The following is a 40,635-nucleotide window of genomic DNA, read 5'->3' as shown; positions in this document are numbered from 1 at the left end:
ACTAATTTAGCCTTTTTAGAGTTAGTGTAACTATCTATGTAAAGTTTTGTATCAGTATTCAACATTTCTGCATCCGAAACTTGTGACTGATAAAAAAATCTTGAAAATAATTGGACTTCTTATATAATTTACATAATTAAATATTGATTTGGCAATCTTTTATAAGATTAACCTTAAATACAAAAAAATCAAACAGAGCGTATAGTAATTCTCGGAAAAGTGAAAACAACTACAGGGTAAATCCGCAAAGTTTATTGCAAACTGCTGTCAGATAAGGAAGTTGAGAAATAAGGAGCAGGTCGGGGTATTTAAACATTGTAATTCATACAACAGTTTGTGATAGACTTCTGGCTGTTGATGAATCCAATACAAAGCCTAAGCGAGGGCAGTAGCAGTAGTTTCGTGACCAGCATTGAGTAAAGTTAAGAGGTTATCTCTTAATTCGGCATCGCTCATGCTCTCGCCATTTTCATCTTTTGCTTTTATTAGCAAGCTTAGAATATCGAAATGACTCGATTGCACTTGTTGGCGGTGTAAACGCGAAAATTATTAGCAGGTTTGCGTTATGGTGTTTTCACTTCTATTGTTGAGTTTGAACCTCTACCTTTGCATCCGATTCATCTCCACTTTGAGAAACTTTTTCTGGGCCGCACTGTACAGGAGTTACTGCTGTACCTTGAGTGAGTCCATGTTTCGTTGTGGTGTCGTAGGCGTTGTTATCAGTATTTGCTTGGGCGTAAGTATCGTTAAAAATCTTGTCAGATACTGAGGTTGTTTTGCCAAGAAGCTTTTTGTGTAAATCTTTAAAAGCCTTCTCGTCAATACTAATGTGCCCATTCTCGTGTGTATCAAGAGCGCTATAAAACCTTGCCCATTCTTTTTTAACGGGTTCGCATTGTTGGTCGAGTTCCGTCCAGACGGGCATTGCCTTAGTTTCTGTTACTAAAATATCTGCTTCGTAGACAATTTCATCGGATTGATCTTCTGCTTGGTAAGTTTTGACATCTTTTGTGGGGGCACAAGTAACACTGCCCGCTTCGCCTTTTCCTTGTGATGTTAAGTTTGTAATTGCTTCGGTAATATTTTTTCCCGAAGCAGTAATTGTGGTATTCTTTTTGTCAATTTTAGTTGTCCCTTTTTTGGGCGGCATACCACTAGATGTCTGTTCAACAGGGGCTGGTGCTGTAGATGCATCGCTTTGTTTCTGCACTTTTCCTGTCTGCTGTACTACATGGGTTAACTCATGGGCTGTCAACTCGTTATTACCAGGTGATTTCTCGGCGCTAAAGTAAACATCACTACCATGAGTAAAGGCCTGCGCTCTCAATGACTTATTCATCTGCGTAGCATTGGAGTCAGTGTGTACTCGCACATTGTCGAATTTACTACCAAAGCGTGGTTCCATAAAGTCTCGCACTTCGGGAGATAACGGGCTTCCTCCACCCTTACTATTATTTAACTGACTTTCAATATTGTCTTGGGTCTGAACGCTGTTATCACTAACGCGTTGTAGCGACAACTCGGTTTGTCCTTCTTGTTTTTCTTGCTCACAATCTGCACATTCTCGTTGTACTATATGTGAATCTATTCCACCGATATTTATATTTGACTTAGGTCTAGGTAGAAGCATAATCTGGTCAGCTGACTGGGGGGCTGACTGCTCATACTGGTCTTTTGGCTGGCTACCTATAAGTTGCGGCTGTGGACGACGCAAAGATATCCGACTAATGTCGTGAACAAGAGGCCTTTCTTTGATAGCTTCTGGTTCTAATGATTGCTCATTAGCAGACGAGGCTTCTTGAAGGTCGCCTGCTACTTCCATGACTGTATCGAGTGGAGTATTATTATTTGTTGGTAAACCAAAACCGCGTGTTGGATTGGCCAATGTGGGAATATTGGATGAGACAAGCGATGGATTCGTAAAATTTGATGTCCCGATGTGGGGTCGCTTCCATGTGGGTAAAGGCAAAGCGGCTTGTCTTTTAATGTCGCTCATCTCTCAATTCCTACATTTTCTAGATTAATTAGTAACCTCTTATCTATTGCATTCCAGTATCTTCTATACAAAAATATAACTATTTTATTGACATACTTATATATAGACTTTAGTCTAGTTTTGTCATCATTAAGCTAGCAAATACTCAATAATTGACATCTAGTGAAATTAATTATGCCTTCTTCAGAACACATAATTAATTTCACCGATAGATGTCTAATAAATAGCTAACGAACCGTTCCCCGCAGAGCTTCAGTATCAATTGGTTTGATGAGATAAAGTAACAGCAGATTCCAAACAATTGCTGCAATCAAAGGTAGTTTGCGAATTAGCTTCACCAATTTTGGATTATAACTACCTTCAATCTCTGCAATTTTCAAGTTGTAACCTGCACAGCGTTGCAGACGTGGGAAAAACTTAGGATGTTCGGTATTCAACATCACCGGAAAAGCCCGTCCTGCGGTTTCATTGGTGTTGCGGACAACTTGAATATCAAATTCTGTGGCATCAAGTCCCAGTGATTTGTAGAACCCGGAACGTTCATGAACTGTCAGGGTGTGAGTAGCAAATACTGATAGCAAGAAAAAGCGACTCCACAGCCTAGATTTCCAGGTGTTCCAGAGTTGCGGTTGAGAACGCAATAATGCTTTAAATATATCCCCGTGGCGGTTTTCGTCCTGACACCAACTCTCAAAGTAGCGGAATATGGGATAAAACTGGTTTTCTGGGTGCTTTTCTAAATGCCTGAAAATAATAATGTAACGCCAGTAGCCGATTTTTTCTGAGAGGTAAACGGTATAAAGTACCCATTCAATCGGGAAAAAGGTATAAGTGCGGGTTTTAGTAACAGTGCCTAAATCAAGGGAGAGTTTAAAATCGGCCATTGCTTTGTTGAGAAATCCAGCATGGCGGGCTTCATCACGCGCCATCATTTGAAATATTTCCGCTAGCACTGGACTGCGATTTTTTAGCTTGCGGGATAATTCCTTGAATAGCAAGAAGCCGGAAAACTCAGAAATGCAAGAGCGTTCCAAATACTCTATAAACGCCTGCCTTGCTTCACCGGTAATGTGTTCCCAAGACTGCTCAAACGCTTCATCGCGAACAAAATGGTGGCGGTTGTAGTCTGTCCGCATTTCTGTTAACATTGCCTGCAACTCAGTTTCCTGGGCAGACAAATCCAGCTTGGCTGCGGTTTCAAAATCTGTAGTATAAAACCGCGGGGTGAGTACAGTTTCTTTGCTGGGGGTTTTAACTTCTAGCTTAGGTAGGGTGTTAACCATGAGTAATGAGGCAATCGATTCAATAGTTCTATAACTATAAAGTTATGATAAATATGATTATTTAGCTAGACCTCTTCACAATCCTTTAGTAAAGTCGGAATTTCTGAATTTTTCTTCAACGGGTCGCACACCCAGAATTCCCCAATTTCAGCCAAGCTTGAAGGTGAGTAATGGGCGCTCTGGGAGTGGTTACTGGGTACTGGGGAAGAAATTTTTTTAAGGATTGGTTGGGGTCTGAATCCCGATTCAAATTTTCCCAATCCCCAGTCCCTAACTCAATCATAATTCTTTCCTTCTGCCCCCTGCCTCCTGCCTTCTGCCTCCTTCACCGCAGTAATTCCTCAACTTGATGTTGGCTCCACAAAGTTCTGTATAAACCCTGTTGTTGTAAAAGTTCTAAGTGATTGCCGGTCTGAACAATTTTTCCCTTTTCCATTACAAAAATTCGGTCAGCCGCCGCCGCCGCTGATAATTGGTGCGTAATAAAAATTACTGTCTTACGTTCAGTACCACTGGAGAGATTTTTGAGGATTTGCGTGGCTGTTTGATTATCTACACTAGAGAGAGCGTCATCCAAAATTAACACTGGAGCATTGACTAACATTGCTCGAGCCAAAGCAGTACGTTGCCGTTGACCGCCAGAAAGATTAATACCGCGTTCGCCAACAATAGTTTCATATTGCTGGGGAAAATTGTGAATTTCTGATTCAATTTGGGCAAGTTTAGCGACAGATTCTACCTGGTGTTGTTCGCTAACTGGATCGCCGTAGCGAATATTATTTTTGATTGTAGTGCTAAATAGAAAGCTATCTTGAGGAACGTAGGCGATCGCACCTCGTAAATCTGTCAAAGCGATCTTAGTAATATCTAGCCCATCTAAAAACAATTGTCCTGATTCAATATCCAACAAGCGCGGTAAAGCATTGGCCAAAGTAGATTTCCCCGAACCAATTGCCCCAACAATCGCTACAGTTTCTCCAGGAGCAATGGTAAAGTTAACATTTGCTAAAGCTGGAGTAGTGGAACCCGGGTAACTGTAGGTAAGATTTTTAGCTGTCACTTCGCCTTTGAGTTCAGCCATTGGCAGATGTATGGCATCAGCTGCATCTTTAATTTTTGGTGTGACAGAAAGAATAGATTCAAGCCTATCGATACTAACTTCACCGCGTTGGTAGGCAGTAATTGTGAATCCTAAAAGAGCAGTGGGAAAAACCAGGCGCTCTACATAAATTAACAATGCTAAAAAATCGCCAACCTGAAGTGTCCCAGCAGACATTCGTGCCGACCCTAGCCAGATGATTACCAGTGAACTGATATTAGCTAGCCCACCAATTAGCGGAAACAGTGTATTGCGGATTTTTGCCAATTCTAGGTTAGCAGTCAATAGCTGCTGATTTTTCTTGGCAAAAGCTCGACGCTCGTTTGCTTCTTGAGCATAGATTTTAATTAAGGCAATGCCACTAATATCTTCCTGGATGAGTTCGCTGATGTCAGAGAGTTGCTCTTGGACTTTTGCTTGTTGTTTGCGTAAGCGATCGCTAAACAGACTCACCAACAAGAGCATAAAAGGGTACACTGCTAGGGCGGCTAGGGTGAGATCCACACTAATCGCTAGCATTACTGGCAGTGTCAGGGCGTAAGCAAACACCGTATTTGCCAAACTCAAGACCGCAAAACCTAATAACCGCTTGATATTGTCCACATCACTAGTAGCCCGACTAATCAAATCGCCAGCAGTATTACTGGCAAAATAAGCAGGCTCCAGCTTGAGTAAGTGTTCAAAAATCCGTTGTTTCAGGTCAAATTCCACCTGCCGTCCCACCCCAAATAGCCAAATGCGTGATGCCATCCGCATTAGCCACATCGCCGAACTGAGCAAGACAATGACTACTACGTAATGTAGTATTTGGTTCCAGATGAAGGTTGTTGAGAGTTTGTCAACACCAGCACGAATCAACCAAGGGATATAAACACCCAGTGCATTGACAGACAACAAAGCGAGAATGCCCAAGGAGGCTTCCCGCCAATGGGGTCGTAGATAAGCACTGAGTTTAGCGATTCGTCGAGATTTTGCCATTAAAGCAATTGTGCAACTTTATCATCTAGATTAACTGCTAGTCCAAGAAGGCAGCTATGCAGAGGAAATATCGCTGGTTATAAATTCAGCTTTTGTTACCTCTTTTAACTGGATAGTCATTGCCGTTCGGTACTAGTAGTTCACCACAGAAACTTTAATGAAGAAACAAGTTCGTAGTCAGGACTTTAGCCCTGGGATTGATCGCTCAAGCGCTCACTACGAACTAAGTATTGTTCTCTTGCCTGATTAACGCTGAACACGCATGAACCTGTAAACTTCAAGGAGATAACTTTCCCAAGTTCTTGTTGTAAATTGCAAAGTTTGTGAATCCGGTACAAAGTCTTCAAGTCGTAAACCGCGTGTGCGAATATCTTGAGGATTTCCTTGTAACAGGTACGGAGGCACTCTCAAATTATAAGAAAGAATGCGATCGCCCGTTACATCTGAAATGTTCGCTGTGGTGGGTTGCCCTAATGCCACCAGTGTCCCGGATGTTGGTGTAGCACTAGCGACAGATGTTTCACCCGTCATTGCTAGAGGTGCTCTATAAAGGAAATAGGCGACTGCTGGTGTACTTGCTAACAGCAAAATCGTCAGTGCCCAACCGATCAAGTATCCTCCTGGTTTCTCTATTCCACCTCCTTTGATTTTCTGAGCGGCAAGAATCATCAGTAAAACAGAGGCTCCTAGAGGCTTGAGTGGAAAAGATAGCATCCTCCACAACGACGCCACAGCAGGTTCATTGGGGTTAAGAAATGATAGGGCTACGATTACCAAGATAACGACTAAGATTAATCGCCCGACAAAAGTTCCAGAAGGATAAAATCGCTGGAACAGAGAATATACGATAGTGCCAATCAGCAGCCACAGCAGTACCCGGCTTAACAATAGAAACATAGACTAACTCTCAAATTTGCTGGTGCAGTGAGCCAGTGTGGTGGTGTTCGCGTAGCGTCTCCGTTAGGAGAGGCAGTCCGTTTCGATCGGGGTTGCCCCCAGAAAAGACTGCTATGCATGGTTTCCCTGCATAAAACAACTGGCGAATTCTTACTGATAGCGACGTTATAAGCGTCACCCGTAAGGCTCAACCTAGAGGTTTCGGGAAATGGATTTATTTTATTGTCAAATTGTAATCGTACTGTTTGACTTAAAATTTCTCAAACCTCACACCCAAAGACTACCGTCGTAGTGATTTTAGTGCAATTTTTTGACACTGCGTCTATTATTTATAATTTTCCAGAAGAGTAATATAGTACCGGTAAACTAAATTAATTAAGTAATCGACTCAAAAGGAAAAACTATGTCGCCTGGAAAGCCTACTATTCTCGTAACGGGAGGAGCTGGATATATTGGTTCCCATACAGTGCTTGCTTTGAAGAAAGCGGGTTATAACGTTGTCATACTTGATAATCTGGTCTATGGACATCGCGATCTAGTAGAAAAGGTTTTACAGGTAGAACTGATAATTGGGGACACAGGCGATCGCGCTTTGCTCGATCATGTATTTAAAACCCACGATATTTCTGCGGTGATGCATTTTTCTGCTTATGCCTACGTAGGAGAATCGGTGACTGATCCGGCCAAATATTACCGCAACAACGTCCTTGGTACTTTGACCCTGTTAGAAGCGATGCTGACAGCATCTGTAAAGAAATTTGTCTTTTCTTCTACCTGTGCCACCTACGGGGTACCGCAATTCGTGCCCATTCCAGAAACCCATCCCCAAAATCCGATTAATCCCTATGGCGCTACAAAGCTGATGGTAGAAAGGATTCTCTCTGATTTTGATGTCGCTTACGGTTTGCAATCAGTGCGTTTTCGCTATTTCAATGCTGCTGGTGCTAATCCCGATGGCTTACTGGGCGAGGATCACAACCCAGAAACCCATTTAATTCCTTTGGTGCTAATGACAGCTTTAGGCAAACGAAAATCCATCTCAATTTTCGGCACAGATTACCCCACGCCCGATGGTACGTGTATTCGAGATTATATTCACGTTAATGACTTAGCAGATGCCCATATTTTGGGATTGGAATATTTATTAAAAGGTGGCGATAGCGAAGTTTTTAATTTGAGCAATGCCAGCGGCTTCTCTGTTAGAGAAGTCATTGCGGCAGTCGAACAAGTCACAGGGATTTCGATACCAGTAGAAGAACACGATCGCCGTCCTGGCGATCCCCCAATTCTCATTGGCACCAGCGACAAAGCCAGAACAGTCTTAGGCTGGCAGCCTCAGTATCCATCTATCCAAGATATTGTCGCTCACGCGTGGCAGTGGCATCAGAAGCGACATAAATAAGGGTATGGGCATAGGGCATGGGGCATGGGGCATAGGGCATTGGGCATTGGGCATTAGTTATTCCACTGTTGCTTTCCCTGCTCCCCCTGCTCCCCTGCTCCCCTGCTCCCCTGCCCCTCTGCTTCCTCCCTACTCCCCACCCCTCCTCATACTTTGCATGACGACAACTAAGATGCCGATAAATCCGAGAATTGGCAGTGCGATCGCCCAAGTTGGTAATTGTTGAGATTGACCCTCTACTAAATCACCATTGACATCTCGCAGGTTTCGTGTACTTTGTGTAGACCCGCCTCCTGCCACAGTCACTTCAAACTTGAATTCAAAGGGTTTGAATCTTGCCCCAGAGACAGGTTTTCCATTTAGTTGCAACTGATAAAGCCCTGGTTTGGGAAAGACAACTTCTGCACCTGGAATGCCTTTATAACGTTCGGCTGCCACAGGTTGTAACTGTGGTTCTAACAGTGGTGGCTCTCCGGTTGCATAAGGTTCGGCATAAACAGCCAACTGACAATTACACTGTGACAGGGGAATCACCTTTCCACCTCTGCGGGTAAGTGCAAACCAGGCTTGGCTTGGTTCTCCAGCACGGGGATTATCATTTGGTTCAATGTGGAGAGTGCCGCCAACATCTGAGGCTACTTCCACCTTATGAGCAAAAGCAGGGTAAAGATTAGTTATTGAGATAACTAAGCAACTCAGGAATAATAAATACTTTATTGTTCCTTGATTTTTCCAGAAAATACCTTTTTGAGGGTAACGCCTCTGTTTTTGACTCGTTAAAATGGAGCCAGAAAATAAGGATGATTTACCGCGATTTGGTTGGGGGAACATAAAACTTTTCTACGGCTAACTTTGACCAGAAAAAGCGCGATCGCACTAGCAAGACACTGAGAGTAACAATTACCATCAGTACTGCCGCTAATTTATTTCCCCAAGTTGATTGCAAGGAACCCAGGTAATGGGAACCAATCAACACAGTATGAATGGCACTCAAGAGCAAGGCTGGCACACCCAATAGATGAATCTGTCGCCAACGCTTGCCCAAAGATTTTTGCAACGATTCCCAACTTGTAAAAGCGGCGGGGGACATTAATACCAATGCTACAGCACCCGCAGCCATCCCCCACTGAAATTCTGGTGGCAAAAACGAAAAGGCGGCAAAATTCCATTGCAATGAGTGTTCTATCATGTGGAAGGTGTGAACCACAGAAAGCACAAAAGATCCCACACCCAAGCCGCGACGATAACGCAGTGGTGAAGCCCACAACCCACTAATCGGGCGCGCAATTAACGCCAAAATTAAGCAGATTAAGGCGGCGTGTCCGGTGTAATCTACCATTGTGTCGCCAGTCCGCAGCAAGGTGATGACGCCAATGGTGAGTGTTACCCAACCACCTAATCGAAACAACTGACTGCGCCTGTCTTTACTTACCAATGATGTGGAAACCCCTACACCTAACATCGTGGGCAAGGTTCCCAAGCCAAAAGCCAGCATAGTAGCTGTACTCATCCATAAATTGCCAGTTTCAGCGGCTTTAATTTGGGCAGCATACAGGAAACCACAGGGCATTAAACCCCAAGTCATCCCTAAAAGCATTGGCGTCCACCATTTGGTTTTTAAGGAAAGTTTAACCATTCCTCTGCTGAGGCGATCGTGTAAACTACCTTGCAATAGGGGATGTAACACGGGAATACGCGGTAGTAAATCGGGTTTTACTTGTCCTAAGCCAAACCAAATCAACATCACACCAGTCAGAATTGCCATCCAGCGCCGGAAGTCGCTGCCAACACCCGCTAGCTGTCCACCTTGCAGTAATACCGAACCTAGCGCCCCAATGCCAGCACCGACTAGAGCATAGCTCAACATCCGCCCCAGGTTTAGCAGGACATGAAATTTTAATTGCTGTTGCCAAGTATCGGGCTTTTCTAAGGTTGATATCCGTCCCAAGGAGACTGTTTGTGGAATTTTCGGCTGATGAGACAGAGAAAATGCCACTGTTAGCGGGCCACACATCCCAAAGCAGTGTCCAAAACTCCCCAGGAACCCCAGGATTGCAATCAGCAACAAATCTACCATAAAAAAAGTTCCGAGTTCTGAGTTATGAGTCCTGAGTGTCCGAATAAAGATTTTGAAGAAGTAATAAGAAATTTTTTCTTTTCTTCTTTACTCAGTACTCAACACTCCTCTAGTGCGGAACTGTAAGTGAAGTTGCGATCGCTGTCAAAAGACAAAGCGTCAAACTTGATATTTTCTCTATTGAAGAAGAATTCAGAAGCGTCTCCGGCTCCGCTCCTGACTCCTAAATTCTGTTCGATAAATTAATTTTACTTATAATAGACCATAAAAAAATAATACGAAATAATCTTTTTGGAAATGTTTTATGTTTTTATTTCCTAATAATTACTACTAGCGATCGCTACATTGATAATGTTGTACCGAAAGCCAATAAACAAGTTGCAAAAATTTATCCAAAAACAAAGTTATCTACATATAGGGGTTTTTCTGGCAACTCTCTTGAGCATTATATTGTTCAGTTGGGTAGCACTTTCGCAGCAACCAGTTACCCTCAATTTGTTAATGACTGCCCCTGATGCCGAACCTTGGAGGCAGGGTTTAATTAGAGACTTCGAGGCTGAGAACCCAGGTATTCGCATTAACTTGGTTGAAGGGCCGAATGCCACAAATTTGCTCGAAGACCTATATACCTCATCTTTTATCTTGGGTGAATCCCCTTATGACCTGATCAATATGGATGTGATCTGGACATCCAAGTTTGCTGCTGCGGGATGGTTGCTACCTTTAGGCGATCGCATTTCTAAACAGGAGTTGGCAGAATTTTCACCCCAGGATGTAGAAGGGGGACGTTATCAAAACCAGCTGTACCGCATTCCAGTGCGTTCCGACGTGGGAATGCTCTACTACCGGGAAGATTTAATCAAACAAGCGGGATTGCAACCGCCAGAAACCTTTGATGATTTGCTCCAAATTTCCCAAGTCTTGCAGAAGAAAAATCAGGTGAAGTGGGGCTATGTTTGGCAGGGTCGCCAATATGAAGGACTTGTGGCGATGTTTGCAGAAATCCTTGATGGCTTTGGTGGCTTCTGGGTTAAACCCGACACCCTCGAAGTTGGACTAGATCGACCAGAAACATTACGAGCCATTGAGTTTCTGCGTAGTACGGTTAAAGAAGGCGTTTCTCCTCCTGGAGTCACAACCTATCAAGAAGAAGACACCCGCCGTTTGTTTCAAAGTGGTCAAGTAGCGTTTTTACGCAGTTGGCCTTATGCGTGGCCTTTAGCCCAGGCAGAAAATTCGCCAATCCGGGGCAAAATTGCAATTAAACCGATGGTTCATGCTCCTGGGAAGACGGGAGCGGCTTGTCTAGGGGGCTGGGGTTTAGGGATTGCGAAATCTTCTCAACATCCTGAAGAAGCTTGGAAAGCAATTAAGTATTTTACCAGTCGGGAAGCACAGCGCCGATTCATTTTCAGTGCCGGCTATGTGCCCAGTCGTCGGGAACTGTTTACAGACCCAGGTATTGTTGCGAAATACCCCCACTATCCACAGTTATTGCAGGTCGTAGACAATGCAGTTTTACGTCCGCCGATCGCGCAATATGCTCAGACATCAGATATTTTACAGCGTTATCTCAGCGCCGCCTTATCCGGTCGAATGAATTCGGAACGAGCAATGCAAGCTGCTGCTGCCGAAACGCGGCGACTGTTGGGGGCAGGGAGCAGGGGAAAGTAAGTCAAAAGCTAAAAGTAAAAAGTAAAAAGAAAAGAATTAAGACTTCATCAGTTCTATGCTTGCCCTTTAACTTTTGACTTCTTAGCCAATTTCATCTGTAATGCCAATTGCTAATTAAGATCAACAGTAGAAACACTCATTTATCCGGGAGTAACAAACGTGGCAATTATTCAAGGCACCCCTGGAAACGACTATTTAACTGCGACTCAAGGAAACAATCAAATAAATAGCTATGAAGGCAATGACACTCTAATAGGTGGGTCGGATAACGACTACTTAGTTGGAGGAGGAGGTAATGACATTCTCACTGGTGGTACTGGTAGAGATACCTTTGTCCTGAATTACTCAGGTAGCGGTATTGATACAATTACAGACTTCTCAGTTTATGACGATCGTCTTGAAATTACTACCCCTCCTATTGATCCTATTGGCAGCGTCAATTACGCCAACGGTTATAAAGGCGATGACACTCTAATAGCTAGATCAGGTAAAGACTACTTAGTTCGAGGAGGTGGTAAGGCCATTCTCACTGGTGGCCATGAATCTTCTCTAACAATAGTTGGTTGGGGTATCAGATTACCTGATTATTTCAGCTATAACGGAACAAATGGTGCTCTATCTTATCATAGTCAGCAGTTAGCTTGGCTGCCTCTTAACCTTGACTTTGCTAACGTTTTAGGACTTACGCAGTAACAGAAAAGTCAAAATAGTAGGTATGATTTTCAAGGCTTCTAATTAGATTTTTCAATTACCTTTTTGCGATACCTTTCTTGAAAAGTTCAGTTGCCTTTGGCGTTGCCGCAGGGATCAGCAGGAACCGCATATCTGACTTTTCGCTGTGGTTTTTGCTAGTTTATGTAAGCAATAAAGGGTGATTTGCAAAAGGCTGAAACGACGTATTTAGGTTGATATACAGGATGATTCTTTGGTAAAGTGCGTAAGTCCTAAAATTCATCCAGTCACTACTGTCACAACAGCGGATTAGTAATCAAAAAACCTAACCTTCCAGCAGAGTTACCTGGAGAGGGGTAGGGGCAAAGGTTCGCACCAACATTACTAAGGTGATGTTCTATCTTGCAATGAAGTAACTTTCAAGGTTAGGAGACAAGTTCTGTGAGTTTCAGAAACTGGTTTGGTCACGGTTGTCACTTAGGGTTGTTGGGCTTGGTGATTCTAGTAGGTGCGATTGGAATAGAAGGAGGCAGCACATCCGCTCAGGTGACTCCCGATCCCTCTGTGGGAACTCAAGTAAAGCGAATCGACGACATCACCTTGGATATTACAGGGGGTACAACCGTTGGCAATACAAATTTATTCCATAGTTTCAGCAACTTTAGTGTTAAACCTGATGAGGTAGTCAGTTTCCGTAACGTCGGTACTATCAACAATATTTTGGTGCGAGTTACAGGGGGAAAACCCTCTGACATCCAGGGAACACTTCAAGCTAAAGGTAAAGCTAATCTCTTTTTAATAAATCCCAACGGCATCATATTTGGAGGAAATTCCCAATTAATTATTGGCGGTTCATTTATCGCAACAACAGCCAGTGCGATCCGGTTTCTAGGTGGTGGAGAATTTTCTATGACTTCACCCGTCAATCCGCTTAACCCCTTGCTGAGAGTTAATCCTTCTGCATTTCTATTCAATCAAATTCTATCTCAGCCTATTAAGTCGATTCAAGTCAATGAAGCAACTCTATCCGTTCCTGAGAGTCAGAGTTTAGTGCTATTGGGAGGCGATGTGAATTTAGAAGGAGCGGTCATGGATGCTCCAAATGGTCGAGTCGAATTAGGAGGATTGGCAGGAGTAGGAACGGTAGGGTTGAACATTGATAACAACAATTTCGGCTTAAGTTTTCCTGATAGTGTAGCGCGATCAGATATATCTCTTACCAATTATGCAGCAGTAAATGCTAGTGGTGAAGGCGGTGGTGCTATCCAGATACAAGGCAGGCGCGTTACACTCGCCGATAATTCAAGTATTGCGGTTGATACCCTAGCCTCAAAATCGGGGGGAACATTAGTGGTAAACGCATCGGAGTCAGTAAAACTCTTGGGAGGAAGCAGGCTGTCGACTGAGACAACAAGCTCTGGAAATGCCGGAGAATTAAGGATTGAAACTGGGCGGTTGATTATTCAAGATGGGGCGCAGGTTTCAGCTTCCACTTCTTTACAATCTACAGGAGGGGGAGGAACTTTGTCTATCAATGCAAGGGACTCTATCCAACTCATTGGAACTTCTCCAGAAAATAATCCCAGTGGCTTGTTTACTGTAACACAAGGCGCTGGAAATGCCGGAGAATTGAAGATTGAAACTGGGCAGTTGATTATTCAACATGGGGCGCAGGTTTCAGCTTCCACTTATAAAGAATCTACAGGAGAGGGAGGAACTTTGTCTGTCAATGCAAGGGACTCTATCCAACTCATTGGAACCTCGCCAGAAAATAATCCCAGTGGCTTGCTTACTGTAACACAAGGTGCTGGAAATGCCGGAGAATTAAAGATTGAAACTGGGCAGTTGATTATTCAAGATGGGGCGCAGGTTTCAGCTTCCACTTATAAAGAATCTACTGGAGGGGGAGGAACTTTGTCTGTCAATGCAAGGGACTCTATGCAACTCATTGGAACTTCGCCAGAAAATAATCCCAGTGGCTTGTTTAGCCTAACACAAGGCGCTGGAAATGCCGGAGAATTAAGGATTGAAACTGGGCAATTGATTGTTCAAAATGGAGCAAGAATTTCAGCTTCCACTTCTGGGGAGTCTACTGGAAATGGGGGAAGCATCATAGTTAAGGCTGAAGAATTAAATGTCTTAAAAGGTGACATAACTGTGAGCAGTCAAGGCACAAAAAAGGCAGGTGATTTGGAAATCACTGCTCGTTCTATCAAATTGGATAATCAAGGTAGGCTCATTGGGCAAGCTAACTCCGGTGATGGTGGCAATATTACGCTGAACTTGCAGGACTTATTGCTACTGCGCCGCAAGAGTGAAATTTCTACTTCAGCAGGCACTAAAGGGGCTGGTGGAAACGGAGGTTATATCACCATCAATGTCCCTCATGGCTTCATCGTCGCTAAACCAAATGAAAACAGCGACATCACCGCCAATGCTTACGATGGTAAAGGGGGAACAGTCACAATCAACGCTACTAAGATTTTTGGAATTGCGTCACTAACTAGCGAAGACCTTAAAAGGTTGCGCCCTACCGATTCAGACCCGCGTCACCTTATGACAAATGATATTATAGCAATTTCCCAAACAAAACCTAATTTAAGCGGCATTGTAGAAATCAACACGCTTGATGTTGACCCCTATCGAGGATTATTAATTAACTTACCAGCCGTACCAGTTGATACTCAAGTGTCGCAAGTCTGTCAAGGGCGCACAGCACAAAATAAAGGCAGTTTTACAATCACTGGACGTGGGGGTTTACCCCGCAATCCCTATGACCTTCTTTCTCCTAATGCAGTTCTGGCAGATTGGGTAACTTTCGACCCAAGGGGTGAAAACCCCGTTAGTACAGATGTTTCTACTCAGGCAACTAACCCGACACCAGCGCCGATTATGGAAGCGCAAGGGTGGGTGAGAAATGCAAAAGGAGAGATTGTACTAACGGCTTATGCGCCTACAACCACGCTTCATAGTTCGTGGCAGAAACCAGCTAATTGCCGTAGCGATTTTTAGATCGCCTGTCAGAGATATTATTTACTATGTTGAGCTAACCTGCGGAATGTCGGTTTTAACTTCATCTTGGGAGCAAGGGGAGCAAGGGGAGAAGAATTAATAGCCAGTTCCCAGTGACAAATGACAAAGCGCAAAGTCTGAGCAGAGGTTTCCTCCGATCTGAACTTTGTAAGAGAGGACAAATGACCGATGACAAATTTACATACACTCAAAAATCGAGAACAACAGACAGCCTGGATTTTATTAACACCCGCATTGCTGCTGTTGTTGTTTGTATTTGCCTACCCGATTTTACGAGCATTCTGGTTAAGCGTATTTACTAGAAATTTGGGAACAGAGCTACAACCTGTATTCTCTGGTTTGGAGAATTATGTACGGATGGCGGGGGATGGTCGTTTCTGGCAGAGTTTGTGGGCAACAACCGTGTTTACAACAGCATCGGTAATCTCAGAACTACTGCTAGGACTGGGGATTGCCTTAGTTCTCAATCAGGCGTTTTTTGGGCGGGGCATAGTGCGTACAACCGCGATTATACCTTGGGCTTTGCCTACTGCCTTGATTGGTCTGGCGTGGTCTTGGATTTTTAACGACCAGTTTGGGGTTGTGAACGATATTCTGCGGCGATTGGGGCTGATTCAGACTGGGATTAACTGGTTAGGAGATCCAACACTGGCGATGATAGCAGTGGTTTTTGCTGATGTTTGGAAAACTACGCCGTTTATCAGTATCCTGCTGCTAGCTGGGTTGCAGTCGATATCACAAGACCTCTATGAAGCTTATTCGGTCGATGGGGCAACTGCTTGGCAAAGCTTCCGCAATATTACCCTGCCACTGCTGCTGCCACAGATATTAATTGCAGTGCTATTTCGGTTTGCTCAAGCTTTCGGAATTTTTGACTTGATTGCAGTGATGACTGGGGGTGGCCCTGGTGGCGCTACGGAAGTGGTGTCATTGTACATTTACTCTACGGTGATGCGCTACTTAGATTTTGGGTATGGAGCAGCCCTGGTAGTGGTGACATTTTTAATATTGATTGCGGCGGTAGCGATCGCTAGTTTCTTACTTAACAAATATCGTGCCAAAACATCAGGAGCCATTTAAGCCATGAGTGTAACTCCACAAGCAGTTCCAACAACTCCAAAACGAACAGTGGGAACCAAGTTTTCTCTGAAAAAAATCTTGCTGTTCATCATAGTTGTATTAATAGTCCTATTTAGCCTAGCACCAGCTCTATGGCAATTGCTGACCTCGTTTAAAGTGAATGAGGATATTGCCGCCGTTCCTACTGTCTATTTCCCCACACGATTCACTTTCAATCACTACATTGAGTTATTTACTCGTCGTCCATTTTGGCGCTACATCTTCAACAGTGCCTTTGTCTCGATTACTTCCACAGCTGTAGCTTTAGCGATCGGCGCACCTGCGGCATATGCCCTCGCACGATTACGCCCTTGGGGTGAACGAGCTATCCTCGCCAGCATTCTAATTGTCACCTTATTTCCTGGAATTCTCTTGTTCTTAGGACTATTAGAAATTATCCAAGCGCTGAGATTGGGTAACAATTATCTGGCGCTGATTATACCCTATACTGCGATCAATTTGCCGCTGACAATTTTAGTACTTAAAAGCTTTTTTCAACAATTACCAAAAGACTTGGAAGATTCCGCTAGGGTCGATGGCTACAACACCTTTCAACTACTCTGGCAAATCGTGCTACCCATGACCCTTCCCGCCTTGGTGACTACTGGAATCCTCACCTTTATTTTTGCTTGGAACGAGTTTATTTTCGCTCTGACGTTTATGACCCGTGAAGAGTTGAAGACAATTCCCGTTGCTGCCGCTCAGTTGGGTGGTGCGACAATATATGAAATTCCCTATGGACCGATCGCTGCTGCTACTGTCGTCGGGACATTACCCCTAATTTTACTAGTTTTGTTTTTCCAGCGCCGGATTGTCCAAGGTCTTACCGCTGGTGCTGTAAAAGGATAAGGGAAAGCAGGGGGAGCAGGGGGAGCAGAGGGAGAATAATAATTTCTGACAAATGACCAATGACCAATGACAAATGAAAAATGAAAAATGAAAAATGGCTAAACTCGAACTCACAAACTTAAACAAAACCTATAATCCTAAAGTTGTTCCAGTCAAGGACGTTAGCTTAACTGTAGATAACCATGAGTTTCTCACTTTACTTGGGCCTTCTGGCTGTGGCAAATCTACCGTCCTACGCATGATTGCGGGTCTTGAAGAACCGACTCGTGGTCAAATTAAGATTGGGGAGGTGGATGTCACCTATAAACGAGCAGCCGATCGCAACATTGCAATGGTATTCCAAAGCTATGCACTCTATCCCCACATGACGGTGTACGAAAACCTCGCTTCTGGACTCAAGCTGAAAAAAGTACCACCGATAGAAATTAAACAGCGAGTGGCAGAAGTGGCAGAAGTTTTAGGATTAGCAGAGTTAATGAACCGCAAGCCTGGCCAAATGTCTGGAGGTCAACGCCAGCGGGTTGCGGTCGGTCGTGCTTTGGTGCGTAATGCCGATGTCTACCTGCTGGATGAACCTTTAAGTAACCTGGATGCACTACTGCGGGAACGAGTCCGAGCCGATATTAAGCAAATTTTTGCAGCCCAAAAAGTGCCAGTTGTCTACGTCACCCACGACCAAACCGAAGCGATGACGCTCTCTACCAAAGTTGCATTGCTTAATGATGGCTATGTCCAGCAACTTGACCCACCTGACCGCATCTATAACCATCCAGCGAATCTATTTGTGGCTGGATTTGTTGGTAGTCCGCAAATGAATTTGCTGACTTTACCTTGTAAGGGACAATATGCGCTGCTGGGTAACTTTCAGGTTCATCTCCCAGATATACCAACAGTACCACCGCAGATTATTTTGGGAATCCGCCCAGAGAATGTCCGCATTGCTCAACCAGGTGATACCCAGACTATCAAAGGGCGAGTGTTTTTAGTGGAAAATTTGGGTATGCACTATTTGGTCAGTGTCAGGGTTGAGGGTTCACAAACCGGAGCGATTACGGTACGTGCTTTGTTGCCAACAGACCAAAATTGGAGTGGCGAGGATATTACACTAGCATTGCCCCCTGAAGATATTCACTGGTTTGATGTGCAATCTGGCCATGCTCTTGTTAAGAGACAAATGTTAGGTTAACGCAAGCAAAAGACGCGATGAATCGCCGTCTCTACAATAGACCTCTTGCATAAATAAAAAACAAAGAACCCCACCCCGCATTTGCTAACGCAAACGTTCCCCTCCCCGCAAGCCTACGGTGTACACACAAGTCTGAAGTTGTTCAAGAATCTGGGTTTTACTCAACCCTAACCACTGCTTGAATTCAATAAACAACCACCCGAATTCAATAAACAACCACCCGAATTCAATGAACGACCACCCGAATTCAATGAACGACCACCTGAATTCAATGAACGACCACCCGAATTCAATAAACGACCACCCGAATTCAATATATTTATTGCATAAATTCTCAAAACCTCACCTGAAAACTGATTTACTAAGGTTTTAGCTTTAGTTTTACCCCACCCTAACCATCACTGCGATTAAGTAGGTAATCTTTGGGATTTAAGAAGAAATTTGACTTGTGTGTACACGGTAGCCCCGCAACGCAAGCGGGGAGGGGTTGGGGGTGGGGTGTTAGGGACTTTTGCAAGAGGTCTAATTCAGATTTATCGCGTCTTTGCGATCGCTAGAATTTTCATCAAAAAACCTTAACCGCAGCAATCCTAGAAAGTGATGCTTGGGGATTTGCGCTACAGTTCAGTTAAGCATTTCTTTCTTCTCTCAGTGCCCTCTGCGTCTCTGTGGTTCGTTAAAAAATTGACTTTGACAAAGAGTTTTAGCCTTAGCTGAACCGTATTGGATTTGCGCTACCCTAAGTCAGGAAGCCAAGGATAAATCAGATGAGAAAATGGATTTGGCTGATGCTGTTGGTGCTGATGGCAGTTGCCGTGTTGGGTAGCAGAGGCAGCACGTTTTTTGAACAGCGTCCCTCACCGACAATTGTTGAGCGGATTCCAGTGAAAACACCCGAAGCACAGCCAGAGTCAAGGGAAGTTTACATTGCCCCGCAAGTGTCCACTGACAAGCTGCTAAACCATATCCAAAAGTTGAATTTTCAGCGCTACACAACAAAAGAGCGATCGCTTACTCGCACTTATATTACAACTGAACTGAAAAAATTCGGCTGGAAACCTAAATTAGAAAAGTTCTCTGACGGTGTGAATATTTTTACCGAACGTCTAGGAACTAACAAAGCCGCGAAAGCAATTCTTGTAGCAGCACATTACGATACTGTTGCCTCTTCCCCTGGTGCCGATGATAATGCCAGTGGTGTAGCCGTAGTCCTGGAAGTAGCTCGGTTGCTCGGTTCTCGTCCTACGCCACGGACGTTACAGCTAGCTTTTTTTGACCAAGAGGAAGCAGGACTTTTGGGTAGTCAGGCTTTTGTGAGTAAGACAGCACGCTTGCAAAACTTAGGCGGAGCGATCGTTATGGATATGGTAGGTTACGCTTGTTACACTCCTGGTTGTCAGAAATACCCTGCCGGATTGCCTGTTACGCCACCTAGCGACAAGGGCGACTTTTTAGCAGTAGTTGGTGATACAGAACACTTGTCTTTACTGAATGCCTTTCAAAACTCACAGAACATCCCCTCAATCGCGCTGAATAAACAGGAATCAAATTTACCAGCAGTTCTAACACTACCAATTCCTTTTAAAGGTTTACTGACACCAGACACCCTACGCAGCGACCATGCACCCTTTTGGTATCAAGGTGTGGGTGCTGTGCTGGTGACAGATACCGCAAATTTACGCACTCCGCACTATCATAAACCTAGCGATGTGCCAGCTACTATCGAGCGATCGTTCTTCACAGGAGCAGCACAAATTGTAGTTAATGCGACTAGTGCCTTGTTAGAAAAAGACCAGCTTTTGGAAAGAAACTCAACCACCAAGCTAACTGATGAATTATGAATTATCTTGCCTTGCTTTTGGTTCCGGGAAAGTCAACGTCCAATTATTTTTATCATTGACCTGAGAATATAAACCTTGAAGAATAAGCCGCAGAGTTTTTCGAGTTCTAATCGGCTTCTTTACCAGATAAGTTCCTGGTTCAGCAAAGATATCATCAAAGTTTTGTTTATGACCAAATTGTTTTGAACAGTAACTACCAGCACCTTGGACTGTTAACACAAAAAATGGAGCTTGTTTGTATTCATTAGGAATCATAAAGATTCCATATACATGGTGACGACCACGCCACGGCTGAACACTAACCTTAGTAGCATGTACTTGGAATTTTGTAGTTTTTGATGCGATAAAAGCCTCAAAATTGCAATCAGAATCATTCACAGGCCACCACAGTGTAATAATACTCAGAGAGAGCAGAAAAATTAAAATATAGGGTAGTCTGCGACGCATAAAGCCAAGAAAAATTGTTGATGCGGCTGGGGGAATTTGATGAGTAACGATTGTGCAGCTACAGCAGTCAGACTATTCACCTGCAACACTTCTGCAAGATGTTTTAAAAAGCAAAGACAAAACATTAAGCAGTCGGTTAAACTTTACTGTCAAAAAAAAATTGCAGATTGTAGATGCGTAGTTTACCGCCGCAGGCATCGCTTCCCCTGTTCTAGTAGCTCCGTTACAGTATTAAACCTAGCTGAGAAACAATCGAGCTTTTGTGGCTGTTAACACTGATTTATGCTCAAATTTTTAACTGTGATGAATTCTACAATTCGTTACTTTTGTTATGCTTGTAATATGGCTCTGTTTGCATCAGCAGATCCTTTGAAGAGAATTAGAGCGTAGGCGTAGCCCGCCGTAGACATCGCCATCAAGTTAAGAAAAAATTTACTTTTATTTCTAAGCAATTATTGGGGTAGTCAAATACACAAATATCCGTTATATTCCCGTAAGTAACAGTTGGTATAAAAGTTTATGGGAAAAATTTGGAGAAGTCTTAAGACAGTTGCGGGTTTCTTTGGCGCAATCGCACTTACACAGATCGGGGCAAATACTTCGGCCATTGCTGCTGATACAGTTGTTGTGCGTTTGGGTTTATTTACAGAATCCATCTCTGTTACTGAGTTGCAAAAGGCTGTAAAAACAGGAAAATTGCCTGGGAGTTTACAGTCTTTATCTGAAGAACAACGCCGCTTCTTCTTGGGGGCGCTGGGTATGAATATACCCATGAATGTTGTCACACTTGATAGGTTAATTAATACCCAGATTGGTACAACTATTCTCAATGACTTCGCTACAGCCTTAGCCCGAAAGGATAAAGCTGGGGTACAAGCACTGAGAGCAGGATTGGTATTAGGTTCTACTGCACCGCAAGGTCTTTCTATACTGAGTTTTATTGGTGCTTATCCCAGTAAACGCTTAGAAATTGATTTGCCAAAGGCTTTTGTTGTTGCAGGGAATTTAAATACAGCTTTTTGGCGTACCCAGCAATTCATGTTAGCGATCGCTCCCCAACTCGACCCCATAACAGCACATCCGAGAACACCGCAGATTGCTTTTCCTTTTGATCCCAGCCAACCAGGAAGCGCCCAAGTAAAAATACTCAATTTAAGTCTGAACGATCAAAAGCGCGATCGCAAAATCCTAGTTGATATTTACTGGTCAACTGCTGCAACTCCCGACAAACCCGTAATTGTCTTTTCTCACGGCTTCGGGTCAGTCCGCACGGACTTGCGTTACCTAGCAGAACATTTAGCATCCCACGGTTATGTAGTAGCAGCTTTAGAACATCCCGGTAGTAATCAGGCAAATGCTAACTTAGCATTACAAGGCAAAACCAGAGTCATGCAGCCTCAAGAGTTTTTGTATCGTCCTCAAGATATTAGTTTTGTCCTCGACGAATTAGCAAAGCTCAACCAAACGACTAATCATCCCCTGCAAGGGAAACTTGCAACTACAAACGCGATGGTTGTTGGCTATTCTTTTGGTGGTGGTACAGCTTTAGCACTTGCTGGAGCCGAGTTACAACTAGAACATCTCAAACAACGCTGCAAAAAGAACCTGACTATCTTGAGTTTGGGAGAAAATATGCAGTGCATCGCTCAAGAACTACCAGAAAATAGCTATCAACTACGAGATCCCAGAATCAAACAGGCGATCGCTCTCAATCCCACAACTTCTCTAATTTTTGGCGAAACTGGGTTAACTAAGATACAAGTTCCTACCATAGTGTTAGCAGGTTCCGCCGATAAAACTACCCCAGCTTTAACTGAACAAATTGTCGGATTTGAAAAAATCCCATCCCCAAAATCGCTAGTTGGTATAATTGGGGGTACTCATCTCAGTGTAAAAGACCCCAGTACCACATTAGATCAGATAGGACAACCAAATACACCGATTAGTGGCGGTGAAGTTGTGGGTGAACAAGCAGCAGATGTTCGCAAGTACGTTAAAGCTATAGCCTTGGCCTTTGCTGCACAGATGACTCCAGAAGCTAAAAACTATGCTATCTTCCTGACACCAGACTATGCTCAGTTTGCTTCAACAGCCGCATTTCCATTTCGTCTAATTACGCAGATTCCACCTGATGCTATGGCAGTGGTGAAAGAATTTGTTGAGAAATAAGGAACTTCCTGTTAAACAAACATCGGACTTACGTATCATACATATTGACTATACTAATTTTGGGATTTTGAGCCATGTCTAACACCCAGAACAGTAAATATGCGACAAAATCGGGGTTGCAATCAGCACCTGAAATATAAATTTGCTTTAATACATATTATGGTTAATTTGTCTAGTAACGTAAGTCCTAAAATATTTAATTTTGTGAGCAGCTTACTTAAGAATAGGGGTACGGGGAACAATAGAAGTTGCCGCTCATTCTACCAATCCCTACGATTTTTATTTTTAGACCCAATAAAGCCTAAACTACCGATATTTCGCTCCAAATACCTCACGTTGAGATCAACCAATTGAAAATACAGTACTTTATCATCTAAGTGGAATAACTACCCCACCCGCCCGATCAGGCATTCCCCCCAATCTATTTGGCAGAGTGTATTTTATTAATTTGTCATCCGCTCTAAGTAATATACAGCTTATAAAATTGGACTTATACCAATTCTGTGTAAACTTTTTACTTACTACAAGTATAGTACCTTGATAGTAGCCCTAAAGTTGCTGTTAAATCTACACCAAATTTTCACAGTAAAAATAACTATTTACACATAAAATTTATAATGTCTTGATAAAAATAACAGAAGCTTAAGAGTGTAAAAACTAGGAGCAGATGCCGAATAATGATGATACATACGTATCCTATAAAAATTGTCAATTGTTTTTGAAAAAACCTGTCAAGTAATTGTAAGGTGTGGTAGTAATTTGTAATACAAGCTACATATATTTCAAAATTCAAATATTAGTCCTGTAGCTAACATATTACAAAGTAATTTCAAAACAAATTATTTGCTGCGAAATATATTTGTGTATGTATTGAGGTAAATTACTTTAAGTTCACAAAAAAATGGGAGAGCATTGTTATCTTCTGCAAGCCACAGATTAACCAAAAGTAAACAACAAAGAGCTTGTTTTATTTACTTAAATAATTAGTTTCACCTTTTAAAACTAATTTGGAATTCAGAATTAAACAATTATTCCGTTTCACTCAAGCTTATGCAACTCTATACAACTCGTGAAATCGAACAACTCCAGCAACATGAAGACCTTTCTGCCTTAATTGAAATTATGAAGTGGGTGAAAAACTTTTTAGGAAGGTCTCATCCTGACTTAGGTAGACCCGGCGCAGTTTGTCCCTTTGTACCTTACTCTCTCAAATCAAATAGTATTCGTCTAGCAGTTATTCACACGAAAGATTTGTATCCAGAACAATTAGAAGAGATTGTTGGACGCTATCGAGATATATTTCTGCAAATAGATGTTAAAGAGCAGGAATTAGCAATTAATAAAGCTTTTTTACTTATTTTTCCTGACATCCATATAGAAGATGCTTCTAAAGTAGTAGATAGTGTCCAACAAAAACTTAAACCTTTGTTTGTTGAGTCAGGACTGATGATAGGAGAATTTCATAAACGTAATGATTCTCCTGGTCTGCACAACCCAAAATTTCGTCCACTTCGTAGCCCTATCCCCTTGTTGGCTATCCGGTTCATGGTTGAAGCTGACCTCCCCTTTCTTCAAAATCCGACCGATCCACACTTACGTATTCGGTATTTGGAAGCTTATTTAAAGAATTTTGAGCATAAATTTACAGATGAAACAAAGTTTAAAAATGCTCATCAAGCATTGGCTTTAGCAAAAGCACAAATTCAACAAGAAAATTTGGTGAGTTCTTACATTTAACAAATGTTTTAATTCAGGGCTAGTACCGCAAGGCGGAATTAAAAATTAAAAATTAAAAATTAGAAATGAATACAGTATAAGGGTTTCGTTGATTTGGAATGATTGGTTTATTTCCGCCGTGTTGTACTAGTGATTGAGCATGGGTATGGAGCGTTAAAAGTCTTTCCAGTTCGCTACACCTTGAAATAAGTGGGATAAAAATGACGAATTTACTGCTAGTTGCAATCGCTTAATGCAGATAGCATCAGATTGTAGTCACAATGTAAATTAGCGTACTACATTAGAAGCGATCGCTAATTATCAATTAGTCAATATCAATACTTCAATAACTTCACTTTGATTTACAATCATTGCACACACTTTTGTGTCGAGATTTAGGATTGCGATATTATTTATGATATAAAAAAAACAAATAATTTAGTAAATAAAATGGCAAAAGAAATAGAGCGTAAATATTTAGTGAGAGGAGATAGCTGGAGAGGATTAGCTGAAGGTAGTGTATATCGTCAAGGATACATTGCTACGCAAGACAAAGCGACTGTACGTATACGTATAGTAGGGGAAAAAAGTTATTTGACCATTAAAGGCCCCAATATTAAATATTCAAGATTAGAGTTTGAGTATCCTATTCCTGTTAAAGATGCTCAAGAAATACTTGAGACATTATGTCAACGTCCCTTTATAGAAAAAACCAGATATAAAATAGAGTCGGGTGGTTTTATTTGGGAAATAGATGAGTTTGATGGTGTTAATAAAGGACTGATATTAGCAGAAGTTGAACTCAGCGATGAAAATCAGCAAATTGAATTACCAACCTGGATTGGACAAGAAGTTTCTGATGACTCCAGATATTTCAACAGCAATTTAGTCAAATACCCTTTTTCACAATGGTAATAGCTGAAATATTGAGAACATCCCAATTTTGCGAAAATACCTAACTAACAGAATTCGCAGCTACGCAAACGTAGGCAAAGCCTTTCCTTAAGATAACCCGCTTCCGAAAATAAAATTTTCTATTCAGATGCGGTACAACGTTATATCGCAAGGTGTGGGGGCACGACAAGCCCATTGGTGTCAACTTAACGTGAAAGTTCTATAATCACCTGATATTAAGTCCACTCGCTTACCATCACTATCCGCGTCACCCCACCCCGGTTTTAGCTTTAGACAAAACCGGGGTGGGGTGACGCGTATGTGGGACATGCATTTGAGCTTAAGTTGACATCAATGCGACAAGCCGTGTCCTTACGGATATACCTTACGTAAACGAGAACCGCTATATTTAATTTTTGTCGAACTTATGTATTAAATTTTGGAAAAAAAGTGTTCGTGTAAATTATTCGCGAACTAAAAATCTAAGCATCATAAATTATCCCAGTTATTTTGCAATCTGAGTTTAATACTTCAAGTCTCAGAACATTTACGCAGCTTTTTATTTATCAGATATTGATTTTTAAATGCTTCTTGACAACAGGATGCTTATTTCATTGCGTAACTTATTTCTTAGAAGCCTCATTAGTAAATATTGTATCTACGGACGTGTAATTACTTGTTAGAAAATTCAAGAAAATATAAAAACTCTAGTATATTTTCGCCTATCAATTCAGCATTAACCGCAATAGGATGTAGCAAAAGACATATCACTCGCCAGATTAACAGGTGCGTTCTGAGCTAAATGACCATTAAGAAACTTTTGCTAATCAAGCAACCGGAAGTTGGAAAGCTCATCCGTGAAGTTCGTGGCATAACTGGTCTTATCCAAGAACAGTTTGCAGGATTTTTAGGTATAACTTATTCGACGGTAAACCGTTGGGAGAAAGGATATGCCAAGCCTTCATCTCTAGCTATGCAAAAGATTGAGGGGATGTTAGAGGAGATGGGTGAACTGGGACAGAAAGTGTCGGTGAAGTATTTGTCGAATTAGAAAGCAGGCTGAGAGGCAAATTAATTGAAGTTACTTTCCCCAAATTAACAGGTTATCGCTACGACATAACCACAAACAATTCAATTCTAATTTTAGCGATGTTTGCAGACATGCATATTTTGCGGATTACTCAACCTTTGAGTTTGAGTTTACCGTAGCCAATATTTTCTTCAATTTTCAAGACAAGTTTAGCTTAAAAACGCGCAAAAACTCCTAAAAGTTTTTTTTAATTGAGCGCCAATATTTTCCAGTCAACCTTATCCAGGACTATACAATGTTTAGTTACTCTACTCCCGCTTTAGCTACATATCTTAATATTTCTTCGCCAAGAGCAGCTTGCACTAACGGCAGCAAAGTTGCAGTCATCAATACTGAAGGTGTATGGGAAGTAGAAGGTAATGGTACGAAAAAACTAATCCCAAACTCTAATTACGATGCTCGTGACATTGTAGCAATTGACGGCAAAACTTATGTCTTAGCTGTTCCAACGGGGCTAGTAAAAATAAAAAATGACGGAACTAGGCAAAAAATAGTTAGCAACACTGCTAATTCAAAGACACGGGTAAAATTTTTGCAAGATTGGATTATTTACCAGTCTGCAAATACTCTATCAATTTATGACAAAAACCTCAACTTTAAAGCCAAACAGAGTTATGGCGTAACTGAGGTAATGGATTTTGAGTATAAAAACGGGTATCTCTACACTAGTGGCTACCAGCAACAAAAGAGGTTAGGTATTCCCGTCCAGATAGCTTTTCTTTACCGGATGGTTTTCGACGGAGCAAAAATATTTGCTTTGGCAAATTTAGCAGGAAATAACCAAGGCAAGCTTTGGGGCTACAATTCTGCCGATCTTGCTCACGACATGGCAGACACAAGACTTAACCGATTACATATTTTTGAAGACAAGCTTTATGTCCTTGGTTCAGTTTATGGAGGTAACTCAATCTACAGGTGGAATGGCAAAGACTTATTAACAAAGACTTTGATCACCACAGACAGCTATACCAATGCTGCACAAACCCGTGATGAAACAAAGGTATATATAGGAACTATTAATCTGACTAATTTTAGTGTCGAGCGTGGACAGCTAAGTGTTCCAAGAAGGCCTACAACTGCGGGGATGGGAGACGGCAGTAGCAATTTTCCTAAAACTATTTACTCAGATGGGAGTAAAATTTTCGTGGGTTCCTCTGCTGCTTATGCGATCGCTAATAGAGATAATCAAACCTTCATGGGTAAACCCATCTCGCCTTACCGTGGAGATGCGTCTCTTTTAGTTGTCTCTAAAAACCTAATGACTCGCCACGCTTGGGTAACACCGGGAAATGGTGAAGTATTACTATTTACTGATAAGTTTGCAGTCATCAAAACAGATAATAAAATAAATGACTTGGCTACAAATGTAGGAACTGCCCAAAAATTACCAACAAATACTTATTTCGTTAAATTTTAATTGAGCAACGAGATTATCTACAATCTCATTGCTCAATTCTTTTGTGCAGAAAACTATAAGCCAATACAGTTCAGAATAAACAACAAAACCCAGATGTAGAGACGCGATAAATCGCGTCTGGAAAGACCAATTATCTACACCAATAACCCTTAAGCCAGGCTTATTGAACTATAAGCAAGATTAATTATTAGTTTTGTTCGCGTATATTTTCCGCGAACAAGTTGCTTTTTTATCCAAAGTATAATACGTAGTTTACATAACTATAATATGCATAGCAAGCTTGTTAAGCTAAAAGTTTTGCCCTGTCTCATCTAACTCTTATTCGATGCAAGACCTATTATTTTAACCATTGAGGACAAGTGTAGTTCCTGTCCTTTACTTTTGTGAGAAACTTTTCGCCACAGGCTGCATTTTATTAAAGGGTAATATCAATAAATTTTAATAGCCTCTTGTTTTTTCGCACAATCTATGTGAATCTCATAATTACATAATACGGTAATTTGATCGATTTAAAGTAGTTTAGCAGTAAATTAGGTAGGTTAGCCAATAAACTCAAAATTTAGTGCCAAGTAAACTTTTAGGAGATGTAATCGTGAGTACATATCAATCTGAGTCAGGCAATAGTTCGACTTCGCAACTGAATTTAGAGACTGATCTTCTAGTCGTAGGTGGTGGCCCATCAGCAACTTGGGCAGCTTGGAATGCTGCTGCTCAAGGGGTAAGAGTGGTACTTGTAGATAAAGGCTACTGCGGTACGAATGGAGCAACAGCACTTTCTGGTACTGGTTGGCGTCCTAATCGTCGCGCTACAACAAGCTCATGATTATATGCGCTTGATGCAGAAAAAGATCACCAGAGCAGCCGTGAAAATACGTAAGCATATTCCACCCTTAGAACTGCTGGTAGACACAGAAAGTTTAGTAGCAGGTTGATTCCTGCTCCTGGATTTGCATTTAATTTTGAGTAGAGAAATTGGTGATGATGATGCTCATACGAGCGCCTTTTTTCAACGGATTATCGACCTTACAGGAAGCGATCCCAGCGACAATATCTGTAATGAAAAGTTACTTAACGATGCACAAGTTAGAGATTTTATTAACAAGGAGTATTAAGGGCGAATACTACCTGTATTTTAAAGATAGCGAAAGAATGAAGAATGACAAATTTGTTACTTCGTCTTTCCTAAATTAGGAGTTACTAAACTTAAAATTGAACATTCGTGGAGGTCAAATCATGTTTTTTGGAAAAATTGAAAAAGAATTATTTGATGGAGAAATTTGGTCAATTTGGCAAACAACTAAATTACCAGATCATCTACAGTTATTAGTGGATCAAGAACTAGGAAAACGCGATATCTGGGAATTGCAGTCTCAAAAGCCTGACAATCAGCCTATTTATCCAAATCTCTATGATGACTCTAGTCATTCAACAAATATTTAACGAAAGAGGCAGTTCTTGCGTAGGGCAGGATAGCGTAGCGGTAGCGAGTCCGCGTTCGCATAGCGTCTCGCAGAGAGCGTCGGCTAGAGTAATACTACCCTACTCAAGAACTACCGTGGTAAATTACGGTCTGAAAGGGCTGGGTTTAAGTCCCCTATCAAAATCTTTTCTTATTCCAACTCTTAACCAAACTGGCTATGCAGTAAGACTATTATTATTAGTTACTTTGGGCGTAGGATGGCACTCCGTTGCTTAATTTTAACTATGCTAAATTGAGTTCTGTGTGACTGGTAGAGGGATAAACGGGTTTAAGTCTCCCAGCAAATTCAAAATTTGGTGGGAGACTATAAAGTAAAGTGGTGGGTCTAAATTATCCACTGATTGCATTCTGAATTTTGACTTCTCTATTTAATTAATGCAAAATCGAATTCATCCTGTAAATCCCTCCCTAATTTATTTTACTTAGCAAGAGAAGGAATCAATATTAATGGCACATCTATTTGAACCATTCAAGATTCGTGAAGTTGTTTTTCGCAACCGCATCGCCGTTTCACCGATGTGTCAATATTCCAGTACAAATGGATATGCTAATGATTGGCACGTTATTCATCTAGCTTCTCGCGCAGTTGGCGGTGCAGGTATAGTGTTCACAGAAGCAGCAGCTGTAGAGCCGCGTGGACGCATTAGCCCGCAAGATTTGGGAATTTGGTCAGATTCACACATCGAAACTTTAGCCAAAACTGTGGCATTAATTCATAACTTTGGCGCTGTCGCAGGTATTCAACTTGCTCATGCAGGTAGAAAGGCCAGCACTGCCAAACCGAGTAAAGGAGGGAAAACACTAGATGAATCTCAGGAAGGTTGGCGTCCCTTAGTTTCGAGTAGTGCGATCGCTTTTAGCAAAGATAGCCCAGTTCCAGAAGCTCTCAGCCTTGAGGGAATTCAAGAAATTATTGACGCCTTTGCTCAAGCTGCCAAACGTTCTCTCCAAGCTGGTTTCAAGGTAGTGGAAATCCATGCTGCCCACGGTTATTTACTGCACCAATTTCTCTCCCCCCTCTCTAACAATCGTCAAGATGATTATGGTGGCAGCTTTGAAAACCGGACTCGTCTGCTCAGAGAAGTAGTTCAAGCAGTCCGAGAGGTTTGGCCTCAGACACATCCACTGTGGGTACGCATCTCCGCCACTGATTGGGTAGATAATGATGGCTGGGACATTGAGCAAAGTATTGCTTTAAGCGACAAACTCAAGTCTTTAGGAGTCGATCTGATCGACACTTCATCAGGCGGTATCATACCGGGCGTTCATATCCCAATTAAACCTGGTTATCAGACTCAGTTTGCCGAACGCATCCGCCGCGAAGCTAGTATTCCTACAGGAGCCGTGGGCTTAATTACATCCCCTGAACAAGCTGACGAGATTATTCGTACAGAAGTCGCTGATATAGTGCTGTTAGGACGTGAACTACTCCGCAATCCTTACTGGCCGCATCTGGCAGCCAAACAACTGGGACACGATAAACTCTGGCCTGTTCAATACGATCGCGCTTGGCTGTAGTCTTTTCTCGTTCCTATGCTCTGATATTGGTGACAACTTAAAGCGATGTCTACGACAATATACACCTGCACCAAGGTGTGAAGATAAGTTCAAAGTGCTTCAGTGTCGGGATTTGGTTGATATTTAACAATGCCCAAATCCCGAATTAAAAAAAGTATGAGTACGAAAAAAACCGAAACCTAGACTAGGTACGATATACATAGAAGGTGAATTCATTAGAGCAATTATTTGATGTTGGTGTAGATTAAAACAATCTCTGAATACTGAATCAATGTTCTAGTAGAGTTTTACCCCTTGTTTATAAGCATCTACAAAACTCGTGTAGTCATATTCAACTTGAGTTGCATAGTCCACTGCAAAGTTAAAAATTTCGTCTTTGAATACAGCTTTATTACCACTCACAATATCAGTCACTTCTTTGTCAACACTGACAGGAATAATCGCAGCATCATAGTCTCGATCGGAGATTGCATGGTTTTTGGCAACCACCTTCCCTGCGTACCCCATCGCATCCATGAATTTTGACTTGCTGGTTAACAACTTATAGTTAAAGTCCACTTGGTAGGGTGATTTTTCACGTACCATAAAGGGGATGCTACTGACAGTAGTATAGCCAACCAAGGGATCGAGATTGGATAACATCGCTTTCGTAGTGATTGTCACCCTTGCCCCTTCTTGGTTCCCGTAGACTGAACTCGGCAGCAGACCTGGAACTGCTGCGATCACCTCCGGTGGGCGGAACGCCATCGCAACTGCGCTACTACCTTCCTGCTTCATCTCTAAAATGCGATCGTCATCGGTTGCTGAACTTGGCCCCTCAATCAGCAAGTAATATCGGTACTTCCCAAGACTACCAACACCTGAACCTAATTTAAGCCGAATGTCCTTGAGGGTATAGTAACTGTCGTTGTAGCGCTTACTGATAGGAATTGAGGCGATATAGCTGCTCATAGCCCCGGCAATGTTAGAATAGGTGCTGCTGGATACAGGCTGGAGTTTTGAGGTTGTCTTGAAGAGGCGATTGTTACTGTTATTTAGCACTGTATACTTTTTTAAAAACTTAGAACGGCTCTTCTCTGATGCCTTTTGAATTAAATCTTTGACCACACCGTTCGTATTACTCGATTCTAAACGGTATGACAGTTCATCATTGCTTCCCTTAAAGTCATTCATCTTATTGAAGTAAGCATCCAAGAAATTTCGCACAACATCCTCAGCATCAGTTGAGTTAAGACCATTCTTTTTAGCTACTAACAGAATGGAGACTGCCATCCGTCGCAAGTCCCAAACGTAAGGGCCAAGATAGCCTTCATCAAAGTCGGTGGTGTCAAAAACGTTGTTGTCTTTGCTATCTCTTATCGCTCCAAGATTTTGCAGATGCATATCTCCTTCTAACCAGACGGCTGAGGTTGAAGAGTTTACAAATCCTGAACTTGGTAAGGTCTGGATATCACGATAAAAAATGTGAGCCGTCCCCCGATAAAAGGTGAAAAAGCCATCTTTAGCTGTCATCTTTTGCATCTTCGTTGCCAGTTCTTGAGGCAATTGAGAAGCAAAGGGATGATTATATTGGTAAATTTCATTCACTACCCAAGTTGAACGGGGAGTTGCAGCTTCAACTGGAGATGCAAACCCCAAAATTAAAATTAAGACAAATACGACAATTGCAGATATGTGTTTAGGCATGATAGTTTCTGAGGCGTAAAAAACTCTTGTGTAGAGATAATCATTCAACAACAGTTTTTTACCACCTTGAGCCATAGTTCACAAAGTAATTTAAAGCACAACGCAACAACTATTCACTCTCAAGTATTGAGGGGATTCAAAAAGGTAAAATTATAAAGAATCGTTACAATATAATCATGTCAGCTATCCAAACAACTGTGGTGCTTGCGATGACGGCCGATGGAAAAATTAGTGCCGTAGATCCGAAAGCGCCCCGTGAACCCGATGTAGTCGATCTAGCACACTTGGAATATCAAGCCTCCCTTGCCGATCTATTGCTGGTAGGGGCAGGGACAATTCGGGCTGAGGGGGGAGCCTTTACAATTCGCGATCGCGAACTGTTAGCAGCGCGTGAGGTTCGGGGTCAGTCTCCCCAACCGATTACTTGCGTTGTTTCAGGTTCCCTTGACCTATCGCCGGACTTGCCTTTTTTGAGTCAGGACATTGAACGATGGATATTTACCACACGGGCTGCTTTACAGCGCAGTTCTGATACAACAACCTTGCAAAAACTGGCTGAATTAATTGATTTGGGAGATACAGACCTGGACTGGGATCGGGCCTACACCTTGATGGCAGAGCGGGGTATTCGCAAAATAGTTGCTTTGGGAGGTGGCTCTTTAACAGCTGCTCTAGTTCAGGCAGGGCGAATTGACGATTGGTGGTTGACCATTTGGCCAATCATTTTTGGAGGAAAGCACGCCGCTAGCCCAGTGGAGGGAGAGGGTTTTCTTCCCAATGCTGCTCCTCATCTCCAACTCATAGAAACTCGTCAGGTTGGAAGTGAGTTGTTTTTACACTACCGCACGGTCAAGTGAAAACGCGCTGCCATAATTAAGTACTATGAGCTTTGATATTAAAAAGTAGGGGAGCAGGGGTACTTTCGCCCACAATTCCACTCAGTTTGTACCTTTTACCCTACCCCTTGCCTCCTACCTCTCATCAACCAGGAGGCCAATCCAACTGCCGTCCTCCCAAAATATGCAAATGTAAGTGATGAACTGTTTGACCGCCGTCATCACCAGCATTGATGACGACTCGATAACCATTTTTTAGTCCAGCTTCTTCTGCAACACGTTTAGCAGTTAACAAAAGATGCCCCAGCACAGCATGATCTTCAGATTCAGCTTCAGCTAGTGTCGCAATGGTTTTTTTAGGAATGACGAGGATGTGAACGGGCGCTTGGGGATGGATGTCTTTGAATGCCAGGGCTAAATTATCCTCGTAAACAATATCAGCGGGAATTTCCCGACGAATGATTTTGCTGAAAATCGTTTCTGTACTTTCACTCATGCCAATCTACCTACTAATCTGCTAGAGATTTTATATTAAGTCCGCCAATTACTTATCATTGAGAAAATTTGATTGTGCGGGTAATACCACTTTGGATTTTAGATTTTAGATTTTGGATTGTGAAACATCCATTGGATAAGTGTTTCAGTTTTCCATCTGTCACAATCATTTTTCAAATTGGTATAACATCCCTATTTACTGTTCGGTTCGGTTTTTTCAGGTAAAACCTATGAAAAAACCTGCTAATCTTTTAAAAAGACTAGCAGGTATGGCTTATCATCAATCGGAGCGGCGGGATTCGAACCCACGACCTCCACTACCCCAAAGTGGCGCGCTACCAAGCTGCGCTACGCCCCGGTCAGAATTCCTATCATATAGCAAAACGATAGGATAATCAAGAGGCAATTTTAAAAAACCTGAAGCATCCCACTAGCTTGCAGTAAATCTGGAACCGCAGGAGCATTCCATTTACCTTCTACACATCGCCCTGTACTCAAGATGAAGCGCAGACTGTAATCATGAGGATAGCCTTCTACTTCCATCCATAATAAATCGCTTTCGGCTTCACAAGTAATTTTTTCCTCTTCCATCAATTCAGTTGCGAGTTGCTTCATGGTGTCTGCTAGCTGTGCTAGTAGTCGACAAAAATCATTTAACTCGGCTTCGGTTAACTCAATTGCCCAATCATCTGTACCAACTAAACCTTTAAACTCAGGTGTATCGGGATTCCAGCCAATACGCCAACCCGATCCGGTTTTGACAACGCGTTCCATAAAAAGTGAGGAGTGAGGAGTTAGGAGTTAGGAGTTATTAATTTACAACTTATAACTCTTCTATTACTTAAGTAGTTCGGCACCTCCTCGTTGCGGTGGCTGTGGGGTAGTTGATGTAGTGGGACTGGGTGCGGTGTTGGGGTTAGGGGGTACGGTGTTTTGGGAAGTAGGATTAAATATATTGACTAAGACTTGTACTAGGGCATCTCGCTGGCTGCGGGTGAGGCTCTTGATGGCTTTGCGATCGCCTTCTATCGGATTTTTCTGTAGTGCATCATTTCCTGGATAGGTAGTATCATACATAATTTCATTTGCACCCAGGTAATCAGCTAAAGTCAGCTTCCAATCTAAGCGATAAATCGGGGCCCGCCCTTTGGTATAAATGTGATATCTAATTAGGCGATTTGCTAAAGTGTTGTTTTCGGCAACTTTCCCATTTTCTTTGCTGATATATTTATTTTCCCGTGGAAAATCTGGCAATTGCTGATAGACTAGCTGCCAAACATCGCTAGGCGTGATTCTCTGGGCAGAAGCAGGTTGGATACTAAATAAATTTCTATGTATTGATTTATCCGCTCCTGAACCTAAAACAATTACACTCACTAGTATTAAGGTAAGCAGTAGTGGTGTTAGCGGGAGCGGGGCGTTTCGCTTGTACTGAGTTGTGAGTTTTGAGAAAATTGATTTAAACAGAAATTTTGTCTTTTTCATAGAACAATATTTTGGGCGTTGCTGAGTGAAAATATGAATTTGTCTTATTCAGAATTCAGAACTCCCACTCAGCACTCAATCTTTATAGTTCGCCGATAATTTCTGGTTGAGTCAATTCATCGGACATTTCGATAATTGCCCTTAGCACCGGCTTCATCATCGCATCTTCGTTACTTTCAAAGTCTTCGTAACGCCGACGTTTAGCACGATTTGCTACCTGAACCGTAATGCGGTATCGATTTGAGGCTGCACTAATCAGATCCTCAGCACGGTGCATAATCTGAGATTGAGTTGTCTCGAACTTAGAGCGCTTTAGCATAATCAGTGGTTCTTGGGGTCATTCTCCAGTGTAACAGTACTAAATCAGTCTACTGCTGTCTGTTAAATCGCCAGCAACCTCTCTATTGATAGAGGCTAAGATATTTTAGTCACTTTATAAGTAACTTGTAGTATTAAATAACGCACCCTCATGGCTGACCTTGTGGAAACTGCGATCGCAGCGGGTAATTTCAATACCCTAATAAAGGCTGCTAAAGCTGTAAATTTCATAGAAACTCTGAAAAGCCCTGGTTCTTTCACGCTCTTTGCACCAACTGACGAAGCTTTTGCTAATCTGCCAGAGGGAACTTTAGACTCGCTACTACAAGATATCCCCAAGCTCCAGAAAATTGTGGCATATCATATCGCTAGTGGGGATGTTAGGTCTGATGATTTGGTACAGATTAATGAGGCAGAGACGCTTGAAGGTTCAATTGTAGCTATTGAATCTGCCGACGGTAAATTTAAGGTAAATAACGCCAATGTCATCAAAACAGATATTCTGGCAGACAATGGCGTGATCCATATCATTGATGCGGTGTTGATGCCTGCAATGGTGGCGGGGAAATAATGTATTGGGGCATGGGGCATGGGGAATTGGGCATGGGGCATTAGTTATTCCATTCTTGCTTCCCCTGCTTCCCCTGCTTCTCCTCAGCCCCCAGTCCCCAGGATGCACCCACTGCGTGCGGGAACAGTCAATGACAACTGCTGAGTTTCTCCTTCGCCATTCCACTCAACTTCAGCAGTGCCATATAAAAGCTTGTTGGGTTGAGTCCGCAAAGTGGCAACATCTGCATTCGCTGTTGCCGAACTTGTACCAGCGTTGATGGCAATTATCAATTCCTCTGTCCCCAAAGTTCGCGCAAAAATATAAAGTTGCCCTTGAGCAAAGAGAACTTGGTAATCACCTGTACGCAAGGCTGGGTAAGTATGGCGGAGGGCAATTAACTGGCGGTGAGTATTGAAAATTTCTTGATTCCACTTAGTCTCTAGAGGAAAACCACGACGTGAGTCTGGGTCTATTCCTCCAGGTAAGCCAACTTCATCACCATAATATATGCTGGCAGCACCGGGAAAGGTGAGCAACAGTAAAGTTGACAATTCTATGCTGGCTATATCGCCGCCTGCAATGGTCATCAATCGGGCTGTATCGTGACTTGCAAGCAAATTGAGTTGAGTTAGCTGAATCTCCCAAGGGTAAAGTTGCAGTACTTCTTGGATTTTGGTGGCGTACTCGGCAGCAAATAAAGGTGGGTAGGGTTGATAGTCGCGGCTTTGGACTTGTTCTAAGACTACGCGATCGCCTGCTGCAAAGGCAATTGTTGGCCCGGCAAATAGATAATTCATCACGCCGTCAAATTGCGTCCCATCTAGCCACTCGCGGGAATCTCCCCACACTTCGCCCACAATGTAAGCTTCGGGATTGACTGCCTTAACGCGATCGCGAAATTCCTGCCAAAAACCAGGAGTTTTTATTTCAAATGGTACATCCAATCGCCACCCATCGATGCCGAATTTAATCCAATATTCGGCAATTTCCATAATGTATTCTCGTACTTCTGGATTATCGTGGTTAAATTCTGGTAAGGCGCGATTCCCAGCCCAACCTGCGTAGTTGGCAGGAAACTCCCCATTGTAGGGTGAAAGGGGCCAGCCTTCTATTTTGAACCAATTTACCCAAGGTGAATGGGGGCCATTTTCTAAAACGTCGTGGAAAAAGAAAAAGCCCCGGCTGGAATGGTTAAACACCCCATCCAGAACGACTTTGATATTCCGTTGATGGGCTGCATCGAGTAATTCCTTAAAAGCTTCGTTGCCCCCTAACATCGGGTCAACTTGATAATAATCGTGGGTATGATAGCGATGATTACTGGCGGATTGAAAAATGGGCGTGAAGTAAATCGCGTTAATCCCTAAATTCTGGATGTAGTCTAAATCCTCCATAATGCCCCATAAATCGCCGCCTTTATAGCCCTGGAGGGTTGGCATAGAATCCCAATCTTCCCAACGGGCTTCCTGCAATAACCGTTTGCGCGGCTGTTTGCTCCTGGCAAAACGATCTGGGAAGATTTGGTAGAAAACAGCGTGCTTCACCCAGTCTGGTGTTTGAATTTGCATGAATAACTTTTTGTATGTTTAGAAGCGATCGTTGCAAATATTCGCTTCTTTATGGCTCTTACTTATGATAGAGAATCTGTCATTTCTCAGTATTCATTAGTGATTTAGCCTTTTCCATGCTGTTTCATACGCAAATGTTATCAGTCTTAACTATTTTGAGTACAATTTGTTTTAGTTTTTAACAATTCAACTAGATAGACTCGTCATTGATTGCATTCTGACTCCTGAATTCTTATTTAATCAATTTATTTATTACTTAATTATTCTTAATTTTATTTTCCTCGCTTTGTCCGTAATGATTTAGGCAGACAATGGATTAGTTTAATAGCTTTATAAAAATTACCTGTTACCTCAGATTTCGGTAATTTTTTGCAAGCAATTAAAGATGTCTCAGGAAGTACAGAAAATCACGATGAGGGATACGTAATTCAAGAATATGAGTTATTAATTAACAATTATCTTAGGAAGAACTTACCATTTCCTAAGCTTATTTGATGTTATCTAGGAAAAAAATAGATAACTATAGTCGCATCAAATAATCAAGGCCAAAAAACTACATAGACTGCATTAATGTGAGAGCGACTTATCCTGCTAGAATCACTACTTTGTTGACGGCGACTCAATTTAATTTAAGGTAAAAATGAGACACGAAAAACTTTCTCCTGGACTACTTTTGGCATATCAAGACTATCAAAATGAAGGAGATCAAGCTTTAGTTACACACAAGCGATCGCTTGGCATCATTGCCCACAAAAGCCCGGTCAAGCCCACTAAAAGCGTCGTTTTTATCTACTGCGACCATGATGCAGACTTAAGTTATCTATCACAATATAATATTGAAGTCAATCAAAACTCGGGGAGTGTGCGGACAGCATTCTTACCGATAGATAGTTTAGATGTCTTATCTGAAGAAGATGTGATTCAGCGAATTAAGCCATCACGCAAACTTCATTTGAGGATGGACACTGCAATGGGAGCAGTCAAACTACCGGAATTTAAGAATCAAACCGGATTGACTGGTAAAGGAGTAATTATCGGCATTATAGACAGTGGCATCGATCCGAAACACCCCGCCTTTGCTGGACGAATTTTACACATTTGGGATCAAACACTGCCAGGACCAGGAGTCACAGAGGGCGGCTATGGGGCGGAATTTAGCGGAGCGCAACTGACAGTTTCTCAGGATACTGGCGGTCATGGTACTCACGTCGCTGGCATTGCAGCTGGTGCCGATGCTAGTTATGGCGGTGTCGCACCAGAAGCAGAATTAGTTATCGTCAGGTCAGATTTACAGGATGCCCACATTGCTGATGGTGTGCGTTATATTTTCCGAGTTGCTAGGGAGTTGGGACGCCCAGCAGTGGTAAATCTCAGCTTGGGCGGACACGCTGATGCCCATGATGGTAGCGACTCCCTATCCAAAGTTATTGATGCCGAAACTGGCCCTGGAAGAATTGTTTGCTGTGCTGCGGGTAACGAAGGAAACGATAACATTCATGGACAAGCGACCATACCCAGTGGACGCACTCGTGGTATGCGCTTTAATGTCCCTTTGAATCAAGTAGGCATAGTTTGGTTAAACGCTTGGTATGCCAAAGACAGCGAATTGGAAGTATCTGTGCGGAGTCCTAACGGTTTTGTCACCCCCTTTCAAAAAATCATTACTGACGGTAATGCTGCCCAAGATTATCAGTTACCAGATGCACGGGTACAATTAGCAACACCAGCGCCAGACCAAGCCAACGGCGACCATAATTTCTTTGTGCAAATACGCGGTATTGGCCCCTCGCAAGTCATGGGAGGTGTTTGGCAACTGCGAGTCCGCAACACTTCTTCAACTGACACATGTTTAAATGTGTGGACATTAGATGATAGTTCATCAGTGTTTTTTACAGGTAAAAGTGTTAAGGATGCCTTGAAAATTGGTTCGCCGGGAGCCGCCAGCAGTGCAATTACAGTTGCTGCCTATACTACTAAAACCAAATACACCGATATTGATGGCCAAGTGCGAGAAATGGGCTTAGAATTGGATACTATTTCGGAATTCAGTAGTGAAGGGCCTCTACGCACTGATGGACAGAAGCCCGATGTAGCAGCACCAGGAGCGATGATTATTTCCACGCTTTCCGCCGATGCAAATTTTGACCGCTCATCGATGATTAATTCCAAGTTTGTGGTTCAGGCTGGTACGAGTATGGCGACACCGTTTGTAAGTGGGTTAGTAGCACTACTATTGCAGCGAGATCCTCAACTCGATCCGGCTGCTGTGAAAGACTTGCTACGTAAAAATAGTGCAATTCCTGGAAAACCCGCAGGCACATTTGATGACAAATGGGGTTATGGAGTGATTAACGCAGCTAATCTGTAATTAGACTGAGAAAGGTGGATATTATTTCTCTACAAGGGTAGGCAATAATAACCTATAAATTTGATAGGTTAGGTTAGGCAGAAATTGTCTACCTTCTTTACCAAGGAATTGCTGATGAATTATCAAAAGCTAGATGCTGCCCTTGCTACAGCGCTAAATGATGTTCAAAACTTAGAGGAACCCAGTTTGGCGGTTTTTATACATACCGAATCAGTTTTGGACTCGGCTGCAACTGCTATTTTAGAAAGTTTTGGTGTCAGTGGTGTTAGCAGTGGCAAAGATATTTTCACAGCAACACTTTCACCAAATGCCATTTCCCAGTTGTCAGAGGAACCTTGGGTAAAATATTTGAAGCGATCGCAGCAATTGCGTTTGGTAAATCAGAGGAAAAGTTTAGGTAGCTTCATTGCTTGACAGAATGCGATCTTCCAAAAAGACTCATCCTTAATATAAATAACATGGGATAATAAAAAGCTGGAGTAAAAATTA

The 40,635-nt window shown here is 42.4% G+C and carries 36 protein-coding genes and 1 tRNA gene; 22 read left to right on the top strand and 15 right to left on the bottom strand.

Annotated elements, in window-relative coordinates; all coding sequences use genetic code 11:
- Nucleotides 1–375: 375 nt before the first annotated feature.
- The 5 genes from HWQ42_RS35690 to HWQ42_RS35120 all read right to left on the bottom strand — a co-directional run bounded on the left by HWQ42_RS35690 (nt 376) and on the right by HWQ42_RS35120 (nt 6,253).
- The gene (locus HWQ42_RS35690) at nt 376–492 is read right to left on the bottom strand and encodes a cytochrome P450 (RefSeq protein WP_334813362.1); all 117 of its coding nucleotides are present in this window, start codon (nt 490–492) and stop codon (nt 376–378) included.
- Nucleotides 493–580: 88 nt separating this feature from the next.
- Nucleotides 581–1,996 (bottom strand): DUF4157 domain-containing protein, encoded by a 1,416-nt coding sequence (locus HWQ42_RS35135; RefSeq protein ID WP_292820730.1) that lies wholly within the window; start codon nt 1,994–1,996, stop codon nt 581–583.
- Between the two features lie 227 nt (nt 1,997–2,223).
- Nucleotides 2,224–3,279 carry a magnesium-protoporphyrin IX monomethyl ester (oxidative) cyclase gene (gene acsF, locus HWQ42_RS35130; protein WP_292820727.1) on the bottom strand — a complete coding sequence of 352 codons (1,056 nt, stop codon included), beginning with the start codon at nt 3,277–3,279 and terminating at the stop codon, nt 2,224–2,226.
- A 325-nt stretch (nt 3,280–3,604) separates the two neighbouring features.
- Complete coding sequence (locus tag HWQ42_RS35125; protein WP_292736513.1) at nt 3,605–5,356, bottom strand: ABC transporter ATP-binding protein; 1,752 nt, start codon at nt 5,354–5,356, stop codon at nt 3,605–3,607.
- Between the two features lie 246 nt (nt 5,357–5,602).
- Nucleotides 5,603–6,253 carry a hypothetical protein gene (locus HWQ42_RS35120; RefSeq protein WP_292820724.1) on the bottom strand — a complete coding sequence of 217 codons (651 nt, stop codon included), beginning with the start codon at nt 6,251–6,253 and terminating at the stop codon, nt 5,603–5,605.
- A gap of 403 nt (nt 6,254–6,656) precedes the next feature.
- Between HWQ42_RS35120 and galE the strand changes: the two genes are divergently transcribed.
- Nucleotides 6,657–7,655, top strand: coding sequence for a UDP-glucose 4-epimerase GalE (galE, locus tag HWQ42_RS35115; RefSeq protein WP_292736517.1), 999 nt, complete (start codon nt 6,657–6,659; stop codon nt 7,653–7,655).
- Nucleotides 7,656–7,784: 129 nt separating this feature from the next.
- Here galE and HWQ42_RS35110 read toward each other — a convergent pair whose 3' ends face one another.
- Nucleotides 7,785–8,486: a hypothetical protein gene (locus HWQ42_RS35110; RefSeq protein WP_292820721.1), complete on the bottom strand. Its 702-nt coding sequence runs from the start codon at nt 8,484–8,486 to the stop codon at nt 7,785–7,787.
- Nucleotides 8,461–9,732: a sulfite exporter TauE/SafE family protein gene (locus tag HWQ42_RS35105; protein WP_292820718.1), complete on the bottom strand. Its 1,272-nt coding sequence runs from the start codon at nt 9,730–9,732 to the stop codon at nt 8,461–8,463. The genes HWQ42_RS35110 and HWQ42_RS35105 overlap by 26 nt, the downstream gene beginning before the upstream one ends.
- A 351-nt stretch (nt 9,733–10,083) precedes the next feature.
- Between HWQ42_RS35105 and HWQ42_RS35100 the strand changes: the two genes are divergently transcribed.
- From HWQ42_RS35100 to HWQ42_RS35065, 8 genes are all read left to right on the top strand, one after another.
- Nucleotides 10,084–11,406 (top strand): ABC transporter substrate-binding protein, encoded by a 1,323-nt coding sequence (locus tag HWQ42_RS35100; protein ID WP_292820715.1) that lies wholly within the window; start codon nt 10,084–10,086, stop codon nt 11,404–11,406.
- Between the two features lie 159 nt (nt 11,407–11,565).
- Nucleotides 11,566–12,099 (top strand): hypothetical protein, encoded by a 534-nt coding sequence (locus HWQ42_RS35095; protein ID WP_292820712.1) that lies wholly within the window; start codon nt 11,566–11,568, stop codon nt 12,097–12,099.
- 420 nt (nt 12,100–12,519) lie between these two features.
- Complete coding sequence (locus HWQ42_RS35090) at nt 12,520–15,090, top strand: filamentous hemagglutinin N-terminal domain-containing protein (RefSeq protein ID WP_292820709.1); 2,571 nt, start codon at nt 12,520–12,522, stop codon at nt 15,088–15,090.
- Nucleotides 15,091–15,279: 189 nt separating this feature from the next.
- Nucleotides 15,280–16,191, top strand: coding sequence for a carbohydrate ABC transporter permease (locus tag HWQ42_RS35085; protein WP_292820706.1), 912 nt, complete (start codon nt 15,280–15,282; stop codon nt 16,189–16,191).
- A gap of 3 nt (nt 16,192–16,194) precedes the next feature.
- A complete protein-coding gene (locus HWQ42_RS35080; RefSeq protein ID WP_292736531.1) occupies nt 16,195–17,079 on the top strand; it encodes a carbohydrate ABC transporter permease in 885 nt (294 codons plus the stop codon).
- A 94-nt stretch (nt 17,080–17,173) separates the two neighbouring features.
- Nucleotides 17,174–18,265 carry an ABC transporter ATP-binding protein gene (locus tag HWQ42_RS35075; protein WP_292820703.1) on the top strand — a complete coding sequence of 364 codons (1,092 nt, stop codon included), beginning with the start codon at nt 17,174–17,176 and terminating at the stop codon, nt 18,263–18,265.
- Nucleotides 18,266–18,715: 450 nt separating this feature from the next.
- Entirely contained in the window at nt 18,716–18,844 is a 129-nt protein-coding gene (locus HWQ42_RS35070) for a hypothetical protein (RefSeq protein WP_292820700.1), read from the top strand.
- A gap of 188 nt (nt 18,845–19,032) precedes the next feature.
- Nucleotides 19,033–20,106: a M28 family peptidase gene (locus HWQ42_RS35065; protein ID WP_292820697.1), complete on the top strand. Its 1,074-nt coding sequence runs from the start codon at nt 19,033–19,035 to the stop codon at nt 20,104–20,106.
- Here the strand turns inward: HWQ42_RS35065 and HWQ42_RS35060 are convergent.
- Nucleotides 20,101–20,553, bottom strand: coding sequence for a hypothetical protein (locus HWQ42_RS35060; RefSeq protein ID WP_292820694.1), 453 nt, complete (start codon nt 20,551–20,553; stop codon nt 20,101–20,103). The genes HWQ42_RS35065 and HWQ42_RS35060 overlap by 6 nt on opposite strands.
- Nucleotides 20,554–21,072: 519 nt before the next feature.
- Between HWQ42_RS35060 and HWQ42_RS35055 the strand changes: the two genes are divergently transcribed.
- From HWQ42_RS35055 to namA, 9 genes are all read left to right on the top strand, one after another.
- Nucleotides 21,073–22,722, top strand: coding sequence for an alpha/beta hydrolase (locus HWQ42_RS35055; RefSeq protein ID WP_292820692.1), 1,650 nt, complete (start codon nt 21,073–21,075; stop codon nt 22,720–22,722).
- 1,050 nt (nt 22,723–23,772) lie between these two features.
- Nucleotides 23,773–24,459, top strand: a complete 687-nt coding sequence (locus HWQ42_RS35050; RefSeq protein ID WP_292820689.1) for a DUF6875 domain-containing protein — start codon at nt 23,773–23,775, stop codon at nt 24,457–24,459.
- A 429-nt stretch (nt 24,460–24,888) separates the two neighbouring features.
- The gene (locus HWQ42_RS35045; RefSeq protein WP_292732047.1) at nt 24,889–25,353 is read left to right on the top strand and encodes a CYTH domain-containing protein; all 465 of its coding nucleotides are present in this window, start codon (nt 24,889–24,891) and stop codon (nt 25,351–25,353) included.
- A gap of 781 nt (nt 25,354–26,134) precedes the next feature.
- The gene (locus HWQ42_RS35040; protein WP_292820686.1) at nt 26,135–26,383 is read left to right on the top strand and encodes a helix-turn-helix transcriptional regulator; all 249 of its coding nucleotides are present in this window, start codon (nt 26,135–26,137) and stop codon (nt 26,381–26,383) included.
- Between the two features lie 274 nt (nt 26,384–26,657).
- Complete coding sequence (locus HWQ42_RS35035; RefSeq protein ID WP_292820683.1) at nt 26,658–27,839, top strand: DUF5050 domain-containing protein; 1,182 nt, start codon at nt 26,658–26,660, stop codon at nt 27,837–27,839.
- Between the two features lie 592 nt (nt 27,840–28,431).
- Nucleotides 28,432–28,662 (top strand): FAD-dependent oxidoreductase, encoded by a 231-nt coding sequence (locus tag HWQ42_RS35030; protein WP_292820680.1) that lies wholly within the window; start codon nt 28,432–28,434, stop codon nt 28,660–28,662.
- A 136-nt stretch (nt 28,663–28,798) separates the two neighbouring features.
- The gene (locus tag HWQ42_RS35025) at nt 28,799–28,951 is read left to right on the top strand and encodes a hypothetical protein (RefSeq protein ID WP_292820677.1); all 153 of its coding nucleotides are present in this window, start codon (nt 28,799–28,801) and stop codon (nt 28,949–28,951) included.
- Between the two features lie 121 nt (nt 28,952–29,072).
- Nucleotides 29,073–29,279: a hypothetical protein gene (locus HWQ42_RS35020; protein WP_292820675.1), complete on the top strand. Its 207-nt coding sequence runs from the start codon at nt 29,073–29,075 to the stop codon at nt 29,277–29,279.
- A gap of 487 nt (nt 29,280–29,766) precedes the next feature.
- Complete coding sequence (namA, locus tag HWQ42_RS35015; protein WP_292820673.1) at nt 29,767–30,837, top strand: NADPH dehydrogenase NamA; 1,071 nt, start codon at nt 29,767–29,769, stop codon at nt 30,835–30,837.
- Nucleotides 30,838–31,113: 276 nt separating this feature from the next.
- Here the strand turns inward: namA and HWQ42_RS35010 are convergent, their stop codons facing one another.
- The gene (locus tag HWQ42_RS35010; RefSeq protein WP_292820671.1) at nt 31,114–32,523 is read right to left on the bottom strand and encodes a DUF2252 family protein; all 1,410 of its coding nucleotides are present in this window, start codon (nt 32,521–32,523) and stop codon (nt 31,114–31,116) included.
- Between the two features lie 176 nt (nt 32,524–32,699).
- On the opposite strand from HWQ42_RS35010, the gene HWQ42_RS35005 reads away from it, so the two are divergent.
- A complete protein-coding gene (locus HWQ42_RS35005; RefSeq protein WP_292820669.1) occupies nt 32,700–33,380 on the top strand; it encodes a RibD family protein in 681 nt (226 codons plus the stop codon).
- 124 nt (nt 33,381–33,504) lie between these two features.
- On the opposite strand, the gene HWQ42_RS35000 is transcribed toward HWQ42_RS35005, so the two are convergent.
- From HWQ42_RS35000 to HWQ42_RS34980, 5 genes are all read right to left on the bottom strand, one after another.
- Nucleotides 33,505–33,855 (bottom strand): histidine triad nucleotide-binding protein, encoded by a 351-nt coding sequence (locus tag HWQ42_RS35000; RefSeq protein WP_094351513.1) that lies wholly within the window; start codon nt 33,853–33,855, stop codon nt 33,505–33,507.
- A gap of 283 nt (nt 33,856–34,138) precedes the next feature.
- Nucleotides 34,139–34,212: transfer RNA gene (locus HWQ42_RS34995), tRNA-Pro, on the bottom strand.
- 50 nt (nt 34,213–34,262) lie between these two features.
- Nucleotides 34,263–34,628, bottom strand: coding sequence for a DUF1818 family protein (locus HWQ42_RS34990; protein WP_292820666.1), 366 nt, complete (start codon nt 34,626–34,628; stop codon nt 34,263–34,265).
- 63 nt (nt 34,629–34,691) lie between these two features.
- Nucleotides 34,692–35,339 (bottom strand): hypothetical protein, encoded by a 648-nt coding sequence (locus tag HWQ42_RS34985; protein WP_292820664.1) that lies wholly within the window; start codon nt 35,337–35,339, stop codon nt 34,692–34,694.
- Between the two features lie 82 nt (nt 35,340–35,421).
- On the bottom strand, nt 35,422–35,658 hold the full coding sequence (locus HWQ42_RS34980; RefSeq protein WP_094351515.1) for a DNA-directed RNA polymerase subunit omega: 237 nt from the start codon (nt 35,656–35,658) through the stop codon (nt 35,422–35,424).
- Between the two features lie 150 nt (nt 35,659–35,808).
- On the opposite strand from HWQ42_RS34980, the gene HWQ42_RS34975 reads away from it, so the two are divergent.
- Nucleotides 35,809–36,228, top strand: a complete 420-nt coding sequence (locus HWQ42_RS34975) for a fasciclin domain-containing protein (RefSeq protein ID WP_292730910.1) — start codon at nt 35,809–35,811, stop codon at nt 36,226–36,228.
- 83 nt (nt 36,229–36,311) lie between these two features.
- Here HWQ42_RS34975 and HWQ42_RS34970 read toward each other — a convergent pair whose 3' ends face one another.
- Nucleotides 36,312–37,778 (bottom strand): glycoside hydrolase family 13 protein, encoded by a 1,467-nt coding sequence (locus tag HWQ42_RS34970; protein WP_292820662.1) that lies wholly within the window; start codon nt 37,776–37,778, stop codon nt 36,312–36,314.
- 640 nt (nt 37,779–38,418) lie between these two features.
- Between HWQ42_RS34970 and HWQ42_RS34965 the strand changes: the two genes are divergently transcribed.
- Both HWQ42_RS34965 and HWQ42_RS34960 read left to right on the top strand, forming a co-directional pair.
- Nucleotides 38,419–40,146, top strand: a complete 1,728-nt coding sequence (locus tag HWQ42_RS34965; RefSeq protein ID WP_292820660.1) for a S8 family peptidase — start codon at nt 38,419–38,421, stop codon at nt 40,144–40,146.
- 114 nt (nt 40,147–40,260) lie between these two features.
- On the top strand, nt 40,261–40,560 hold the full coding sequence (locus HWQ42_RS34960) for a hypothetical protein (RefSeq protein ID WP_292820657.1): 300 nt from the start codon (nt 40,261–40,263) through the stop codon (nt 40,558–40,560).
- Nucleotides 40,561–40,635: the final 75 nt, after the last annotated feature.

Source organism: Nostoc sp. JL23, assembly GCF_017115065.1.
Classification (GTDB): domain Bacteria; phylum Cyanobacteriota; class Cyanobacteriia; order Cyanobacteriales; family Nostocaceae; genus Nostoc; species Nostoc punctiforme_A.
The sequence above is the reverse complement of the archived record's forward strand: the minus strand, read 5'-3'. Positions and strand labels throughout refer to the sequence as shown.

Excerpts from the sequence above, each read along its gene's own strand:
- HWQ42_RS35100 (WP_292820715.1), top strand. The coding sequence starts at position 10,084 with ATGTTGTACCGAAAGCCAATAAACAAGTTGCAAAAATTTATCCAAAAA.
- HWQ42_RS35085 (WP_292820706.1), top strand. The coding sequence starts at position 15,280 with ATGACAAATTTACATACACTCAAAAATCGAGAACAACAGACAGCCTGG.
- HWQ42_RS35050 (WP_292820689.1), top strand. The coding sequence starts at position 23,773 with ATGCAACTCTATACAACTCGTGAAATCGAACAACTCCAGCAACATGAA.
- HWQ42_RS34980 (WP_094351515.1), bottom strand. The coding sequence starts at position 35,658 with ATGCTAAAGCGCTCTAAGTTCGAGACAACTCAATCTCAGATTATGCAC.
- HWQ42_RS34970 (WP_292820662.1), bottom strand. The coding sequence starts at position 37,778 with ATGCAAATTCAAACACCAGACTGGGTGAAGCACGCTGTTTTCTACCAA.
- HWQ42_RS34960 (WP_292820657.1), top strand. The coding sequence starts at position 40,261 with ATGAATTATCAAAAGCTAGATGCTGCCCTTGCTACAGCGCTAAATGAT.
- HWQ42_RS35105 (WP_292820718.1), bottom strand. The coding sequence starts at position 9,732 with ATGGTAGATTTGTTGCTGATTGCAATCCTGGGGTTCCTGGGGAGTTTT.
- HWQ42_RS34965 (WP_292820660.1), top strand. The coding sequence starts at position 38,419 with ATGAGACACGAAAAACTTTCTCCTGGACTACTTTTGGCATATCAAGAC.
- HWQ42_RS34975 (WP_292730910.1), top strand. The coding sequence starts at position 35,809 with ATGGCTGACCTTGTGGAAACTGCGATCGCAGCGGGTAATTTCAATACC.
- HWQ42_RS35040 (WP_292820686.1), top strand. The coding sequence starts at position 26,135 with ATGACCATTAAGAAACTTTTGCTAATCAAGCAACCGGAAGTTGGAAAG.
- HWQ42_RS35135 (WP_292820730.1), bottom strand. The coding sequence starts at position 1,996 with ATGAGCGACATTAAAAGACAAGCCGCTTTGCCTTTACCCACATGGAAG.
- HWQ42_RS35120 (WP_292820724.1), bottom strand. The coding sequence starts at position 6,253 with ATGTTTCTATTGTTAAGCCGGGTACTGCTGTGGCTGCTGATTGGCACT.
- HWQ42_RS35020 (WP_292820675.1), top strand. The coding sequence starts at position 29,073 with ATGTTTTTTGGAAAAATTGAAAAAGAATTATTTGATGGAGAAATTTGG.
- HWQ42_RS35080 (WP_292736531.1), top strand. The coding sequence starts at position 16,195 with ATGAGTGTAACTCCACAAGCAGTTCCAACAACTCCAAAACGAACAGTG.
- HWQ42_RS35110 (WP_292820721.1), bottom strand. The coding sequence starts at position 8,486 with ATGTTCCCCCAACCAAATCGCGGTAAATCATCCTTATTTTCTGGCTCC.
- HWQ42_RS35035 (WP_292820683.1), top strand. The coding sequence starts at position 26,658 with ATGTTTAGTTACTCTACTCCCGCTTTAGCTACATATCTTAATATTTCT.
- HWQ42_RS34990 (WP_292820666.1), bottom strand. The coding sequence starts at position 34,628 with ATGGAACGCGTTGTCAAAACCGGATCGGGTTGGCGTATTGGCTGGAAT.
- HWQ42_RS35055 (WP_292820692.1), top strand. The coding sequence starts at position 21,073 with ATGGGAAAAATTTGGAGAAGTCTTAAGACAGTTGCGGGTTTCTTTGGC.
- HWQ42_RS35065 (WP_292820697.1), top strand. The coding sequence starts at position 19,033 with ATGAGAAAATGGATTTGGCTGATGCTGTTGGTGCTGATGGCAGTTGCC.
- acsF (WP_292820727.1), bottom strand. The coding sequence starts at position 3,279 with ATGGTTAACACCCTACCTAAGCTAGAAGTTAAAACCCCCAGCAAAGAA.
- HWQ42_RS35075 (WP_292820703.1), top strand. The coding sequence starts at position 17,174 with ATGGCTAAACTCGAACTCACAAACTTAAACAAAACCTATAATCCTAAA.
- HWQ42_RS35125 (WP_292736513.1), bottom strand. The coding sequence starts at position 5,356 with ATGGCAAAATCTCGACGAATCGCTAAACTCAGTGCTTATCTACGACCC.
- HWQ42_RS35045 (WP_292732047.1), top strand. The coding sequence starts at position 24,889 with ATGGCAAAAGAAATAGAGCGTAAATATTTAGTGAGAGGAGATAGCTGG.
- namA (WP_292820673.1), top strand. The coding sequence starts at position 29,767 with ATGGCACATCTATTTGAACCATTCAAGATTCGTGAAGTTGTTTTTCGC.
- HWQ42_RS34985 (WP_292820664.1), bottom strand. The coding sequence starts at position 35,339 with ATGAAAAAGACAAAATTTCTGTTTAAATCAATTTTCTCAAAACTCACA.
- HWQ42_RS35010 (WP_292820671.1), bottom strand. The coding sequence starts at position 32,523 with ATGCCTAAACACATATCTGCAATTGTCGTATTTGTCTTAATTTTAATT.
- galE (WP_292736517.1), top strand. The coding sequence starts at position 6,657 with ATGTCGCCTGGAAAGCCTACTATTCTCGTAACGGGAGGAGCTGGATAT.
- HWQ42_RS35000 (WP_094351513.1), bottom strand. The coding sequence starts at position 33,855 with ATGAGTGAAAGTACAGAAACGATTTTCAGCAAAATCATTCGTCGGGAA.
- HWQ42_RS35005 (WP_292820669.1), top strand. The coding sequence starts at position 32,700 with ATGTCAGCTATCCAAACAACTGTGGTGCTTGCGATGACGGCCGATGGA.
- HWQ42_RS35060 (WP_292820694.1), bottom strand. The coding sequence starts at position 20,553 with ATGCGTCGCAGACTACCCTATATTTTAATTTTTCTGCTCTCTCTGAGT.